The organism is Sulfurovum sp., assembly GCA_020525365.1.
Classification (GTDB): domain Bacteria; phylum Campylobacterota; class Campylobacteria; order Campylobacterales; family Sulfurovaceae; genus Sulfurovum.
Genome location: JAIZOF010000001.1, coordinates 682,502 through 740,172 on the forward strand (window position 1 = coordinate 682,502; position 57,671 = coordinate 740,172).

Annotated in this window: 52 protein-coding genes, 11 tRNA genes and 1 pseudogene (1 of these 64 cut by a window edge); 37 read left to right on the forward strand and 27 right to left on the reverse strand. The window is 37.4% G+C overall.

What is annotated here, in order from left to right:
• The first annotated feature begins 17 nt into the window (after positions 1 to 17).
• Together LGB01_03355 and LGB01_03360 are read left to right on the forward strand one after the other, a co-directional pair.
• Positions 18 to 302 (forward strand): HU family DNA-binding protein, encoded by a 285-nt coding sequence (locus LGB01_03355; GenBank protein ID MCB4753249.1) that lies wholly within the window; start codon positions 18 to 20, stop codon positions 300 to 302.
• A gap of 175 nt (positions 303 to 477) precedes the next feature.
• Complete coding sequence (locus LGB01_03360) at positions 478 to 1,272, forward strand: DUF5718 family protein (protein ID MCB4753250.1); 795 nt, start codon at positions 478 to 480, stop codon at positions 1,270 to 1,272.
• 84 nt (positions 1,273 to 1,356) lie between these two features.
• Here LGB01_03360 and dnaJ read toward each other — a convergent pair whose 3' ends face one another.
• Positions 1,357 to 2,490: a molecular chaperone DnaJ gene (gene dnaJ, locus LGB01_03365; protein MCB4753251.1), complete on the reverse strand. Its 1,134-nt coding sequence runs from the start codon at positions 2,488 to 2,490 to the stop codon at positions 1,357 to 1,359.
• Between the two features lie 100 nt (positions 2,491 to 2,590).
• On the opposite strand from dnaJ, the gene LGB01_03370 reads away from it, so the two are divergent.
• Positions 2,591 to 2,887 (forward strand): Dabb family protein, encoded by a 297-nt coding sequence (locus LGB01_03370; protein MCB4753252.1) that lies wholly within the window; start codon positions 2,591 to 2,593, stop codon positions 2,885 to 2,887.
• A 43-nt stretch (positions 2,888 to 2,930) separates the two neighbouring features.
• Positions 2,931 to 3,500, forward strand: a complete 570-nt coding sequence (recR, locus tag LGB01_03375) for a recombination mediator RecR (GenBank protein MCB4753253.1) — start codon at positions 2,931 to 2,933, stop codon at positions 3,498 to 3,500.
• 24 nt (positions 3,501 to 3,524) lie between these two features.
• Here recR and LGB01_03380 read toward each other — a convergent pair whose 3' ends face one another.
• The gene (locus LGB01_03380) at positions 3,525 to 4,568 is read right to left on the reverse strand and encodes a DHHA1 domain-containing protein (protein ID MCB4753254.1); all 1,044 of its coding nucleotides are present in this window, start codon (positions 4,566 to 4,568) and stop codon (positions 3,525 to 3,527) included.
• Positions 4,569 to 4,570: 2 nt separating this feature from the next.
• The gene (locus tag LGB01_03385; protein MCB4753255.1) at positions 4,571 to 4,969 is read right to left on the reverse strand and encodes an Rrf2 family transcriptional regulator; all 399 of its coding nucleotides are present in this window, start codon (positions 4,967 to 4,969) and stop codon (positions 4,571 to 4,573) included.
• 146 nt (positions 4,970 to 5,115) lie between these two features.
• On the opposite strand from LGB01_03385, the gene rpsO reads away from it, so the two are divergent.
• From rpsO to LGB01_03405, 4 genes are all read left to right on the forward strand, one after another.
• Complete coding sequence (rpsO, locus tag LGB01_03390) at positions 5,116 to 5,385, forward strand: 30S ribosomal protein S15 (protein ID MCB4753256.1); 270 nt, start codon at positions 5,116 to 5,118, stop codon at positions 5,383 to 5,385.
• Positions 5,386 to 5,683: 298 nt separating this feature from the next.
• Positions 5,684 to 6,241: a nucleotide exchange factor GrpE gene (gene grpE, locus LGB01_03395; protein ID MCB4753257.1), complete on the forward strand. Its 558-nt coding sequence runs from the start codon at positions 5,684 to 5,686 to the stop codon at positions 6,239 to 6,241.
• A 75-nt stretch (positions 6,242 to 6,316) separates the two neighbouring features.
• A complete protein-coding gene (gene dnaK, locus LGB01_03400) occupies positions 6,317 to 8,185 on the forward strand; it encodes a molecular chaperone DnaK (protein MCB4753258.1) in 1,869 nt (622 codons plus the stop codon).
• A 158-nt stretch (positions 8,186 to 8,343) separates the two neighbouring features.
• The gene (locus LGB01_03405) at positions 8,344 to 8,646 is read left to right on the forward strand and encodes a chorismate mutase (GenBank protein MCB4753259.1); all 303 of its coding nucleotides are present in this window, start codon (positions 8,344 to 8,346) and stop codon (positions 8,644 to 8,646) included.
• An 8-nt stretch (positions 8,647 to 8,654) separates the two neighbouring features.
• Here LGB01_03405 and LGB01_03410 read toward each other — a convergent pair whose 3' ends face one another.
• Positions 8,655 to 8,834 carry a hypothetical protein gene (locus tag LGB01_03410; GenBank protein MCB4753260.1) on the reverse strand — a complete coding sequence of 60 codons (180 nt, stop codon included), beginning with the start codon at positions 8,832 to 8,834 and terminating at the stop codon, positions 8,655 to 8,657.
• A 104-nt stretch (positions 8,835 to 8,938) separates the two neighbouring features.
• On the reverse strand, positions 8,939 to 9,316 hold the full coding sequence (locus LGB01_03415) for a CBS domain-containing protein (protein MCB4753261.1): 378 nt from the start codon (positions 9,314 to 9,316) through the stop codon (positions 8,939 to 8,941).
• On the opposite strand from LGB01_03415, the gene LGB01_03420 reads away from it, so the two are divergent.
• A complete protein-coding gene (locus tag LGB01_03420; protein MCB4753262.1) occupies positions 9,236 to 9,412 on the forward strand; it encodes a CoA-binding protein in 177 nt (58 codons plus the stop codon). The two genes, LGB01_03415 and LGB01_03420, sit on opposite strands and share 81 nt — an antisense overlap.
• 44 nt (positions 9,413 to 9,456) lie before the next feature.
• Here LGB01_03420 and LGB01_03425 read toward each other — a convergent pair.
• A tRNA-Met gene (locus tag LGB01_03425) sits at positions 9,457 to 9,533 on the reverse strand.
• A gap of 56 nt (positions 9,534 to 9,589) precedes the next feature.
• Positions 9,590 to 9,664 (reverse strand) — tRNA-Gln (locus tag LGB01_03430).
• A gap of 284 nt (positions 9,665 to 9,948) precedes the next feature.
• Here LGB01_03430 and cas9 (LGB01_03435) point away from each other — a divergent pair.
• Positions 9,949 to 13,032, forward strand: coding sequence for a type II CRISPR RNA-guided endonuclease Cas9 (gene cas9 / locus LGB01_03435; protein MCB4753263.1), 3,084 nt, complete (start codon positions 9,949 to 9,951; stop codon positions 13,030 to 13,032).
• 1,376 nt (positions 13,033 to 14,408) lie between these two features.
• On the opposite strand, the pseudogene LGB01_03440 reads toward cas9 (LGB01_03435), so the two are convergent.
• Positions 14,409 to 14,573 (reverse strand): annotated as a pseudogene (locus tag LGB01_03440) (hypothetical protein).
• Positions 14,574 to 16,372: 1,799 nt separating this feature from the next.
• On the opposite strand from LGB01_03440, the gene LGB01_03445 reads away from it, so the two are divergent.
• The 4 genes from LGB01_03445 to LGB01_03460 all read left to right on the forward strand — a co-directional run bounded on the left by LGB01_03445 (position 16,373) and on the right by LGB01_03460 (position 18,745).
• Positions 16,373 to 16,519: a hypothetical protein gene (locus LGB01_03445; protein MCB4753264.1), complete on the forward strand. Its 147-nt coding sequence runs from the start codon at positions 16,373 to 16,375 to the stop codon at positions 16,517 to 16,519.
• A gap of 1,059 nt (positions 16,520 to 17,578) precedes the next feature.
• A complete protein-coding gene (locus LGB01_03450; GenBank protein MCB4753265.1) occupies positions 17,579 to 17,872 on the forward strand; it encodes a hypothetical protein in 294 nt (97 codons plus the stop codon).
• Positions 17,844 to 18,362 (forward strand): undecaprenyl diphosphate synthase family protein, encoded by a 519-nt coding sequence (locus tag LGB01_03455; GenBank protein ID MCB4753266.1) that lies wholly within the window; start codon positions 17,844 to 17,846, stop codon positions 18,360 to 18,362. Before LGB01_03450 ends, LGB01_03455 begins: the two co-directional genes overlap by 29 nt.
• A 221-nt stretch (positions 18,363 to 18,583) precedes the next feature.
• Positions 18,584 to 18,745, forward strand: coding sequence for a prepilin peptidase (locus LGB01_03460; GenBank protein ID MCB4753267.1), 162 nt, complete (start codon positions 18,584 to 18,586; stop codon positions 18,743 to 18,745).
• A gap of 3,533 nt (positions 18,746 to 22,278) precedes the next feature.
• On the opposite strand, the gene LGB01_03465 is transcribed toward LGB01_03460, so the two are convergent.
• Entirely contained in the window at positions 22,279 to 22,407 is a 129-nt protein-coding gene (locus tag LGB01_03465) for a CopD family protein (protein ID MCB4753268.1), read from the reverse strand.
• 827 nt (positions 22,408 to 23,234) lie between these two features.
• Here LGB01_03465 and LGB01_03470 point away from each other — a divergent pair.
• The 3 genes from LGB01_03470 (at position 23,235) to LGB01_03480 (ending at position 25,032) form a co-directional block, all read left to right on the forward strand.
• Positions 23,235 to 23,969, forward strand: coding sequence for a hypothetical protein (locus tag LGB01_03470; protein MCB4753269.1), 735 nt, complete (start codon positions 23,235 to 23,237; stop codon positions 23,967 to 23,969).
• Complete coding sequence (gene hemJ, locus LGB01_03475) at positions 23,970 to 24,404, forward strand: protoporphyrinogen oxidase HemJ (protein MCB4753270.1); 435 nt, start codon at positions 23,970 to 23,972, stop codon at positions 24,402 to 24,404. It begins immediately after the preceding gene.
• Positions 24,405 to 24,477: 73 nt separating this feature from the next.
• Positions 24,478 to 25,032, forward strand: coding sequence for a hypothetical protein (locus LGB01_03480; GenBank protein ID MCB4753271.1), 555 nt, complete (start codon positions 24,478 to 24,480; stop codon positions 25,030 to 25,032).
• A gap of 64 nt (positions 25,033 to 25,096) precedes the next feature.
• On the opposite strand, the gene LGB01_03485 is transcribed toward LGB01_03480, so the two are convergent.
• The 7 genes from LGB01_03485 to glmU are packed head-to-tail and all read right to left on the reverse strand — an operon-like array spanning position 25,097 to position 31,193.
• On the reverse strand, positions 25,097 to 25,459 hold the full coding sequence (locus tag LGB01_03485; GenBank protein ID MCB4753272.1) for a c-type cytochrome: 363 nt from the start codon (positions 25,457 to 25,459) through the stop codon (positions 25,097 to 25,099).
• A gap of 14 nt (positions 25,460 to 25,473) precedes the next feature.
• Positions 25,474 to 26,199, reverse strand: a complete 726-nt coding sequence (gene truA, locus LGB01_03490; protein ID MCB4753273.1) for a tRNA pseudouridine(38-40) synthase TruA — start codon at positions 26,197 to 26,199, stop codon at positions 25,474 to 25,476.
• Positions 26,199 to 27,224: an LptF/LptG family permease gene (locus LGB01_03495; protein MCB4753274.1), complete on the reverse strand. Its 1,026-nt coding sequence runs from the start codon at positions 27,222 to 27,224 to the stop codon at positions 26,199 to 26,201. The genes truA and LGB01_03495 overlap by 1 nt, the downstream gene beginning before the upstream one ends.
• Positions 27,217 to 27,951 (reverse strand): prepilin peptidase, encoded by a 735-nt coding sequence (locus LGB01_03500; protein ID MCB4753275.1) that lies wholly within the window; start codon positions 27,949 to 27,951, stop codon positions 27,217 to 27,219. The genes LGB01_03495 and LGB01_03500 overlap by 8 nt, the downstream gene beginning before the upstream one ends.
• The gene (gene uppS, locus LGB01_03505) at positions 27,951 to 28,640 is read right to left on the reverse strand and encodes a di-trans,poly-cis-decaprenylcistransferase (protein ID MCB4753276.1); all 690 of its coding nucleotides are present in this window, start codon (positions 28,638 to 28,640) and stop codon (positions 27,951 to 27,953) included. Before uppS ends, LGB01_03500 begins: the two co-directional genes overlap by 1 nt.
• On the reverse strand, positions 28,633 to 29,901 hold the full coding sequence (gene coaBC, locus LGB01_03510; protein MCB4753277.1) for a bifunctional phosphopantothenoylcysteine decarboxylase/phosphopantothenate--cysteine ligase CoaBC: 1,269 nt from the start codon (positions 29,899 to 29,901) through the stop codon (positions 28,633 to 28,635). The genes uppS and coaBC overlap by 8 nt, the downstream gene beginning before the upstream one ends.
• A complete protein-coding gene (gene glmU / locus LGB01_03515) occupies positions 29,892 to 31,193 on the reverse strand; it encodes a bifunctional UDP-N-acetylglucosamine diphosphorylase/glucosamine-1-phosphate N-acetyltransferase GlmU (protein ID MCB4753278.1) in 1,302 nt (433 codons plus the stop codon). The genes coaBC and glmU overlap by 10 nt, the downstream gene beginning before the upstream one ends.
• Positions 31,194 to 31,377: 184 nt before the next feature.
• Between glmU and trmA the strand changes: the two genes are divergently transcribed.
• Entirely contained in the window at positions 31,378 to 32,493 is a 1,116-nt protein-coding gene (gene trmA / locus LGB01_03520) for a tRNA (uridine(54)-C5)-methyltransferase TrmA (GenBank protein MCB4753279.1), read from the forward strand.
• 16 nt (positions 32,494 to 32,509) lie between these two features.
• On the opposite strand, the gene LGB01_03525 is transcribed toward trmA, so the two are convergent.
• Positions 32,510 to 33,085, reverse strand: coding sequence for a glucosaminidase domain-containing protein (locus LGB01_03525; protein ID MCB4753280.1), 576 nt, complete (start codon positions 33,083 to 33,085; stop codon positions 32,510 to 32,512).
• A 548-nt stretch (positions 33,086 to 33,633) separates the two neighbouring features.
• Positions 33,634 to 36,717 (reverse strand): type II CRISPR RNA-guided endonuclease Cas9, encoded by a 3,084-nt coding sequence (gene cas9 / locus LGB01_03530; GenBank protein MCB4753281.1) that lies wholly within the window; start codon positions 36,715 to 36,717, stop codon positions 33,634 to 33,636.
• Between the two features lie 284 nt (positions 36,718 to 37,001).
• Between cas9 (LGB01_03530) and LGB01_03535 the strand changes: the two genes are divergently transcribed.
• From LGB01_03535 to LGB01_03585, 11 genes are all read left to right on the forward strand, one after another.
• Positions 37,002 to 37,076 (forward strand) — tRNA-Gln (locus LGB01_03535).
• Positions 37,077 to 37,132: 56 nt separating this feature from the next.
• Positions 37,133 to 37,209, forward strand: a tRNA-Met gene (locus LGB01_03540).
• Between the two features lie 146 nt (positions 37,210 to 37,355).
• Positions 37,356 to 37,784 (forward strand): TetR family transcriptional regulator C-terminal domain-containing protein, encoded by a 429-nt coding sequence (locus LGB01_03545; GenBank protein MCB4753282.1) that lies wholly within the window; start codon positions 37,356 to 37,358, stop codon positions 37,782 to 37,784.
• Positions 37,785 to 38,000: 216 nt separating this feature from the next.
• Positions 38,001 to 39,215, forward strand: a complete 1,215-nt coding sequence (gene ilvA / locus LGB01_03550) for a threonine ammonia-lyase (protein ID MCB4753283.1) — start codon at positions 38,001 to 38,003, stop codon at positions 39,213 to 39,215.
• A 68-nt stretch (positions 39,216 to 39,283) separates the two neighbouring features.
• A complete protein-coding gene (locus LGB01_03555) occupies positions 39,284 to 40,201 on the forward strand; it encodes a phosphatase (protein MCB4753284.1) in 918 nt (305 codons plus the stop codon).
• Positions 40,202 to 40,296: 95 nt separating this feature from the next.
• Positions 40,297 to 42,000: an acetolactate synthase large subunit gene (locus LGB01_03560; GenBank protein ID MCB4753285.1), complete on the forward strand. Its 1,704-nt coding sequence runs from the start codon at positions 40,297 to 40,299 to the stop codon at positions 41,998 to 42,000.
• A 5-nt stretch (positions 42,001 to 42,005) separates the two neighbouring features.
• Entirely contained in the window at positions 42,006 to 42,488 is a 483-nt protein-coding gene (gene ilvN / locus LGB01_03565) for an acetolactate synthase small subunit (protein MCB4753286.1), read from the forward strand.
• Positions 42,489 to 42,509: 21 nt separating this feature from the next.
• A complete protein-coding gene (lpxD, locus tag LGB01_03570) occupies positions 42,510 to 43,466 on the forward strand; it encodes a UDP-3-O-(3-hydroxymyristoyl)glucosamine N-acyltransferase (GenBank protein MCB4753287.1) in 957 nt (318 codons plus the stop codon).
• A gap of 43 nt (positions 43,467 to 43,509) precedes the next feature.
• Positions 43,510 to 43,740, forward strand: coding sequence for a hypothetical protein (locus LGB01_03575; protein ID MCB4753288.1), 231 nt, complete (start codon positions 43,510 to 43,512; stop codon positions 43,738 to 43,740).
• A gap of 273 nt (positions 43,741 to 44,013) precedes the next feature.
• Positions 44,014 to 44,199 (forward strand): hypothetical protein, encoded by a 186-nt coding sequence (locus LGB01_03580; GenBank protein MCB4753289.1) that lies wholly within the window; start codon positions 44,014 to 44,016, stop codon positions 44,197 to 44,199.
• Positions 44,200 to 44,293: 94 nt separating this feature from the next.
• On the forward strand, positions 44,294 to 45,574 hold the full coding sequence (locus LGB01_03585; protein ID MCB4753290.1) for a M20/M25/M40 family metallo-hydrolase: 1,281 nt from the start codon (positions 44,294 to 44,296) through the stop codon (positions 45,572 to 45,574).
• Between the two features lie 3 nt (positions 45,575 to 45,577).
• On the opposite strand, the gene nth is transcribed toward LGB01_03585, so the two are convergent.
• Entirely contained in the window at positions 45,578 to 46,231 is a 654-nt protein-coding gene (nth, locus tag LGB01_03590; GenBank protein MCB4753291.1) for an endonuclease III, read from the reverse strand.
• Between the two features lie 114 nt (positions 46,232 to 46,345).
• On the opposite strand from nth, the gene LGB01_03595 reads away from it, so the two are divergent.
• The 5 genes from LGB01_03595 to hisD are packed head-to-tail and all read left to right on the forward strand — an operon-like array spanning position 46,346 to position 51,606.
• The gene (locus LGB01_03595) at positions 46,346 to 47,182 is read left to right on the forward strand and encodes a peptidylprolyl isomerase (GenBank protein ID MCB4753292.1); all 837 of its coding nucleotides are present in this window, start codon (positions 46,346 to 46,348) and stop codon (positions 47,180 to 47,182) included.
• A 35-nt stretch (positions 47,183 to 47,217) separates the two neighbouring features.
• A complete protein-coding gene (locus LGB01_03600; protein ID MCB4753293.1) occupies positions 47,218 to 48,252 on the forward strand; it encodes a hypothetical protein in 1,035 nt (344 codons plus the stop codon).
• A gap of 15 nt (positions 48,253 to 48,267) precedes the next feature.
• Positions 48,268 to 49,341, forward strand: coding sequence for a class II fructose-bisphosphate aldolase (gene fbaA, locus LGB01_03605; GenBank protein MCB4753294.1), 1,074 nt, complete (start codon positions 48,268 to 48,270; stop codon positions 49,339 to 49,341).
• A 46-nt stretch (positions 49,342 to 49,387) separates the two neighbouring features.
• Positions 49,388 to 50,278, forward strand: coding sequence for a 1-aminocyclopropane-1-carboxylate deaminase/D-cysteine desulfhydrase (locus tag LGB01_03610; GenBank protein ID MCB4753295.1), 891 nt, complete (start codon positions 49,388 to 49,390; stop codon positions 50,276 to 50,278).
• A 35-nt stretch (positions 50,279 to 50,313) separates the two neighbouring features.
• The gene (hisD, locus tag LGB01_03615) at positions 50,314 to 51,606 is read left to right on the forward strand and encodes a histidinol dehydrogenase (GenBank protein MCB4753296.1); all 1,293 of its coding nucleotides are present in this window, start codon (positions 50,314 to 50,316) and stop codon (positions 51,604 to 51,606) included.
• A 109-nt stretch (positions 51,607 to 51,715) separates the two neighbouring features.
• On the opposite strand, the gene LGB01_03620 is transcribed toward hisD, so the two are convergent.
• The 8 genes from LGB01_03620 to LGB01_03655 all read right to left on the reverse strand — a co-directional run bounded on the left by LGB01_03620 (position 51,716) and on the right by LGB01_03655 (position 53,046).
• Positions 51,716 to 51,792, reverse strand: a tRNA-Asp gene (locus LGB01_03620).
• A gap of 134 nt (positions 51,793 to 51,926) precedes the next feature.
• A tRNA-Val gene (locus LGB01_03625) sits at positions 51,927 to 52,002 on the reverse strand.
• A gap of 2 nt (positions 52,003 to 52,004) precedes the next feature.
• Positions 52,005 to 52,080 (reverse strand) — tRNA-Glu (locus LGB01_03630).
• Between the two features lie 28 nt (positions 52,081 to 52,108).
• Positions 52,109 to 52,184, reverse strand: a tRNA-Val gene (locus LGB01_03635).
• Between the two features lie 20 nt (positions 52,185 to 52,204).
• A tRNA-Lys gene (locus LGB01_03640) sits at positions 52,205 to 52,280 on the reverse strand.
• A 15-nt stretch (positions 52,281 to 52,295) separates the two neighbouring features.
• Positions 52,296 to 52,372 (reverse strand) — tRNA-Asp (locus LGB01_03645).
• Positions 52,373 to 52,402: 30 nt separating this feature from the next.
• Positions 52,403 to 52,478, reverse strand: a tRNA-Lys gene (locus tag LGB01_03650).
• Positions 52,479 to 52,563: 85 nt separating this feature from the next.
• Positions 52,564 to 53,046, reverse strand: a complete 483-nt coding sequence (locus tag LGB01_03655; GenBank protein MCB4753297.1) for a CinA family protein — start codon at positions 53,044 to 53,046, stop codon at positions 52,564 to 52,566.
• Positions 53,047 to 53,127: 81 nt separating this feature from the next.
• Between LGB01_03655 and ileS the strand changes: the two genes are divergently transcribed.
• The 3 genes from ileS to guaB form a co-directional block, all read left to right on the forward strand.
• The gene (gene ileS / locus LGB01_03660; GenBank protein ID MCB4753298.1) at positions 53,128 to 55,884 is read left to right on the forward strand and encodes an isoleucine--tRNA ligase; all 2,757 of its coding nucleotides are present in this window, start codon (positions 53,128 to 53,130) and stop codon (positions 55,882 to 55,884) included.
• A 136-nt stretch (positions 55,885 to 56,020) separates the two neighbouring features.
• Complete coding sequence (gene gatA, locus LGB01_03665) at positions 56,021 to 57,364, forward strand: Asp-tRNA(Asn)/Glu-tRNA(Gln) amidotransferase subunit GatA (GenBank protein MCB4753299.1); 1,344 nt, start codon at positions 56,021 to 56,023, stop codon at positions 57,362 to 57,364.
• A gap of 16 nt (positions 57,365 to 57,380) precedes the next feature.
• Positions 57,381 to 57,671: the 5' portion of an IMP dehydrogenase gene (gene guaB, locus LGB01_03670; protein MCB4753300.1), read on the forward strand. 1,155 nt of this gene lie beyond the right edge of the window; 291 of the gene's 1,446 nt are visible here — the first part of the coding sequence; its start codon is at positions 57,381 to 57,383; its stop codon lies beyond the right edge, outside the window.

A 57,671-nucleotide genomic window follows, 5' to 3' on the forward strand; every position in this document is an offset into this window, starting at 1 on the left:
TTTAAAAAGGAAGAAAGATGACAAAAGCAGAATTTGTTGAGTTGGTACAAGAAAACGGTGAGTTTGAAACTAAGGTAGCAGCAGAGAGAGCAGTAAAAGCATTTATAGACTCTGTTACCAAAGCATTGGTAAAAAAAGAGTCTGTTTCTCTTGTTGGTTTTGGTACATTCTCTACAGCAGAAGTTGCTGAAAAAACTGGTACAGTACCAGGGACAAATAAGCAATATACAAAACCAGCACACACAGCACCAAAGTTTAAATTTGGTAAAACACTTAAAGATGCTGTAGCAGCTGGAAAGTAATTAAAATCAATATATCCGTCTCTACTATGTGAGGCGGTTTTCTTGCATAAACCTTACTCTATTTGAGTTATTATAATCTATCTTTACTCTCCCCTTACTTTTATATACATACTCTTTACACTTGGTTCTGAATAGCAAAATGGTATAATTTCCTATTAATTTTTTTGGAGATGCTATGGATTTACAAGAGATGATTGGACTGGGTGTGGCAGGGAATTTTGCGCATCATTTAGAGCAGGCAGGTGAGTTAGAGGATTTCAGGGGTATTGTTACAACTGAACCAGAAGCCCCCAAAGGGATATTTCCATTCTATCTTCCTTCATCAAAAGATTTTCTTGGCATCTACTGTATAGGAACTGATAAATTAGAACTTCCTATACATGAAGCCAATACTCAGGTTGAGCCAGAAATTATACTATTGTGTGATATTGTTTACAATAGGATAGAGGTTTCTGATCTTGTACCAAAAGCCTTTACGGTATTTAATGACTGCACTATTCGAAAAGAGGATGCAAAAAAAATTTCAGAGAAGAAAAATTGGGGACTTAACTCAAAGGGGATTGGAAATAAATGGATTGAAATAGATAAATTTGAGGCAGGGGGAGTGATGGATCGGTACCATCTCTGCTCCTATGTAATGCGAAATAATATACTACACCCTTATGGTGTGGATGCTCCACTACTTGGATATAGTTATTTTTATGGAAAATTAAAGAATTGGCTTATTGATAAGATGAATACCCAAAAAGACTTTGGGCCTCTTGAAGATATATCGGGACATCTAAGGGCATGTGGTTACCCTAAAAAGGCACTTATCTCTATTGGGGCAACAGCTTATGCAGAGTTTGGTGAGAAGAACTATCTTGAAAGTGGAGATGAGATATATATTATCTCCTATGACACAACATGTGATCAGGGGGATATTACTCCCTCTTCGACTAAGGCTATTTTACACCAGAAGGTTATGTGAGTACGGTTTTAATTTTTACAATAAATCTTGTCATGCCATCATGAAATAGTTTACAAAAGCAAAAGATTCCTTAAGAAAGAAAAATTATCCCTTGAACCACCCCTTGATACGACTGAAGGTAGACTCAAATGTACTCTTGTATGGATGACTTTCTACGCCATAACTCTCTTGTAATGTTTCAAGAATTTTTTTCTGTTCTTCATTGAATTTTTTAGGTAATATCAACTTGATTTGTACGATGAGTCGCCCCTTATGTCTACTTTGAACATCAGGTACCCCTTCACCCTCAAAGACAAACTGTTCTCTATCCTTGGTTCCTTGTTTGAGTTCTAGTTCCAATTCGCCCTTAAGTGTAGGGATAGAGATGGTTTCACCCAAAATTGCTTGTGTAAAAAAGACTGGTACTTCAATATATATATCGTTGCCATTTCGAATAAAATGCTCATCTTCCTCGACATAGAAACTTAAGTAGAGGTCACCTCTACGACCATTTTTATCTTCGTTACCATGACCAGGAACACGCAGACGATTCCCACTGTCGATGCCAGCAGGAATTTTAACAGTGACATTCTCCTCTGTTGTGTTGTAACCTTTTCCTTTACATGCAGAACAGCTTTGTGCTATTTTCCTACCTGCACCATGACACTTTGGACACTCTTGTGCAAAGGTCATAAAGCCTTGGCGCATAACAACTTGCCCTTGACCATTACAATAGTCGCAAGTAGTTAACTTTCCATCTTTGGCACCAGTGCTTTTACAGTCACGGCAGTAAGTTTTATAGGTAATATCGAGTATTTTTTCACAACCAAAAACTGCATTATTGAATTCTAGAGATAGTTCCATTTCAAAATCTAATGCATACTTTTGATTTGGGTTTTGTCTGCTTTGACTGAAGCCACTACCAAAGCCACCACCCCCACCAAACATAGAGTTAAAGATATCCATAATATCATCCATGCTTGAGCTACCAAAGCCACCACCCATACCCTGTCCTTGAAGACCTTCTTTTCCATAGCGATCATAAATGGCACGCTTTTCCTCATCGTTAAGAATTTGATAGGCTTCATTAATGAGCTTAAATTTTTCTTCAGCTTCTTTGTTGTCAGGGTTTCTGTCTGGATGGTATTTGAGTGCCAGTTTTCTATAAGCTTTTTTTAACTCAGTACCTGTACAATCTTTGCTAATTTCAAGTATTTCATAATAATCCATTTCAGCCATGACTGCTCTCTCCTCATAAGGAATTACTTTGGGCGAATTCTACCATAAATTTCGTTATAATGTGGGACTAAAATAGTATATAAATGAAGGAAAAACAGCTATGCTAATACACATCGTAATGTTTAAGTTTAAAGAGGAGAATAAGCAGCCTAACCTTATTCGTGCAAAGCAGATGATGGAAAACTTGATGGGAGAGGTACCAACATTACGGAGTATAGATATTGGTCTTAATTTTTCCAAGGAGGAGCGTGCTATGGATATGAGTATCATTACAGCTTTTGAAAGTAAGGAGGGGCTAGAAGCATATGCCCTACATCCAGAGCATCTGAAAGTGATTGAGTTTATCAAACAGGTAGTTGAGTACTCTAAAGTGGTTGACTATGAGCGAGAGTGGTAGGGAGGATTGGTAGTATTAGTAGAAAAAAATAGAAGAATTGTATATGAAAAAGTATAGAATAGAAGCATTTGAAAACCTTGTTGAAGCATTTTATGCTCTACCGTCTGTAGGAAAAAAAAGTGCACAGAGACTTGCCTATCATGCGGTTATGGAGAATTGTTTTGCCGCACTTAAGCTTGCCCATGCACTTGAAGATGCAACTAACAGCATACAAAAGTGTAGTAAGTGCCACAATATGAGTGAGGATGAACTTTGTAGTATCTGTTCCGACCCATACCGTGATACCAGTAAACTCTGTATTGTTCAAAGCGCTAAAGACATTTTGACCATTGAGGAGAATTGCCAATTTGATGGGATTTACTATGTGGTATCCGAAGTGAAAGATCTTGATGAAAGCCATCTTTTTTATGCAGTTGAGGGGGTTGATGAAATTATCTTTGCGTTCCCCCCGAGTATTGCAACTGATACAATGATACTCTATATTGAAGATAAGCTTTTAGGGCTTGATATTCAGTTTTCTAAAATTGCACAAGGGGTACCAACAGGAGTAGAATTGGAAAATATTGATATGATGTCACTTACCCGTGCCTTAGAGGCACGGGTAAAGATATAGAGGATTAAAAGTATATAAAATATTCTATCCGCACTTCTCATTTATATATTCTTGTACAAACTTTCGCACATCACTATAAACAAATGAATCTTTATATCCTTCTATTTTTCCACCACTTGCATTAGGATGACCGCCACCATTACCTATCTTGGATGCCATTTGGGAGACGTCAAGTTTATCATTGCTTCGCAGAGAGAAGTTGCCTCGGAAGTTGATATCCATATAAAAATCATAATCAGGGTTATTGACTAAGAAGGTATTGCCAATAATAGAGGTATTGCCAACATTATAGCCAAGGATTCCCTTGTAATTACCATAGTAGATACTTAGGCGTTGCTTATTCTGGGTAAGCAGATTAGTAATATAGTAGGCAACAAGATTATCTTTGGTATTGTCAGTTGATTGTTTAAAGAAGCTTTTCTTGATTTGATGGAGATCATCATCAAGTTGAATAGCAGCTTCATGCATCTCAATACGTTTTTTTGCTTCATCGATCATGTAGAGTTTGAAAGTTCTGTCTTCATTGGAAAAGAGGATACGGTTGACCTCGCGTGCACCAGAGATCATGCCAAGCATTACTTTTCCATACTCAAAGAGTGTATCTTTACTCTTCCAGATATCAATAGCATTGATAGCTTTGACGATGGTTGCATATGTATTTTTTAAATCAAAGCTATAATATTTTTGTAGCCAGTTGTAAGTGATAAGCGTGGCACAGCAGGTGGTATCAAGCGTGTACCATGCGAAACGTTCTGCCGCATTAGCTCCACTAGCATGGTGATCGAGTAGTTGCAATTTTGCACCAATACGCATAGTTTCTTTTTCAATCCAGTTACTCTCTTTGGTGGTAAGGTTGAGGTCAGTAATAAGGATAAGATATTCAGCTTCGTTGCCATGGATGAAGATATCTTGTTCAATTTTCTTCATTATCTCCTCAAGGCGAGCGATAACCTCTGGACCATAGTTGGCATTGTAGCACTCAATATTTTTAAAGCATTTGGTGGTTAGATACTGACAGCCGTAACCATCAAGGTCGATATGAGAGAGATGGTAAACATATTGAATCATGTTTATAATATATCTTCCAAGGTTAATCCATGTAAAAAATCATCAATCTTGGTTTGGAAATTTGCAAGGAATGGAGAAATGGCACAGTTTCCAATGGAACCATTTGGGCATGTGTTCATGTAACTTGTACAATCAAAAACTGCCGGTGCTTTTCCTTCGGCTGCAAGAATAATGCTGCGTACAGTAATTTTACTAATATCTTGTGCTAACATAAAACCACCATGTGCACCTTTTCGTGATTCAAGAACCCCTTCTTTTGCCAAACTTTGTAAGATTTTAGCAAGGAAGCTTTTAGGGATACCTAGTTCATCAGCAAGCTGTTCAGCCCCAATAGGTTTGTCTGATTTGCGAATAGTATCCAAAGAGAGAAGGGCATATTCGCTTGCACGTGTCAATAACATAGTTTTGCCTTCAGATTAACTAGGAGTATTTTACTCTAAAATATATTATAGTTTGGCTCAATAAGGGATAGAAAAGGTTATTATGTTATGATTTCAGACTCATTTTCAAGAAGTGAGAATTTATTTATACCAATCAGGAGGTCATTATGGCTTTGGATCAGGCGAAAAAAGCAGAAATTATTGCTAAATATGCAAGAGATAAAAATGATACAGGTTCAACAGAGGTACAAGTTGCACTCCTTACAGAGAGAATAAAATACCTGACTGAACACCTTAAAATTAATAAGAAAGATCACTCTTCAAGACTTGGACTTCTTAAGCTTGTCGGTCAGAGAAGAAGACTTATGAGATATCTTAAGAAAGTTAATCTTGAGAGATGGCATACTATTAAAGATGCACTTGGCATTAGAAATTAATTTTTAATTATCTATACCCATCCTTGAACGATGGGTATAGCACTACAACTAAATTTTACATCCCCCTATTTTTCTACTAAATACCTAAAAACCTAATATATAAATATACCGAAAGTCTCTAAAAATATATTATCTAAATTTTTTATTACTATATACTACTATAAAAGTTTAGTCAATAACACTAAACTTATCTTCTAAAAAATATTTAATCAATACTTGACAAACTTACACTCAATGTTGTATAATGGTATCAAGCATTTAATTATTGATGCGAAGTTTTAGGAAAAGGAGATCTGTAATGAGTCAGGAGACTAAAGAAGATCTTGAGCAGATTCAGAATGAAGAGCAGGTAGAAGAAACAAAAGCTCAACATGAAGAGAATACTCAGGAAGTAGACCCGTTAGAAACTGCAAAAGCAGAAGCAGCAGAATATAAAGATAAATATATCAGAGCTCATGCAGATTTTGAGAATGCAAAAAAGCGTCTTGAAAAAGATAAAGCCAATGCGGTTTCCTATGCAAATGAGAGTTTTGCTAAAGATATTTTAGCAGTTATTGACTCATTTGAGCAAGCACTAACATCTATAGAGAGTGCTGGTGAAGAGCATAGTGGTGAAGTCCTTGAAAAGATGAAAGAAGGCGTAAAACTTACTTATGAACAGCTCAAAAAAGTTCTTGAAAAAAATTATATCAAAGAGATTGTTTGTGATAGTGAGTTTGATCCTGAAGTGCATCAAGCGATCATGCAAGTTGAGAGTGATGAGCATGAGTCTGGAAGCATTGTGCAGGTGATGCAGAAAGGCTACACTATTAAAGATAGAGTATTGCGTCCTGCTATGGTAAGCACCTGTAAGTAAATATGAATGAATCTTGCATTCAAGTCAAAGTATATATTTACACAAGAAATTAAAATGAATTAAAAGGATAATAAGATGGGAAAAGTATTAGGAATTGATTTAGGAACAACAAATTCTGCAATGGCAGTCTATGCCAATAGTGAGGCAGCAATTATTGCAAATAAAGAGGGAAAGAATACGACACCTTCTATTGTTGCATTTACAGATAAGGGCGAAGTGCTTGTTGGTGAATCTGCCAAAAGACAGGCAGTGACCAATCCTGAAAAGACTATCTATTCCATTAAGAGAATTATGGGACTAATGTGTAGTGAAGATAAGGCAGCAGAAGCCAAAGAGAGATTGCCATACCATATTATTGATAGAAATGGTGCATGTGCAATTGAGGTTGATGGAAAGACTTATACGCCACAAGAGATATCTGCAAAGGTGCTCATGAAGCTTAAAGAGGATGCAGAGGCATACCTTGGTGAAACAGTGACTGATGCGGTTATTACGGTACCAGCATACTTTAACGATGCACAGCGTAAAGCAACAAAAGAGGCAGGCACAATTGCAGGCTTAAATGTATTACGCATTATCAATGAACCTACCTCTGCAGCACTGGCATACGGTCTTGATAAAAAAGATGCTGAACAGATTGTAGTATATGATCTTGGTGGTGGTACGTTTGATGTAACAGCACTTGAAACAGGTGATGGCGTAGTTGAAGTATTGGCAACTGGTGGTGATGCATTCCTTGGTGGTGATGACTTTGATAATCGTATCATCGATTATGTAGCAGAAGAGTTTAAAACTGAGACAGGCATTGATGTAAAATCTGATGTAATGGCACTTCAGCGTGTTAAAGATGCAGCTGAGACAGCAAAAAAAGAGCTCTCTTCTGCAACAGAAACAGAGATTAACTTACCATTTATTACAGCTGATGCAAGTGGTCCAAAGCACCTTATAACCAAGATTACTAGAGCGAAGTTTGAGTCTTTAATTGCTGACTTAGTCGATAGTACTATTGCAACTATTGAGTCTGTACTAAAAGATGCTGGTTTGACTAAAAATGATGTTAAAGAGATTGTTATGGTCGGTGGATCTACTCGTGTACCATTGGTACAGGAAAAGGTTAAAGCCTACTTTAGTAAAGAGTTGAATAAATCCGTAAATCCTGATGAGGTTGTTGCTATTGGTGCGGCAATTCAAGGTGGTGTTCTTGCAGGTGATGTTAAAGATGTGCTTCTACTTGATGTAACACCATTAAGCCTTGGTATTGAGACACTTGGTGGTGTAACCACAAAGGTTATTGAGAAGGGCACAACGATTCCTGCAAAAAAATCCCAAGTCTTCTCTACAGCTGAAGATAACCAGCCAGCAGTAAGTATTCATGTACTCCAAGGAGAGCGTGAATTTGCTAAGGACAACAAGTCACTCGGTATGTTTGAGCTTAGAGACATCCCGCCTGCACCAAGAGGAGTACCTCAGATTGAAGTAACTTTTGATATCGATGCAAATGGTATTTTGACAGTATCTGCAGTTGATAAAGGGACAGGCAAGTCTCAAGAGATTAAAATTACTGGTTCGAGCGGATTAAGTGAAGAGGAAATTGAAAAGATGGTTCAAGATGCTGAAGCACACAAAGCTGAAGATGAAAAGCGTAAAGAGATTATTGAAGCAAAGAATCAAGCAGACACACTTATCCACCAAACAAAAAAATCACTTGATGAGCTTGGCGATAGCTTTGATGCAGATGAAAAATCAAATATTGAAACAGCCATTTCTGACCTTGAGGCTGTTCTTAAAGATGAGAATGTGACCAAAGATCAGATTGATGAGAAGGTTAAAGCACTTACAGAAAAAAGTCATAAACTTGCTGAAGCAGTTTATGCCAAAGAACAGGGTAGTGCCGATGCTGGCAAAAAACCAGATGATGACGTTATTGATGCAGAGGTTGAGTAAAACTCTGTATCAAGTATATTCTACTTTAAATGAAGATTGAGTGCACAGAAGTGGACACGAAATAAAATCTACATCTTTCGTCTGTATAAAGGTATTATAGGCTAAAATAACCTAGTAAATATGTAAATAGTTGGTTAAGTCTTGCAAAAAGGAGAATTATGAAAGTTGAAGTAGAATGTACAACATTAGAAGAGGCAAGAAAAAAGATTGATGAGGTAGATGAAGAGATTGTTAAACTGATTGCAAGGCGCAATAACTATATTAAACAGATTGCACGCTTCAAAACAAGTGTAGAAGAAGTAAAGGCCGAAGAGCGCATTAACGATGTGATCAATCGTGTACGTCACCAAGCAATCGATCTTAATCTCTCTCCCAATCTCATTAATGATCTTTATGTTCGCATGATCGACGCAATGGTAGAAAGTGAAATTGCTGAGCTTAGTAACGCAAAAAGTTTTTAATGAGATATCTAGTTATCACCACTATTTGGTATAACAGTATCTACCACCATCCCACCTGCCGCACCAGCAACACCAAAAGTTGTCTTAGCAACAGTTCCCGCAATAGAGATAGGAGCGGTTACGAGTTGCGTACACCCCAGCAAAAAGAGTCCTGAAATAATTAGAATAATGTGTGTTATTTTTTTCATGCTGAAAGTATAATAATTTCTTTCTGTATACTTTCTTAATTATAATCTATATTATTGAGGTAAAGATAAATATATCAATCTTTTTTGGGCTATTGTCCATGTAGCTATGCCATACTATCCATAAGGATACTAATAATATCACTCATAGTTAAAATACCTTGCAACTCATTATTGTCAATGATGAGAAGACGTTTGATAGAGCTAGTAACCATCATGCGTGCAGCATACTTGATATCGAGCTCTGCTGAAACAGAAATAGTAGGCATAGTAGCAATATCATAGACATTGAGCAGATCAATATCACCATCTTCTGCAACAATACTCTGTAAAATATTTTTAAAGGTTACCAGTCCATAGGCACCTGATGAGCTATGCTTATCAACAATAACTGAACGGACACTATGTGCTCTCATCAGTTCGAGTGCTTCTCTTACTGTTGCCATAGGCGATACACGTATAAGCTTCTCTTCTGGGGTCAGCAAGGGATTAGTCAACATACTGCTGCAAAAAGAGCAAAAAATAAAGGAATGAAAGTGGTACAAAACCTTTGCGCCATGATTGAATGTCACCATATGTGACTGAACCCTCAAAAACTACTTATTTATCCAGCATAAAGGTGTTTTGGTTGCGGGAGGCGGATTTGAACCACCGACCTTCGGGTTATGAGCCCGACGAGCTACCAAGCTGCTCTATCCCGCGTCAAATGAAGTATGTGATTTTATAGCCTGAAATAGCATTCAAGCCAAAATCTATTATGGATGGGGTAGAGGGATTCGAACCCCCGAATGACTGGACCAAAACCAGTTGCCTTACCGCTTGGCTATACCCCAATTATGTAGGCGAAATTATAGCACCAAATGTTTTGCTTGTCAAGACTTTATTTCTATGGATTGGATACGCATATGGACATATTTATAGATACTTCATCACATGCATTATCAATGAAAAGGAGGGCTAAGAGATTTAAAAAAAGTGAAGTTTTGAAAGGATGACAACCCAATGTCAGTTCAACCTTACTCGGAACTTCAAAACCGATTATTATAGCACCTTTTGTGTCCCCACACAAGCAGGCTACGACTCCATTGTAAATCAAAAAACCTTAAAAGGATATAAAATGGTAAAAATATGTCAAAATATTTTAGGATTAGAGATAGGAATATCCTCTATAAGCTGGGCAGTGATTAACTACTGTAATCAAAATACGGATCACAATAAAATTATAAAAAGTGGTGTACGCATTTTTACTCAGGCAGAACATCCCAAGGATGGCAGTTCATTGGCACTACCTAGACGTTTAGCAAGAGGAACAAGGCGTACACTAAAACGAAAACGTCAGCGAATGAAGCAGATCAAAAATCTTTTGGTAGACACTTTGGGTTTAACCAAGAAAGATTTATTTGTAGATACGACAGATGAGACAATTTATAGCAAAAAAGGGAATATTGATATTTGGCAACTTAGGAAAGATGCTGTTAAATGTAAATTATCCAATACAGAGTTTGCAAGAGTACTCACACACATAGCAAAGCATAGGGGATATAAATCTAATAGAAAAGTAGATGAACAAGGCGACAGTGAAGGCAAAAAAGTACTCAGTGCCATAGAATACAATAAGACACTTTTAACAAAATATGAAACCATAGGTCAAGCTATTTATGAAACACATAAAGACAGAAACATATTTAGAAACAAAAAGGAAGATTATTCACATAGTGTCTCAAGAGAGATGCTTTTGGATGAGATAACAACAATATTCAAAAAACAGCAACACTTTAACAATCATTTGGCTACAGATGAACTAAAAGACAAATATATAGAGATAGCATTTTTTCAACGTGATTTTGCATCTGTTGATGGCATGGTAGGCAAATGTACACTCGAACAAGATAAATTAAGGGCTGCTAGAAGAACCTATAGTGCAGAAGAGTTTATGACACTTACAAAACTCATTAATACCAAAATTGTCATGGAAGATGGTAAAGAGAGGGGGTTAACACAAGAAGAGCTAGAAAAACTTATATCACTTTGCAAGCAGAGTGAAAATCCTACCTATATTAAAATGAAAAAGGCTATCAAGATAGAACCTACTTCCCAATTTAAAAATGTAGAAGATTACGAGACAGATAAAGAGTACAAGAAAAGTCTTACAAAAATCACAACATTTAAGAGTAGCTTTCAAGGGTACCATAGCTTAAGGCATGTTATCACAAAAGCACTTTCCAAAACACATTGGCATAATATATCACAAGATACTAGATTACTTGATGATATAGGTACAATTTTTTCTATCCACAAGAGTGATGAAAAAATTAAAAATGCTTTAAATGGGCTAGCATTTACGATGCTCAATGAAGATGAGACACAGACTGTTAAAGAGGCACTTATTTCATCCATCAGTTTTAGAGGATTTATTCATTTAAGTCTAGAGGCTTTAGAGAAACTTCTTCCTTACCTAAGGGAAGGTAAATGTTATGATGAAGCTATGGATTTAGCAGGGTACAAAAAAAAGTCTGGTACGCAACAGAAATTCTTACGAGCACTAACCAAAGAAGAACAAAGCGAACTTACCAGTCCCATAGTCAGACGTGCCATCACTCAAACACGAAAAGTGGTTAATGCACTCATCCGAGAGTATGGACAGTTTGATGCTATACATATAGCACTTACAAGTGAAATCAAAAAAAGTTACAAAAACAGAAAAAGGCTAGAAGATTCTCAGAGAAAAAAGCAAGCACTTGAAAAAAAAGCAATAAAAAGTTTTATGGGATATGTTGGAAGAGAGCCAAAAGAGAATGAACTGCTCAAATTTATGCTTTGGGAAGAGCAAGATGGTTACTGTGCCTACAGTGGTTTTATGGGGGAAAAAGCTTATATACAACCTAAAAAACTCATAACAGATGCCAAATATACTAAAATAAGCCATATACTTCCCTATAGTAGAAGTTTTGATGATAGCCCAAACAATAAAGTACTCTGTCTTGCCAAAGAGAGCCAAGAGAAGAAAAATATGACCCCTTTTGAATATTTTAATACTATAGACAGAGACTGGAGTAGCTATGAAACATACATAAAAGCAATGAAAGGTATACATAGGGTCAAAAAAAGTAAGTTACTTAAAAAGAATTTTAATCAAAACGTAGAAGAAGAGTTTCAAAAACAAAATGTATATGATACAACATTTACAGCACACTATATTAAAAACTTTATAGAAGAAAACCTTGAACTTACAGGTAATACAAAAGAAAAGGTTAGTGCAATCAACAATACATTAATTAAGACGCTCAGATATGGATGGGGAGTGGATGCCAGGGGAGAAGATACATATTTGCATTATGCAATTAATGCTATCATCGCTGCTTTTGCTACACAAAATGAAGTACAAAAACTCTCTATACAATCAGCCAAAATAGAGGAATTTGGGCAAAATAAAGAAAAATCACAATATTTTAAGTTTACACCTCCTGTAGAGAACTTTGAAAAAAAAGTACAAAAGTGTATAGATGAGATATTTGTCTCTCATATGCCTAGACGAAAAGTAACAGGTGCAGCACACGAGGAGACAATCTATAGCCCTATTACCTTTGTAGCCAATCGAAAAAAAGAGAACCCATCTATCTTGCCACACAGTACAAGAAAAAGGGCTGTAGTGCTAAATATGGGTAAAAAGTTAGCCAAGCATAGCTCTATGCCTAGGATAGATATATTTCAACATAAAGATAGTAAAAAATACTATGTTGTGCCCCTGTATGTCTCTGATTTTGTAAAGAAAGCATTGCCAAATAAAGCCATCGTGCAAGGTAAAAACAAAAATGGTTCTCCCAAAGAGTGGTTGGAGATGGATGAAAATTATGAATTTAAATTTTCACTCTTTAAGGGTGAACTAGTAGAGGTTCAGACCAAAAAAACCAAAACAAAAAAAGCTAAAAATATTGTAGGATATTTTGTTTTTGCACATAGTGCAACAGGTGCAATCATTCTTAGAAGTCATGACAATTCTGAAAAAGACGGCTTCAAGAGAAGTGCTTCAGGTAGTTGCGAAATGAGTTTGGGTATTCAAAATGTTGAGTATGTAAAAAAATATCAAGTTGATGCCTTAGGCAACAGACATGAAGTCAAACAAGAGCCAAGAATGGCAATGGTAACAGCAAAAAGAAAAGAACACATTAAAGCAAAAGCCAATGTTGCTATTGGGTTTTAAGTTAAAGGGTTTAACCCCTTAATAATAGCAATTTGTGTGGGGAAGGTACTATAGCTTTATCATAACAGAAGCACTATTGTAGCATATTTGTATGAAAAAAAGATATTATTCCCCATATTGGTTCGCAATATTAGAAATTTTAATGTCAAATAAATGACTCAGTCATATTTTAGACCCCTCAAACATACCTGCTATAATTATTTATATGAAATATAAAAAAATAAATAGAACTCATTAGTTATTACAAAAGAAGACTGAAGGAAGTGTAATGTTTAAAGATGATAAATATTTATATCTTTGGTTATAAATATTATTACATTATCTTTTTGTGGGACTACCTAAGCAAATAAGATACTACCGAAAGAGATGGGTGGAAAATGCTATCATACAATATCCTAAATGATAAATCTTATAGAGAATACTTTGTATTAAAGGTAAAAATAGAAACCCTATTGATATATTGTTGATCTTCAATGGATTGATAATAACAAACTGTTTGCAAAACAACAACATTACTCTGCTAATGTGGTGCAAAAATATGGTGTCAAGAGAAGAAAAAACGATTTTACTCTTTTGGTTCCACCCATTGAATCATCCATAAGTACTACAAACAGTACCTTAAAGTAAAAGATTTGCAAAACCATACACAAATCAAAAAAATTATAGCCTAAAAATATGGAGTCAAAACGAATGAGAACTTCTTGTTTTGCTTTATCAGAGCCACATCCTATGAGCATAGCTAACAAGCTGCCATAGAGAGTGCATGGGGCTATCTCGATTTTTGTAAACTAATATCTTTGGCGTCTGGGTAGGATTCGAAAAAAGAAGGAATTGCAGCATTACAGCAGTGAAAAAATAATTTGGGTAAGAAAGTTTGATAACCTCCAAGTGAAGCAATCAGACAGTATTACTTTATGCTCTCATCTTCATCGCTATAAAATATTTAAAAAATGAACTACGAATAAGCCTGCTACCGAAATCATAAAAGGTTTAAAATACTATTCTGAAAGAGGGTAATGCTTATATAAAAGAGATTCGTAGTGTGATTCGTCACAATAGCTTACAGGCATAAATAAGCACTACCTGTAAATACTATTTTCGCTGAAGAAATACACCACTTTCTACATGCTCTGTGTAGGAGCTGGTGTTTATTAACATCCAATAACTGGCAGTGAGTCTGCAATGTCTCCTAAATCACGTACTAGTGTTTAAAGTTTACAAAATTATAGATAATATACTCTAAACCAGAAAATCGGTCTCATGGTACCTTCATCTAGCCCTGCGGTGGCGGGATAACCAATACGGTCGAAAAGTTGTATGTTGGAAGATCAACTTCTTGAGCCTAAAAAAACTCTCGTATACTTAAATTGCTTCTGTCATCTCTTCAGATGCAAGTCTAACAAACGTAATATTATCAATACCATTTGTTTACAGTTCTCCAATGCTGCATAAATGGAACGTTTACTAATCTCAGTTGCCAATACTTTGCGAAAATAGCGTGAAAGTGGTAGTGTAAAAGTTCCCTGGCCACAGTGAGCTTCAGAAAATCTCCACCTCTACCTTTATTTAGCGTGTATTGCCCACTCAGCCATCTTTATATTCACCCAAGTTAGGCTGGGTAAAACCGCCTTCATATTGCACATGAAAACTATAAGTTCTACCAATCTCTGTTAAACTACTCAGTAACAACTCGGTGAATCACTCTTCTTTTGTTTGACTGCGCCCCATCACTTTAGTAGAGTAGAATCTTCAAGTATTTTCATCACCAGCGCCACACTTCATCAGGATTTGATGGTAAGCATCATGTCGAACCTCTGTCGTAGTTGCAAGAAACTCCGGCAAAAAGTTTTGTGTTAAGCACCTCTTGTGAGGCATTAATCTCTTCTGGTAGTCTCCACGCTGAACACTGTGACGATAACATTTTAAACACCTTCAATGCTCACTGCTCCATTACGATTCATAGCACCATCGCATAACTACGCGATTTTCTTCATACATAAATACGAAATTCTGCACAGGCGATAGTGAAAGTCTGGTGAATCAAATACTTCAAGCATACCGTTATAAAACGGAGAAAGCATTTTTCTACTGTCTCACTGCTCTTTTAGCTGTATTGCATAGTCCAGTGCATACGGACTGCATGAACCACAGTTGCAAAATGTTTACATACCACATTCAACCCTTTAAACACTTCCCAAATAATACTTTATATTTTATCTAAAACTTCCATAATTGACCTACAAAACCACTTACCCAAATAATTATATCTCTCAAGGGCTCTTCTCCTCCACATTAAATACAATTGATATAATCAACAAATCTTTTATTACATCTTTTAAAAGGTAGTCTTGTGCCTATCTCTGTTATCGATTCTTGCTGCTGGTCAAGATACACGCATGAAGTCCCCAAAACCAGAAGTTCTTCATGGAAATCTCTGGTAAGCCAATGCTCATGATCGATACAGCACAAGAAGATTAGTGATGACATTGTTGTAGTACTCCACCATCAAGCCTTAGACGTATCCAAAACATAGTCGAAGAGCACTATAAGATTATCTGTTTTCATAGACAAGATGTACAACAGTTCCACGAGTACTGGTGGGGCAATGAAGGGCATAAGCATCAAGCATAAGCGTGCACTCTTATTCTCAATGGCGATATGCCACTGATCACAAGAATAACGAGGCTCACTGTGGAGTGCTGACATCCAATGTCTATCATCAAACGCGAGGACGAACCGAGGATGGAGCGTGTTGTCATCAAGAAGGAAGTACCAAAGAGATTATTGAACAAAGGTTCTTACACCTGAACAACTGAAAATCAATACAGTGAATGGTGGTATCTATGCCAGTTAATACCATGGTGCTAGAGCGTTATATTCCTCAACTTGAGCAATCATAACTGCCCAAAAAAGTATCTTACAGATATCATTAAAATGGCAGTTGATGAGGCAAGAGGTTGCACCTGTCTATATTGAAGGAGCGTATTTAAGGCGTCATTCAGCTCGACCACTTACGTGCTGAAGAGATTATGCAGATCGTATCAAGAAGTTGTCGTGATACAAGGTGTCACTATGCGTATCTGCTGAAACCATCTACATCGACTGTCGTGCTATATTTGAAGGAGAGTGTATTTTAGAAAATGGTGTAACATCATTGGAGAGAGCAGGTAATGCTCAATAATCAAAAGCCGCTTTCTGTCCTTAGAGAACTCCATATTGAAGACTCTAGTGTTGGTATATGGGACGCATCTGATTTATTGGCTTTATGAGCACACATATAGAATTTCGTTGAAGTCTAATCATCCTTACAATACCAAAGCAGGGCACCTTTCCTATATTGGTGATGCAACCATTGGCAGGAACCAATATTGGTGCAGAGTTCATTACTTGCAATTATGATGGTAAAAGCATAAAACTATCATTGGTAAAATGTTTTGTTGGCTCAGATACTCAACTTATTGCACGTTATATGAAGATAATGTTATGATTGCTGCAGGGTACTGTAAGCAAAAATGTAGAAAAGATTTCGCTATCTCAGACTTATCAAGATTATTAAAAATTTCTTCTATACATTTTTTTGGAGCTGACCAGTACCAAATAGATCTACGGGAAAATCAGTACTTCTTGGGGTTACGGAAGCATTTCGGCTTACAAGGCAGTGTGATGTTGCTAGACACACTGTCAGCAGGTGCTAATATACATGTAGTCATGAGTCCTAGTGCAGAACTTGATTTGTCTCTGCTTTGAGCTTTGAAGCATTGACGCTGCAACCCCGTACTCACAGCACAAAGTGAAGCTGGATGGTGACCTCAATCATGTGAAATAGGTAAAAAAATGGCAGTGTATTTATTATTGCGCCTGCAACAGCAAGCTAATCAACAAAGCTCTCCAAAGGGATTGCCGATAATATATTATTACAAACCAGCACTTGCTTTTACTAGATCCATATCATTGCTTCACGCTTAAATGTACAGATGCTCTCCAATCACTATGCATTGACCTAAAAAAATGCTCAAAGTGAATGACTATATAATCATTGAAGTACTAAGAGAAACAACTGCCCAATGGCGACATACATAGCAATAGGGCACTTACCAGATTAAGAGGTATTTTTTGAAACAGCCAAAGCCATGTTCAAAGATGACTTCTGGAGTAATCGTCGTGTGGTTGTAACGGTGGTGGAACACGTGAGAAAATAGACGAAGGTACGCTATATCTCAAACTACTCACTCTGGAAAAATGGGAAGGCACTTGCGCTTCTGCTCTATCTACCACAATTTTGGATGTCTGCTACGTACCACCAAGACAAGAGGACTACCTTCCAATATATATATACCCTCAATGTAGAGAGTGCGAAATTGTGACTACACTGTCATTTCAATACGTGTTTCAAGGTATCATGAGCAAGCAAGCATGAACAGTACCAATCCTCATATGCTCATCAAAACCCTTTCTCTTCATGGCAGCAGCAGTCTCTGACTATAAACCAACATTTTTCTCAAAATGATAAAATAAAAGAGATGCTGGGAAAAACGCAGCAGCTGCATTGATACAGACACCGATATTCTCTCCTCGCTCAGCAAAGATGGTATCACAAACTATTTGCCTTCAAGCAGAGATGGATGCACAACATGGATTAAACAATGCTCACACTTTGCTACACATACTAAAAAGGTTAATGCAGTATGTCTGTGCTATTTGGAATATGGTAAGCTTTGGTACTGAAGAAAATGAAATAACATTTATTATTACCCAAACATACAGTATCACTTGGCAAAGAGATAAGCTGACCCTTGCAATAAAAATGCTCAATGAAGCAAAAAAACTTGCAGATTATTAAAACACCACTCAAACACCTTGCTATCATTATGGACGGGAATGGTCGATGGGCACAACAGCGTGGGCTTAACCGTACCAAAGGGCATGAAAAAGGTGCGAAACTATACGCGATGTCACTACTTATTGTGCCAAACACCCTACGATTGAGAGTGTTACTTTCTATGCTTTTAGTACAGAGAACTGAGCGTCAAAACTTTCCAGTAGACTTTCTTATGCGTCTGCTCGATCGATATATTCAGCAGGGTGAAACCTACCTCAACAATAATATATGCTTTATGACCATTGGAAATACCAGTACTTTTTACCAAAACTTCAAAAAAAGAATAGAAGTGACCACAGAAACGACTAAGCACAATACTAGCCTCATGTTTATATACTTGCCCTCAGCTATGGAGGGTCGTGCAGAATTGTCCATGCAGTCAACAGTTTTGATTAAAGCAAAAAGAAAGTGGTCAAGGGATATCTCCTCTATGTTACAAACCCATGTATAGTGATATAGATCTATCATCGTGCCAGTGGAGAAGAGCGTGTTTAACTATTTGCTTTGGCAAATTAGCTATGCTGAGCTCTACTTTACACAAACATTTTGCATTATGACTTTGCCACACAGAACTCGATGAAAGTATTACTGATTTTGAAACTTACACGACGCTTTTTGGAGGATTAGCATAATGGAAATGACAATAACATTTTCACCTTTATTTTAGGCACAATGGTTGGCTCATTTCTTAATGTTGTCATCTACCGTATCCCCAAGGGGAAGTATTGTTTTGCCTGCCTCAAATGCCAAGTTGTCCGACCTCTTAGGTGGTACCACAATATCCCCATTCTTTCATGGCTCTCTCTTCGTGGAAAATGTGAGAAGCTTTTGTAAAAAAACCCATTTGTAAACAATATCCCATTGTAGAACTAATCACAGGACCTCTTTGATCTTATACATGAAACTTGAACTTGTATGGTATCTCCTTTTGTAGTAGCTTCGTTTGCTGCACTCTTTGTGCTTGTCATGATTGACACTAAATATATGGCAGTTCAGACAGCATTAACTTTACAGCACTCATTGTTGCGCTTATCAGCAAACTTTTTCCTCAAGCAACCATATCTGCAGTATGGCTGCAGGTGGGCTCTATATAGTTGGTTTCTTCTTTACTTGCACGAAGGCAGGCAATGAGTGGAGCAGATGTGGTGTTGCTGGAACCATGGGAACACTGTTAGAAGGTTTCCTAACTTTTGCCCGCCCTTTTTCTCAGCCATTCTTGCCATCATCCTTCACTACTCAATCGTCAAAGTGGTGTACCATTTGTGCCATTTCTTGCCTCACCTTTATTGTCTATCTTTACGACATGGAGACAACCAATTTTAGGAGATTGATTTGCATGTTAAGACCAAAGGGTATATTGTTGTATTAAATTTTACAAGGGTATTTCTAACCATATTTCTCCTTTTTTCCTCATTATCTCACTGATATTTCTTGTTAAGATATCGTCATTTTACTACTCAAATTAAGCTTACATTTACTGAGCTAATGGTACTTTTTAGCTACTCCATACCTGACATTATTTTCTATACACTTCCCCTCTCTTTCATTGCAGCACTATCTAATACACTGATTAGACTTTCAACTGGCAATGGTGGTTATACTATTGATGTTAGGATTAGAAATGCAAATCGTGTGCTTCGTAACCTTTTCTTATCAATACACTCTTCTCTATGCTTCTGATAGCATTCTCTTTTATTGCTATGCCCATAAGCAACAGGTGATTCAAATTATTCAAGGAGGAAAAAAAGAGGACAGAAAGCAAAACTCAATATTGTTTCAAAACTAGGACAAGTTTGGCAAATATTGTAATCTGTGAAGGACAAAATAAGGTAGATGGTGGCTTTCGAGATCTGGTTATTTATAACAATGCTTTGATAAACAAATGAACAGTTCTTTTAACGCAAAACAAGGAAGGAACTCAATAAGCAAAATGGGCAAATTTCTCTTATCTGCACAAGATGATTTGTGGATACACCTACTCCAATGGTTATCTGCGGCAGATTCAGTATAGAGATACTTGAGGCGCTGACACAGTAGAACAAAAACCTTTTGCTTTGAGGATATCCATCAGCTATTGGGAAGGGCATCACACATGATCATAGGAGTATGCACCGACTTCAACCTTTCATCAGCCTCATACCACTGCTTGCTCTCTACCCTGTAGCAGCATTCACAATCATTAATCCACGATATCAGAAGAACATACTTTTATCATTATTTCTATAACCACTGCACATATCGCTTCTTCTTTGGAAAAGAGTGATAATATTCCTATGCTTATAAGTGATCTACTCTTCTTACATTTAGTGATTTTTGGCTCTTTCGAAAACGATGTAGCAAGGTATTTTAATGCGTGTTAGGCAATCATTGCTTATGATGGTGAAGAGTATCTTTTATGGGTTTCAAAACAGCGCACAACTCCACATACAATCACGCAATGCATTGAAAAGATACTCAAAACACTACTGGTTATTTAACCATTATTGGTAGCGGAAGAACCGATAGAGGTGTCCGTACAGAGACAAGTAATCCACCAAGTCTGCCTGATTTCTGGGAAAGATCTTGAAAGAATTAAGACCTCCTCAATCGTAAACTCAAGGTATCTTCTTTCGCAAGATCACTATTGAGATCATTTCATACCAGATTGATGCCAAAACGTCTCTATCGTTATCTCTTCAAAACATCACAACCCAATGTATTTAGAACAGAAACTATATTGCATACTACAAAACACTTTGATATATGCCCTCAATAGTGCTAAATACTTTATTGGAGAGCATGATTTTGTTATTTCTATAAAACCGCTCCAAGGTACACACAACCCATAGAATACTCTACCAAGCAGGCTGCTACTGTTATCAAGGTTTTTATGTAATCATTTGGAAACAAAATGGTTTTTACGCTCGCAATTTACGCATGATGGTTTGATGCAGCTATGATGTGCGTATGGCACGTTAAGTCTGGGCACACTTCAGGCACAGTTAATACAACAAATCGTATATAACTACACACTTTCCTACAAGGTGTTGGTTCAAAATTAGTATTAAAGTTTACCGGTATGAAATATATTTACCCTTGATGTTTGGCTTCTTTGTATTATCCTTGTGCAACTTAGATGATCCTATGAAGATACTCTATATATGAAGAGTGGCTGTTCTGTATGGACTTTATGCAGAGGAATTGGTGCAACACATGAGACTTCAAAGCCTAAAGATCTACTCAAGGAGCAATTACAAAAAATCTCAAAGGAAAAACCCGTAGTGCTTTGGTGCAGTTATGAGTCTCCTTGCTAAGAACTGAGTAATAAGCAGATTGAGCAGATGACAACATGGCTTTCACGGCTTAAGAAGAGAAGCCCTAATGAGACGTATGAGTTGAGTATTTCGACAACACCGGAGATGGTGCGTCATGTGATCAATTTCAAGAAGTGGGAGGAAGTAACAATGTGTTCTCTTGGGATCTTCTGTTATTTCTCTTCACTTTCCTCCTTGAGCTCGTCAAGTTCCTCTTTTGCGTAAAGTTCCTTTGTCAAGATCCTTCTCTTTCTACATTTGCACCATATTCATAAACAAGTTCTCCTACATCTTTTCCTTGCTTTAAATATTACCAACTACAAATAATATAAGAACAAAGTGGATACAGTATTGTAACAAATCTTTTAAATTGTCATAAAAAATATCTTAGATACAACCAAATATAGAAGAAGCATCAGATAGGTTCCAAAGTTTATGCTCTTTAAGCTCTTCTTGTCCTGCCTAGTCAATACACTAAATGCCTCTTTTCATCACTAGCCAGTAAAATATGCAGAAATGGTTTGCAATCATACCAAAAATGAGTAGCACAAGGCTAGTCCACTAGTACTTTCTTCTTCATAAGGTTAACAAAGTTCCATCATGAGCACAAATGCAGAATGGCTATCTGAAATGATCTATTATGGTGGATGCAATAGTATGGGGATATCAAACAGTATTCATTCGGTAGTTTTAATGCTGTAGTTCTATATATTTCCTTTATTATTTTAACATGGACTATTATAACATAAAATGAATTTATTTTTATGACATAACTTAATTTAAAATGGTCTAATCACAACCATAACAATTCCAACCATCAAATATTTGGTACTTCGTATATATTCAGAAACAAATTTACCACTTTTTGTAATGACATTCTCTCTAAGTTTCTTTCTCAATTGCTCTAAAAGAAAAGTGGTATGTAACCAGAAGTGCAGCAAACAAGTTTTGCAGCCCATCCACCACCGCTTTGAAAAATAGCAGGATTCAGGTAAACATTGTGGCGCCTGAAGTATTGTCATACATTACAGCACTATTGGCTTTATTGAATATACTCTTGTCTTTGTACCACTTTTACAAACCCTTTGTTCTCTCCATTTTCACTATGTGGTAGACAAATAGGCGTGGCTGATAAAACAACATTGCCATCCAGCTAATAAAACCCATGACATGAAATGCCAATATCCAAGTATAGTATTGCATCTATTCTCCAATTATTATAAAGTCTTTTTTGCTATATATCACTAGCTGTAGCCTTCTATAATATCTATATAGACTGTATTTATCTTTGACTACTAGTACCATTGCGTCATTATCAGTTTCCGACTTTTTAAAAGTAGATAGGTATCTTTTGCCATCGGTGCAAAGTAGCCTTTTGATATACCCCAACAGATTCCGTACCACTTCATTTTGTCTCAATCTTATCAAAACTACCATAATAAACAGAAAAGAGCCTCTCCTTCTCTGTTATGTGTGATATTGCCGTAATCTCCTTGAGCCTTTATATGTGTGTATTGTCTGTATTGTCGGGTCGTATTTGATGTCCCTCTTAAACCAACCGGCAAGACAAGCCATCTACCATGAGGTACTGTTTAATGACAACAAGAACGTCCCACGTTCAAGCACAACAACCACATCTTTCAATACAACAGGTGCATCAAACATCGGTGCATAAAGCATCTCTATGGTGCCACTCTTTAGTGCTTTCTGATTTTTTTGTTACCAAAGGCAGGTATGGCTTTGTATCAAATAGTACCAAATGGGCAAGTGGTCAGAGTACCCCTCTCCTGTATGCTTGCCTCTCTCATCTGCCAACCCAGTTAATATACCTTTGGGGTAAATAGATAGCAGGGCTTAAATACCCTGAACAGATCATTGACATAGTCTATTCCTTTACCATCAAAGCATGCAGAGACGAAAGTGGCGTGTGACCTAAAGTGCTCTTTTTCCCATAAAACCTATGGCTTGAGCTCTCTCCTCAAGAGCGTTGGAACCATAAGTTTTATGGGAAAAAGAGTACTTTAGGTCACATGCTACTGCCTCAAAGTATGCTTGATGGTAAAGGAATAGACTATGTCAATGATTCGTTCAGGGTATTTAAGCCCCGCTATCTATTTACCCCAAAAGGGTATATTAACCGTTGGCAGATGAGAGAGGGTAAGCATACAGGAGAGGGGTACTCTGACCACTTGCCCATTTTTGCACTATTTGATACAAAGCCATACCTGCCTTTGGTAACAAAAAATCAGAAAGCACTAAAGAGTAGCACCATAGAGATGCTTTATGCGACCGATAAGCTTGATGCACCCGTTGTATTGAAAGATGTGGTTGTTGTGCTTGAACGTGGACGTTCTGTTGTCATTAAACAGTACCCCAAGGGTAGAGGTGTATTTGTCTTTGGCTTAGTTGGTTTAAGAGAGGGACATCGTTACGACCTGACAATACAGACAATACACACATATAAGGGGCTCAAGGAGATTACGGCAATATCACACATAACAGAGAAGGGGAGAGTGGCTCTTTCTGCTTATTATGGTAGTTTTGATAAGATGAGACAAAATGAAGTGGTACGGAATCTTGTTGGGGTATATCAAAAAGGCTACTTTTGCACCGATGGCAAAAAGATACCTATCTACTTTAAAAGTCGGAAACTGATACCACGCAATGGTACTAAAATAAAGATAGCCATAGCCCATATAGGATATTATAGAAGGCTACAGCTAGTGATATATAGCAAAAAAGACTTTACAATACTGGAGAAATAGATGCAATACTATACTTGGATATTGGCATTTCATGTCATGGGTTTTATTAGCTGGATGGCAATGCTGTTTTATCAGCCACGCCTATTTGTCTACCATAGTGAAAATGGAGACAACAAAGGGTTTGTAAAAGTGGTACAAAGACAAGAGTATATTCTCAATAAAGCCATTGGGGTGCCAGCAATGTGGGCGACAATACTCTCAGGCGCCACAATGCTTTACCTGAATCCTGCTATTTTTCAAAGCGGTGGGTGGATGCATGCAAAACTTTTGTTTGCTGCACTCTTGGTTACATACCACTTTTCTTTAGAGCAATTGAGAAAGAAACTTAGAGAGAATGCCCATTACAAAAGTGGTAAATGGTTTCGAATATATAATGAAGTACCAACATTTCTGATGGTTGGAATTGTTATTATGGTTGTGATTAGACCATTTTAAATTAAGTTATGTCATAAAAATAAATTGTTTTATGTTATAATAGTCCATGCTAAAATAATATTAAAGGAAATATATGGAACTACCAGCATTAAAACTACCGACAGTTGAATTACCGTTTGATATCCCCATACTATTGCATCCACCAATAGATCATTTCGTGATAGCCATTCCTGTACTTGTGCTCATGATGGAACTTGTTAACCTTTTTATGAAGAAGAAAGCAATTAGTGTGATCAGCCTTGTGCTACTCATTTTTGGTATGATTGCAACCATTTCTGCATATTTTACTGGGCTAGCAGATGGAAAAGAGGCATTTAGTGCATTGACTCAGGCAGGACAAGGAGAGCTTAAAGAGCATAAACTTCTTGGAACCTATCTGATGCTTCTCTCTATGGTTTTGGTTGTATCTAAGATATTTTTTATGACAATTTCAAAAAGATTTGTTACAATACTATATCCACTTATTCTTATATTATTTGTAGTTGGTATTTTAAAGCAAGGAAAAGATGGTGGAGAACTTGTTTATGAATATGGTGCAAATGTAGAAAGAGTAGCTGATCTTGACAGCGAACTTTTTGACGCAAAAGAGGAACTTGACGAGCTCAAGGAGGAAAGTGAAGAGAAATAACAGAAGATCCCCTAAGATTCAAGAGAACATATCACATTCCCTCCCACTTCTTGAAAATTGATCACTATGACGCACCATCTCCGGTGTTGTCGAAATACTCCAACTCATACGTTTCATTAGGCTTCTCTTTCTTAAGCCGTGAAAGCCATGTTGTCATCTGCTCAATCTGCTTATTGCTCAGTTCTTGTGCAAAGGAGACCATAACCGTACCAAAAGCACTACGGGTTTTTCCCTTTTTGAGATTTTGTAATCGTTCTTTGAGTAGATCTTTAGGTTTTCCTTGAAGTCTCGGTGTTGCACCAATTCCCTCTGCATAAAGTCCATGACAAGCAGAACAGCCACTCTTCATATAGAGTATCTTCATAGGATCATCTGTTGCATATGATAATAAAGAAGCCAACATCAAGGGTAAATATATATTTCTCATACCGGTAAATCCTTTTAATACTTAATTTTAGCCAAATAGAGACCTTGTGGTGGTGCCAGTGTAGTTGTTATACGATTTGTTGTATTAATCTGTGCCTGAAGTGCGTCTAGGCTTAACGTACCATACGCACACATCATAGCTGCATCAACCATCATGCGTACCTGTGAGCGTAAAAAACCATTTGCTTCAAAATAGATTACATAAAAACCTTGATAACAGTAGCAGCCTGCTTGGTAGAGTATTCTGCGTGTTGTGTGTACCTTGGAGCCGGTTTTATGGAAATAATAAAAATCATGCTCTCCAATAAAGTATTTTAGTGCACTATTGAGTAGGCATATATCAAAGTGCTTTTTGTAGTATGCAATATAGTTTCGTTCAAATACATTGGGTTGTGATGTTTTAAAGAGATAACGATAGAGACGTTTTTTGGCATCAAATCTGGCATGAAAATGATCTTTTTCAATAGTGATCTTGCGAAAGAAGATACCTTTAAGTTTACGATTGAGGAGGTGTCTTAATTTTTCAAGATCTTCCCAGAAATCAGGCAGATCAAAGTGGATTACTTGCCCTGTTGCATGGACACCTCTATCGGTTCTTCCGCTACCAATAATGGTTGTATTAATCTGTAGTGTTTTGAGTATCTTTTCAATGGCATGCGTGATTGTATGTGGAGTTGTGCGCTGTTTTTGAAACCCATAAAAGATACTACCATCATAAGCAATGATTGCCTTAACACGCATTAAAAATACCTTGCTACACGTTTTCGAAAGAGCCAAAAACCTCCACTAAATGTAAGAAGAGTGACTACTATAAGCATAGGAATATTGCCCCACTTTTCCAAAGAAGAAGCGATGAGGTAAAGCAGCAGTGTTGTTGTGAAAATAACGATAAAAGTATGGTTTTTCTGATATCGTGGATTAATGATTGTGAATGCTGCTACAGGGTAGAGAGCAAGCAGTGGTATGAGGCTGATGAAAAAGAAAAAAAGAAGTCGGTGCATAATTCTATGATCATGTGATGCCCTTCCCCAATAGCTGATGATATCCTCAAAGTAAAAAGGTTTTTGTTCTACTGTGTCAAATGCCTCAAGCATCTCATACTGAATCTGCCGCAGATAACCATTGGAGTAGGTGTATCCATAACCATCTTGCAGGATAAGAGAAATTTGCCCATTTTGCTTATTGAGTCTTCCTTGTTTTGCAGCAAAGAACTGTTCATTTTGTTTATCAGCATTGTTATAAATAACCAGATCTTGAAAGCCACCATCTACCTTATTTTGTCCTCTTACATAGACATAATATTTGCCAAACTTTTGTCCTAGTTTTCCTGAAACAATATTGAGTTTTGCTTCACTTCTTTTTTCCTCCTTGAATAATTTGAACGCCTGCTTGCTTATGGGCATAGCAATAAAAGAGAATGCTATCAGAAGCATAGAGAAGAGTAGGCTGATAAGAAAAAGGTTACGAAGAATACGATTTGCATTTAATCCTAACACACAAAGGGCAATCAATTCATTGCCAGTTGAAAGTCTAATCAGTGTATTAGATAGTGCTGCAATGAAAGAGAGGGGAAGTGTATAGAAAATAATGTCAGGTATGGAGTAGCTAAAAAGTACCATCAGCTCAGTAAATGTAAGTTTAATTTGAGTAGTAAGTGACGATATCTTAACAAGAAATATCAGTGAGATAATGAGGAAAAAAGGGAGAAATATGGTTAGAAATGACTTTGTAAAATTTAATACAATATACCCTTTGGTCTTAACCATAAATCAATCTCCCTAAAAATTGGGTTGTCTCTATGTCGTAAAGATAGACAATAAAAGTTGCGAGTGCAAGAAATGGCACAAATGGTACACCACTTTGACGATTGAGCAGTGAAGGGATGATGGCAAGAATGGCTGAGAGAAAAAGGGCAGCAAAAAAGTTAGGAAACCCTAACAGTGCTCCCATGGTTCCAGCAACAATTACATCTGCTCCACCCATTGCCTGCCTTCGTGCAAGTAAAGAAGAGAAAAAACCAACTATATAGAGCCCACCTGCAGCCATAATTGCAGATATGATTGCTTGAGGAAAGTTTGGTTGGATAAGCGCAACAATGAGTGCTGTAAAGTTAATGCTGTCTGGAACTGCCATATATTTAAAGTCAATCATGACAAGCACAAAGAGTGCAGCAAATGAAGCTACTACAAAAGGGAGATACCATACAAGTTCAAGTTTCATGTATAAGATCAAAAAGAGTAGTCCTGTGATTAGTTCTACAATGGGATATTGTTTGGCAATGGGCTCTTTACAAAAGCCACATTTTCCACGAAGAGAGAGCCATGAAAGAATGGGGATATTGTGGTACCACCTAAGGGGTGTTTGACAACTTTGGCATTTGGAGGCAGGCAAAACAATACTCTCCCCCTTGGGGATACGGTAGATGACAACATTAAGAAATGAGCCAACCATTGTGCCTAAAATAAATATGAAAAATGTTATTGTCATTTCCATTATGCTAATCCTCCAAAGCGTCGTGTAAGTTTCTCAAAATCAGTAATAATTTCATCGAGTTCTTGTGTGGTAAAGTCAGGCCAAAATGTTTGTGTAAAGTAGAGCTCAGCATAGCTAATTTGCCAAAGCAAATAGTTAGAAACACGCTCCTCTCCACTGGTACGGATGAGTAGATCTATATCACTATATGGGGTTTGTAACATAGAGGAGATATCCTCTTCGACCACCTTCTCTTTTTTTGCTTTAATTAAACTGTTGACTGCATGGACAATCTCTGCACGACCTCCATAGTTGAGGGCAAGTATATGTATGAGGCTAGTATTGTGCTTAGTCGCTTCTGTGGTCGCTTCTATTCTTTTTTGAAGTTTTGGTGAAAAAGTACTTGTATTTCCAATGGTCATAAAGCATATATTATTGTTGAGGTAGGTTTCTAGCTCCTGCTGAAGGTATCGATCGAGCAGACGCATAAGAAAGTCTACTTCAAGTTTTGGACGTTTCCAGTTCTCTGTACTAAAAGCATAGAAAGTAACACTCTCAATCGTAGGGTGTTTGGCACAATAAGTAGTGACATCGCGTATAGTTTCAGCACCTTTTTCATGCCCTTTGGTACGGTTAAGCCCACGCTGTTGTGCCCATCGACCATTCCCGTCCATAATGATAGCAAGGTGCTTGAGTGGTGTTTTAGTCATCTGCAAGCTTTTTTGCTTCATTGAGTATTTTTATTGCAAGGGTCAGCTTATCTCTTTTGCCAAGTGATACTGTATGCTCTGGGGTAATAAATGTTATTTCATTTTCTTCAGTACCAAAGCTACTGCTATCTAAAAGAAGATTGTGACATACTGCATTAACCTTTTTAGTATGTAGTAAAGTGTGAGCATTGTCTAATCCATGCTGTGCATCCATCTCTGCTTTGAAGGCAACAGTTTGTATACCATCTTTGTTGAGCGAGGAGAGAATATCGGGTGTCTGTATCAATGCAAGTTGCCATGTTTTTCCCAGTATCTCTTTTTTTATTTTACCATTTTGAGAAAATGTTGGTTTATAGTCAGAGACTGCTGCTGCCATGAAGAGGAAAGGGGTTTTTTGGATGAGCATACGAGGATTGGTACTGTTCATGCTTGCTTTGCTCATGATACCTTTTTTGGAAACACGTACAGCATCGACAGTGTAGTCAAGCATCTCTTGGGCACTCTCTACATTGAGGGTATATATATTGGAAGGTAGTCCCTCTTTGTCTTTGGTGGTAATGTAGCAGACATCTGCACCGTGTAGATAGAGTGCAAGCGCAAGTGCCTTTCCCATTTTTCCAGAGGAGTAGTTTGAGATATAGCGTACCTCGTCTATTTTCTCACGTGTTCCACCACCTGTTACAACCACACGACGATCACTCCAGAAGTCATCTTTGAACATGGCTTTGGCTGTTTCAAAAAATACCTCTTTGGGTTCTGCAAGTGCCCCATTGCCAGTGTCGCCACAAGCAAGTTGCTTCTCTTGTGGCTCAATGATTATATAGTCATTCACTTTGAGCATTTTTAGGCTACCAACAGTATAGTGATTGGAGAGCATCTGTGTATTTGCTGCAGGGGCAATGAGTATGGATCTAGTAAAAGCAAGTGCTGTTTGTAATAATATATTATCGGCAATCCCTTTGGAGAGCTTGTTGATTGAGTTTGCCGTTGCAGGCGCAATAATAAATACATCACATTTTTTACCTATTTCAATATGATTGAGGTCACTACTCCAGCTCTCACTTTGTGCTGTGAGTACGGGGTTGCGCGTCAATGCTTCAAAGCTCAAAGCAGAGACAAATCGTTCTGCACTAGGACTCATGACTACATGTATATTAGCACCTGCTTTGATAAAAAGTCTAGCAATATCACATGCCTTGTAAGCCGAAATGCTTCCTGTAACCCCAAGAAGTACTGATTTTCCTGTAAGATCTATTTGCATTGGTCAGCTCCAAAAAATGTATAGAAGAAATTTTTAATAATCTTGATGGGAGTTCTGGAGATAGCGAGTGCACCTTTTTCTACATTTTTGTTTACAGTACTTCCTGCAGCAATCATAACATTATCTTCAATAGTAACGGGTGCAATAAGTTGAGTATCTGAGCCAACAAAAACATTTTTACCAATGATAGTTTTATGCTTTTTTTTACCATCATAATTGCAAGTAATAACCCCTGCACCAATATTGGTTCCCTCGCCAATGGTTGCATCACCAATATAGGAAAGGTGCCCTGCTTTGGTATTGGTAAGGGATGATTGTTTGACTTCAACGAAATTTCCTATATGTGTGCTCTTAAGTAGGCTACCAGGTCTGATGCGTCCCATAGGGCCAACACTAGAGTCTTCAATATGGGAGTTCTCTATGACAGAGTGGCTTTTGATATGAGCATTAATGAGTCTGCTCTCTCCAATGATGCTTACACCATTTTCTAAAATACACTCTCCTTCAAATATAGCACGACAGTCGATGTAGATGGTTTCAGGCAGATGCATAGTGACACCTTGTATCATCAATACCTCTTTGATACGATCTTGCATAATCTCTTCAGCACGTGCAAGGTCAAGCTTGGAATTGACGCCTTTAAATACGCTCTCTTCAATATAGACAGGGTGCACCTCTTTGCCCTCATCAACTGCCATTTTAATGATATCTGTAAGATAGTACTCTTTTTGGGCGTTATGATTGTCAAGTTGAGGAATATAACGCTCTAGCACCATGGTATTAACTGCATAGATACCACCATTCACTGTATTGATTTTCAGTTGTTCAGGTGTACAGTCCTTTTGTTCAATAATCTCTTTGGCACTTCCTTCTTTGATGACAACACGCCCATATCCGTTCGGGTCTTCAAGTTTGATGATAGACATATTGATGTCAGCATCACCCACAGTGAGTGCCTCAAGTGATCTCTTTGTGATCAGTGGCATATCGCCATTGAGAATAAGAGTACGCTTATGCTTGATGCTTATGCCCTTCATTGCCCCACCAGTACCAGGGAACTGTTGTACATCTTGTCTATGAAAACAGATACCTTTATAGTGCTCTTCGACTATGTTTTGGATACGCTCTGCTTGATGGTGGAGTACTACAACAATGTCATCGCTAATTTCTTGTGCTGTATCGATCACATGAAAGAGCATTGGTTTACCAGAGATTTCATGAAGAACTTTTGGTTTTTGGGACTTCATACGTGTACCTTGACCAGCAGCAAGAATCACAACAGAGATAGGCATACATTTACCTTTTTAAAAAGATGTAATAAAAGATTTTATGATTATATCAAATTGTATTTAATGTGTGAGGAGAAGAGTCTCCTTGAGAGATATAATTATTTGGGTAAGTGGTTTTGGTAGGTCAATTATGGAAGTTTTAGATAAAATATAAAGTATTATTTGGAAGTGTTTTAAAGGGTTGAATGTGGTATGTAAACATTTTGGAAACTGTGGTTCATGTAGTCTGTATGCACTGGACTATGCAACACAGCTAAAAGAGAAAAAAGAGACAGTAGAAAAATGCCTTTCTCCGTTTTATAACGGTATGCTTGAAGTATTTGATTCACCAGATTCTCACTATCGTGCCCGTGCAGAATTTCGTATTTGGCATGAAGAAAATCAGTGTAGTTATGCGATGGGAAATATGAATCGTAATGGAGCAGTGAGCATTGAAGCGTGTTTAAAGGTTATCAAGCCTATTGAAAAACGTATGTGGAGACTACTAGAAGAGATTAATGCCTCACAAGAGGTGCTTAAACACAAACTTTTTGCTGTGGAGTTTCTTGCAACTACGACAGATGAGTGTCTTATTACGATGCTTTACCATCGTAAACTCGATGAAGTGTGGCAAGCAGAAGCAAAAATACTTGAAGATCTACTCCACGCTAAAGTGATGGGGCGCAGTCGTAAACAAAAGGTAGTGATCTCCAATGAGTTTGTTACTGAGAAGCTCAATATAGATGGTAGAACTTATGCTTATGTGCAATATGAAGGTGGTTTTACCCAGCCTAATCCTTGGGTGAATATAAAGATGGTTGAGTGGGCAATTACACAAGCAAAGAAGGTAGGAGGTGGAGATTTTCTTGAAGCCTACTGTGGGCTAGGGAACTTTACACTACCACTTTCACGCTATTTTCGCAAAGTATTGGCAACTGAGATTAGTAAACGTTCTATTTATGCAGCATTGGAGAACTGTAAACAAAATGGTATTGATAATATTACGTTTGTTAGACTTGCATCTGAAGAGATGACAGAAGCACTTAGCGGTGTACGAGAGTTTTTTAGGCTCAAAGAAGTTGATCTTCCAACATATAACTTTTCGACCGTATTGGTTGATCCGCCACGTGCAGGGCTAGATGAAGGTACCATGAGACTGATTTCTGGTTTAGAGTATATTATCTATATCTCTTGTAACCCTAAAACACTAGTACGTGATTTAGAGACATTGGTGCAGACGCATACAGTTATTGATGCTGCAATGTTTGACCAGTTCCCACACACAGAGCATGTAGAAAGTGGTGTATTTCTTCAAAGAAAATAGTATTTACAGGTAGTGCTTATTTGTCATATTTCGTAAGCTTATTGTGACGAATCACACTACGAATCTCTTTTATATAAGCATTACCCCTTTCAGAATAGTATTTTAAACCTTTTATGATTTCGGTAGCAGGCTTATCTTCGTAGTTCATTTTTTTAAATATTTTATAGCGTGATGAAGATGAGAGCATAAAGTAATACTGTCTGATTGCTTCATTGAGGTTATCAAACTTTCTTACCCAAATTGTTTTTTTTCCACGTTTTTGCAATGCTGCAATTCTCTTTTTTTTCGAACTTGTACTCCAGACGCCAAAGATATTATTAGCTTTACAAAAAAATCGAGATGTGCCCCATGCACTCTCTATGGCAGCTTGTGCTAGGGTTATGCTCATAGGATGTGGCTTGATAGCAACAAGAAGCTCCTTATCTGTTTTGACTCCATATTTCTTTTTTAGGGCTACAATTTTTTTTTGATTTGTATGGTTTTGCAAATCTTTTTTTACTTTAAGGTACTGTTTTTGTAGTAATTTATGGATGTATTCAATGGGTGGAACCAAAAGAGTAAAAAATCGTTTTTTCTTCTCTTGGACACTCATATTTTTTGGTACCACATTAGAGAACATTTATACATTAAGGTAAAAAAATGTGAAAACCCTATTGATAGCATTGTTGATTCCTAAATGGATTAATAATACCAAACTGTTTTGCAAAACAACAACATTACTCTGCCAATGTGGGTACTCAAAAATAAGGAGTGTCCAAGAGAAGAAAAAACGATTTTTTACCTTTGGTTCCACCCATTGAATACATCCATAAACACTACAAAACAGTACTCTTAGTAAAAGATTTGTAAAACCATACAAATCAAAAAACAGTCCCTAAAAGAAATATAAATAAACAGATAAGGAGCCTGCTGCCATCAAGCTACACATCCTATGAGCATAACCCACAAGCTGCCATAGAGAGTGCATAAGTACATCTCGTGAGTCATTTATTTGACATTAAAATTTCTAATATTGCGAACCAATATGGGGAATAATATCTTTTTTTCATACAAATATGCTACAATAGTGCTTCTGTTATGATAAAGCTATAGTACCTTCCCCACACAAATTGCTATTATTAAGGGGTTAAACCCTTTAACTTAAAACCCAATAGCAACATTGGCTTTTGCTTTAATGTGTTCTTTTCTTTTTGCTGTTACCATTGCCATTCTTGGCTCTTGTTTGACTTCATGTCTGTTGCCTAAGGCATCAACTTGATATTTTTTTACATACTCAACATTTTGAATACCCAAACTCATTTCGCAACTACCTGAAGCACTTCTCTTGAAGCCGTCTTTTTCAGAATTGTCATGACTTCTAAGAATGATTGCACCTGTTGCACTATGTGCAAAAACAAAATATCCTACAATATTTTTAGCTTTTTTTGTTTTGGTTTTTTTGGTCTGAACCTCTACTAGTTCACCCTTAAAGAGTGAAAATTTAAATTCATAATTTTCATCCATCTCCAACCACTCTTTGGGAGAACCATTTTTGTTTTTACCTTGCACGATGGCTTTATTTGGCAATGCTTTCTTTACAAAATCAGAGACATACAGGGGCACAACATAGTATTTTTTACTATCTTTATGTTGAAATATATCTATCCTAGGCATAGAGCTATGCTTGGCTAACTTTTTACCCATATTTAGCACTACAGCCCTTTTTCTTGTACTGTGTGGCAAGATAGATGGGTTCTCTTTTTTTCGATTGGCTACAAAGGTAATAGGGCTATAGATTGTCTCCTCGTGTGCTGCACCTGTTACTTTTCGTCTAGGCATATGAGAGACAAATATCTCATCTATACACTTTTGTACTTTTTTTTCAAAGTTCTCTACAGGAGGTGTAAACTTAAAATATTGTGATTTTTCTTTATTTTGCCCAAATTCCTCTATTTTGGCTGATTGTATAGAGAGTTTTTGTACTTCATTTTGTGTAGCAAAAGCAGCGATGATAGCATTAATTGCATAATGCAAATATGTATCTTCTCCCCTGGCATCCACTCCCCATCCATATCTGAGCGTCTTAATTAATGTATTGTTGATTGCACTAACCTTTTCTTTTGTATTACCTGTAAGTTCAAGGTTTTCTTCTATAAAGTTTTTAATATAGTGTGCTGTAAATGTTGTATCATATACATTTTGTTTTTGAAACTCTTCTTCTACGTTTTGATTAAAATTCTTTTTAAGTAACTTACTTTTTTTGACCCTATGTATACCTTTCATTGCTTTTATGTATGTTTCATAGCTACTCCAGTCTCTGTCTATAGTATTAAAATATTCAAAAGGGGTCATATTTTTCTTCTCTTGGCTCTCTTTGGCAAGACAGAGTACTTTATTGTTTGGGCTATCATCAAAACTTCTACTATAGGGAAGTATATGGCTTATTTTAGTATATTTGGCATCTGTTATGAGTTTTTTAGGTTGTATATAAGCTTTTTCCCCCATAAAACCACTGTAGGCACAGTAACCATCTTGCTCTTCCCAAAGCATAAATTTGAGCAGTTCATTCTCTTTTGGCTCTCTTCCAACATATCCCATAAAACTTTTTATTGCTTTTTTTTCAAGTGCTTGCTTTTTTCTCTGAGAATCTTCTAGCCTTTTTCTGTTTTTGTAACTTTTTTTGATTTCACTTGTAAGTGCTATATGTATAGCATCAAACTGTCCATACTCTCGGATGAGTGCATTAACCACTTTTCGTGTTTGAGTGATGGCACGTCTGACTATGGGACTGGTAAGTTCGCTTTGTTCTTCTTTGGTTAGTGCTCGTAAGAATTTCTGTTGCGTACCAGACTTTTTTTTGTACCCTGCTAAATCCATAGCTTCATCATAACATTTACCTTCCCTTAGGTAAGGAAGAAGTTTCTCTAAAGCCTCTAGACTTAAATGAATAAATCCTCTAAAACTGATGGATGAAATAAGTGCCTCTTTAACAGTCTGTGTCTCATCTTCATTGAGCATCGTAAATGCTAGCCCATTTAAAGCATTTTTAATTTTTTCATCACTCTTGTGGATAGAAAAAATTGTACCTATATCATCAAGTAATCTAGTATCTTGTGATATATTATGCCAATGTGTTTTGGAAAGTGCTTTTGTGATAACATGCCTTAAGCTATGGTACCCTTGAAAGCTACTCTTAAATGTTGTGATTTTTGTAAGACTTTTCTTGTACTCTTTATCTGTCTCGTAATCTTCTACATTTTTAAATTGGGAAGTAGGTTCTATCTTGATAGCCTTTTTCATTTTAATATAGGTAGGATTTTCACTCTGCTTGCAAAGTGATATAAGTTTTTCTAGCTCTTCTTGTGTTAACCCCCTCTCTTTACCATCTTCCATGACAATTTTGGTATTAATGAGTTTTGTAAGTGTCATAAACTCTTCTGCACTATAGGTTCTTCTAGCAGCCCTTAATTTATCTTGTTCGAGTGTACATTTGCCTACCATGCCATCAACAGATGCAAAATCACGTTGAAAAAATGCTATCTCTATATATTTGTCTTTTAGTTCATCTGTAGCCAAATGATTGTTAAAGTGTTGCTGTTTTTTGAATATTGTTGTTATCTCATCCAAAAGCATCTCTCTTGAGACACTATGTGAATAATCTTCCTTTTTGTTTCTAAATATGTTTCTGTCTTTATGTGTTTCATAAATAGCTTGACCTATGGTTTCATATTTTGTTAAAAGTGTCTTATTGTATTCTATGGCACTGAGTACTTTTTTGCCTTCACTGTCGCCTTGTTCATCTACTTTTCTATTAGATTTATATCCCCTATGCTTTGCTATGTGTGTGAGTACTCTTGCAAACTCTGTATTGGATAATTTACATTTAACAGCATCTTTCCTAAGTTGCCAAATATCAATATTCCCTTTTTTGCTATAAATTGTCTCATCTGTCGTATCTACAAATAAATCTTTCTTGGTTAAACCCAAAGTGTCTACCAAAAGATTTTTGATCTGCTTCATTCGCTGACGTTTTCGTTTTAGTGTACGCCTTGTTCCTCTTGCTAAACGTCTAGGTAGTGCCAATGAACTGCCATCCTTGGGATGTTCTGCCTGAGTAAAAATGCGTACACCACTTTTTATAATTTTATTGTGATCCGTATTTTGATTACAGTAGTTAATCACTGCCCAGCTTATAGAGGATATTCCTATCTCTAATCCTAAAATATTTTGACATATTTTTACCATTTTATATCCTTTTAAGGTTTTTTGATTTACAATGGAGTCGTAGCCTGCTTGTGTGGGGACACAAAAGGTGCTATAATAATCGGTTTTGAAGTTCCGAGTAAGGTTGAACTGACATTGGGTTGTCATCCTTTCAAAACTTCACTTTTTTTAAATCTCTTAGCCCTCCTTTTCATTGATAATGCATGTGATGAAGTATCTATAAATATGTCCATATGCGTATCCAATCCATAGAAATAAAGTCTTGACAAGCAAAACATTTGGTGCTATAATTTCGCCTACATAATTGGGGTATAGCCAAGCGGTAAGGCAACTGGTTTTGGTCCAGTCATTCGGGGGTTCGAATCCCTCTACCCCATCCATAATAGATTTTGGCTTGAATGCTATTTCAGGCTATAAAATCACATACTTCATTTGACGCGGGATAGAGCAGCTTGGTAGCTCGTCGGGCTCATAACCCGAAGGTCGGTGGTTCAAATCCGCCTCCCGCAACCAAAACACCTTTATGCTGGATAAATAAGTAGTTTTTGAGGGTTCAGTCACATATGGTGACATTCAATCATGGCGCAAAGGTTTTGTACCACTTTCATTCCTTTATTTTTTGCTCTTTTTGCTCTAAGCATGATCTTGTTTTGTCTTCAATGAAATATTATTTAGAACAAGCTCTAAAGCGTTATTGGGTAAAACCATTGGAGAGGAGTGAAGAACCCATAGAGACACTCATCCAACAAATAAAACTATATCAAAATATGTTTTTAGATCCTAAAAATTTTTTAGATTTAAAACATGGTTGTCCATTGAGTAATTTTATTTTAGATATGAGTGATAAGGATCCATTGTTTTTTGAGTATCTTAAAGGTGTCTATGTAAGATGGGAAAAAGCGATAGAACAAGCACTAGATAAAGCAAAAGAGCTACAGCAGACAAAAACAGATTTCAATTCTAAACATCAAGCAGTTTTTATTATGTCATCCTTAGAGGGGACAATTGGGTGCACAAAAGCATTTAATGATATCAAAATACTGAAAAAGGGAATATCGGTATTAAAAGAGCATATAGGTCAACTTTAGTTGGTTGTGCTATTCAGCCTTGAGTTGTGAGGAGTTGGACAGTATACCTCCTCAAAGAGTATTGTGATCTAATCTATGACTACTATATTAAGGAAGAGTGCCTTGTGCATTATCTTTAAGGGGCTTGACAGAGGAAGTAAAAAATATCTCTCTTTTTTATCGCTAACGATAAAAGGTTTTGGCTATAATTGTGTTTATATAAAAGTAGAGGTAGGCATGACGTTAAATTTAAAAAAGGTTAAGACAGCATATGCGAGGTTGGAGAATGTGGTACATCATACCCCATTCTCATTAGCACCTATACTCAGTGAGATAAGTGGGTATGAGGTGTATTTAAAAAAAGAGAATCTTCAAAGAACAGGTGCATTCAAACTTAGAGGAGCTTTCAATAAGATTGCAACACTTGTCGAGAGAGATGAAAAGGGTGGTGTCGTAACTGCTAGTGCAGGCAATCATGCACAAGGAGTGGCATTTGCTGCAAACTATTTTAGTATTGAGGCAACCATTGTTATGCCTGAGTCTACACCACTTACTAAAGTACAAGGGGTTAAAGCATTTGGTGCTAATGTTATTTTGCAAGGAAGCAACTATGATGAAGCCTATGCCTATGCTGTACAATATGGTAAGAAAAAAGGGTATAATTTTGTTCATCCTTTTACTGATGAAGAGGTAATGGCAGGACAGGGTACAATTGCACTAGAGATGCTTGAAGAGCAACCTGACCTTGATGCAATAGTCGTTCCTGTTGGTGGTGGTGGACTCATAGCAGGTATGGCAGTCGTAGCCAAGGAGATTAAGCCCGACATTAAGATCATTGCTGTTTCTGCGCAAGGTGCACCAGCCATGCGAAATTCCTATGAAGCCAAAAAACCCATAGACACTATTTTGGTACGTACAATTGCCGATGGAATTGCTGTACGCGATACTTCTCCTGCTACTTTAGAGTATATTTTACAACTTGTTGATTGTTTCGAGGGGGTGTGTGAAGATGAGATTGCTTCAGCTATTCTCTTTTTGCTTGAGCGTCAAAAAGTACTTGTAGAGGGTGCAGGTGTTGTAGGTGTGGCAGCACTGTTACACAATAAACTTAATCTTCCTAGGGGCAGTAAAGTAGGCATTGTACTTAGTGGTGGAAATATTGATGTGACGATGCTCTCACTTATTATTGAGAAAGGTCTTATGAAATCTGCACGGAAAATGAAGCTTATTGTGACACTCATGGATAAGCCTGGTGCACTCCAACATTTTACCAAAATATTGACTGAAGTAGGGGCAAATATTGTACAGATTGGCTATGATCGTACCTCTATTAACCTTGAGTTTGGTGATGCCCATGTAAGTGTGGCATTGGAGACTAAAGGAAAAGAGCATCAAGAATCAATACGTCAGTGTCTCAAAGAGAATGGATTTGTTTTCAGGGAAGAACAGTGATAGATAGGTTTTCCATGAATTCAAGCTCTATTGGATAGTACAAATACTATGCTAGAATAGGGAGTTTTTTGATTGCGATAGACTTGGGTTCCAATACACTACGAGTATTGGAATATGATTGTGTTCGTAAGTGTTCCACTGCACAGTTTGAGAAGATTGTCAAGACAGCAGATAAGTTGGCTTTAACAGGAGTAATTGACCATACTGCAATAGAGAGGGTAATCTGTGCTATTAAGGAGGCACAGGAGCAGATTGATTTTGATAGTCAAGAGATTGTTGCAGTGACTACCGAGGCAGTGAGGCAAGCTAAAAATAGTAATAGTACACTTTTGCATATTGCAGAAGAGACAGGAGTAAAGTTTTGTGTTATAAGTGGCAATGAAGAGGCACGTCTTACCCTGCTTGCAGCACAAGAACGCCTTAAAAAACTACAGTACAACACAGCATCTTTTGCATTGATCGATATTGGAGGAGGTTCAACGGAGATTATTTTTAGTTGTGCAAAGGGGTACATGAGTCGTAGCTTCCCTGTGGGTATTGTGACTATTGCACAACAGTATGGTGACCTTGATAAGATATGTCAAGCACTGCCTGACAAAATGCTTGACATGCAGATATTCTGTAATGAAACTTTTGCAACAAGGGGAGAAATTGATACTTTTGTGGCAACGGCAGGTACGCCAACAACAGTGGCAGCAATGAAACTAGGACAGACATATGCAACCTATGATGCAACTCAGATTAATGGGGTTTCACTCAAAAAAGAGGAACTAGATTTCTATCTTGAAAAGTTACTCTCTATGTCTTTTGAGGAGAGAGAAGAGACTGTAGGAACAGGGAGAAGTGATTTAATTGTTGCGGGTATTCTTATTTTTAAACAGCTCTACGCAATCCTTAAAAGTGATATTTGTATTGTGATTGATGATGGCTTGCGTGAAGGGGTAGCACTTGACGCATGCATGAAGCAAGCAAGTGTTACTATGTGAGACCAAAAAAGAACCAATAGGTTTTCTTAGAGTGCACCTCTAATATTATTTTGCTATAATCGGGCTAAAATTTATTAAAATATGGAGTGTTGACCATGCAAATGAGTGGTGCACAAATGGTGTGTGAAGCAATTATTGCTGAGGGTATTAAAATAGTTTTTGGATACCCCGGTGGTGCAATCATGCATGTTTATGATGAGATATATAAGCAGAATGGGTTTGAGCATATTTTAACCCGACATGAGCAAGCTGCAGTACATGCAGCAGATGGTTATGCTAGGGCGACAGGGGAAGTGGGGGTAGCCATGGTTACTTCTGGGCCAGGGTTTACTAATGCAGTAACTGGGTTAGCAACGGCTTATATGGATTCTATTCCTTTGGTTGTTATTTCAGGGCAGGTACCACTTTCATTAATTGGTACAGATGGTTTTCAGGAAATTGATGCAGTAGGGATTTCTCGTCCGTGTACCAAGCACAATTTTCTAGTACGTTCACTCGAAGAGTTGCCCCGTACCCTTAAGGAGGCATTCTATCTTGCAAGAAGTGGTAGACCTGGACCAATTCTTGTGGATATTCCAAAAGATATTACCGTTGAAATTGGGAGTTTTAGTTACCCAGACTCTGTAAGTATTCCAAGTTACAAGCCAACTTATAAAGGAAATAATCGTCAGATTGAAAAGGCAACCGAGGCAATTAAAAAGGCAAAAAAGCCATTGTTTTATATTGGTGGAGGGGTTGTTCTTTCTAATGCTTATCAATTGGTAAGAGAGTTAGTAGAAAAGACACAGATTCCTGTGGTTGAAACCTTAATGGCACGCGGTGTTATGGGTGCAAAAAACCCATTACTTTTAGGAATGCTGGGCATGCATGGGAACTATGCTTCCAATATGGCAATGAGTGAGACGGATTTGGTTATCTCTTTGGGTGCACGATTTGATGATCGTGTTACAGGAAAACTCTCAGAGTTTGCCAAATATGCTGATATTATCCATGTTGATATTGATCCTGCCAATATTGCTAAACTGGTTGATGTAGATTATCCAATTGTTGGTGATATAAGTGCGGTACTTCAAAAAATGTTACCGCTTCTTGATAATATTAATACAGATCGTTATCAGACATGGAGAGAGATACTCAAGCGCTACGATGAGCTTCATCCACAGTCCTATGTTGATTCTGATGAGGTAATTAAACCACAATGGGCAATAGAGCGTCTTGGTGAATTGGTGGGTGAAGATGCTATCATTACATCTGATGTCGGACAACACCAGATGTGGGCAGCACAGCACTATCCATTTGATAGACCACGCCAGTGGATTAACTCTGGTGGCCTAGGAACAATGGGCTTTGGGTTCCCTGCTGCTATTGGTGCAAAGAAAGCATATCCAAAGAAGACAGTTATTAATATTACCGGTGATGGCTCCATCTTGATGAATATGCAGGAGTTGGTAACAGCAGCAGAGTATAAGATACCAGTTATCAATATTATCCTTAATAATCATTTTCTTGGTATGGTACGTCAATGGCAGACTTTCTTTTATGAAAAACGCTACTCTGAGACTGATTTAACTTTCCAGCCTAACTGGAAAGCACTTGCTGAAGCGTGTGGGGGTATTGGGTACGATGTAACAACCAAAAAAGGGTTTGATGCAGCAGTAAAAGATGCTATCAAGCAGAACAAAGTTTGTTTCATGAATGTGGCAGTTAATCGTTTTGAGAATGTACTTCCAATGGTACCTTCAGGTGGTGCACTTTTTAATATGATGTTGCCACCAAAAACTGAAATTGGAGAGGAGTAGAAGCAATGACAAACAATGCAACGAATGAAAAACGTGTTATCTCTGTTATTGTCATGAATGAGAGCTCTGTACTCTCCCGAATTACCTCTATGTTTGCTGCACGTGGTTACAATATTGAATCTTTGACTGTTGCTCCTATCCCTGAGAGTGATATGTCGCATATGACTATTGAAACTAGAGGGAATGCGAAAGTAATGGAGCAGATTACAAAGCAATTACATAAGCTCATTTCTGTCTATAAGGTTATTGAACATGAAGAGATGATCGAGAAGGAGATGGTGCTAGCTAAGTTCCCTATTGCTGAAAACTTAGCAGATATTTCTGTACTTGCATCGGCCTACAATGGTGGTGTAGTGAATGTTGGTAAAGATATGATTATCGTTATGGTAGCAGATGAGCCCAAGCGTATTAAATACTTTATTGAGGCAGCACAGCGTTACAATCCATGTGAGGTAGTACGTGGTGGCGTGGTGGCGATCGAAAGATAACTGATCATAACGAGGAAATATATGACCTATCCACTCTCGAAGATAGCAAAAGAGCTTAACCTTGATTTTAATGGTGATGATATTGATATAGAGGGCATTCACACCCTAAGTGAAGCAACACCTTCTCAGCTCAGTTTTTTTAATAATGATAAGAAGTATGAGGTACAACTTCCTTTAACAAAAGCAGGAGCAGTATTGATCGATATTAAGTATGCAGACCTGCTTCCAGAATCGACCATTGCACTTATTACTGATGAGCCCTACTTAAAGTTAGCAGAAGCTTCAAGACTTTTTACCTATATCCCTTCTACACAGACAGATAAACCACGTCAGGGAAAAGGGTGTGATATTGATATTTCGGTGACATTTGGTAAAAACGTTATGTTGGGAAACAATGTAGTTATTATGGCGGGTTGCTATCTTGGTGATGATGTTGTAGTAGGGGACAATACACTACTGTATCCCAATGTAACACTCTATTATGGTACAAAAGTGGGTAGTGACTCTATTATTCATAGTGGTACAGTCATTGGATGTGATGGCTATGGATTTGCACACACGAAACAAGGAGAACATATCAAGATCTATCAGAATGGGCATGTAGTTATTGAAGATCATGTAGAGATTGGTGCTAATTGTACTATTGATCGAGCAGTATTTGGTACAACAGTTATTCGCAAAGGCACCAAGCTAGATAATCTTATTCAAATTGCACATAATTGTGATGTGGGAGAATGTTCATTGATAGCGGCACAAGTAGGGCTTGCTGGTTCTACAACCTTAAGAAGAAATGTGGTTATGGGTGGACAGAGTGCTTCAGCAGGACACCTTGAAGTGGGAGCCTTTGCAACAATAGCAGGTAAAGGAGGAGTAACTAAATCACTTGAAGGGGGTAAGACCTATGCTGGTTTCCCTGCCATTGAAATCCGACTTTGGAGACGCATGCAAGCAACATTAATGCGTTTGATTAAAAAATAAACCTTTTGTGCTATAATCACCCATATTAACTAAAGGATTTAGTATGAGTGGAAAAATGACTGAAATTGCCAAGATGAATCTCAGTGGAACCAATGATGGTAAAATTATGATTACAACCATTGAAGAACCTTATGGTATAGGTAGTGAAAATATTGCAAGTATTGGTATTTTTCTTCAGGAAAATGCACAGGAACCCGATTGGAAAGTACATATTCCTAAGGAAAATATTGATGCAGTAATTAGTGCACTCCAAAAAGCCAAAGAGGTTCTTTAAAAAGTATTATACTCTCCTTTATTGACTAGGGAGGGATTGATCTGATGATCTTTTTAATCTAACTTCCACCATTTTTTCTATATATGCCACCTTTTTGAAAAGTTAAAATATTTTAAAATTATTTATTGTACAAAACTTGAAAAAATAATAGTTGGCGATACAATTTTGTGTCATATTATTTTAATGGGTATAAGGCATATTTCTTCATCATTAAGAGAACACAGTATAAAATTAAAGATTATAAAAAGACTGTTTAAAAATCAGGAAATAATAATGAAAATAAACCAAATCCTCTGTCGATACTGTAAGCAGTCTGTTGCCAAAGGAGATAAACGTTGCCCTTATTGTGGGATACTTAATCCTTCTATGGATGTTAGGCAATCACTCACTTGGACAGTAGGGGTGATAGGGATACTTTATATTATTTATTTTTCAATATATTATTTTGGAAATAAGTGACAATTTCCTATCATTTTCTGGACGACACCCTTGCTATTCATTATATCTACATATATAGTATAAAACAATATAAATACTTTACTAGGAATTGATAATGTCAAAAATTATAGAATATTTTAAAAAATTGACACAGATACCACACTGTTCAAAAGAGTCAGCAAAGTTGTGTGATTTTTTGGTGAATTTTGCCCAAGAGCGAGGGTATATAGTTGAAGTGGATGAAGCTAAGAATATTTATGTGCATAAGGGTATGCCACGACTCTGTTTGCAAGCACATTACGATATGGTCTGTATGGGGAGAGCACCTGTTATTGAAGCCTATATAGAAGAGGGGTGGATGAAGGCAAAGAACTCTTCACTTGGAGCAGATAATGGGATAGCAATTGCAATGATGATGCAGATGATAGATGATGGCAGAGTGTTAGAGTTTCTGTTTACTTCTGATGAAGAGATTGGGCTCATTGGTGCCAATGAGCTTGCTTTTAATCTTAAGGCAGACTATATGCTCAACCTCGATAGTGAGGATGAGGCAGAGGTGTATATTGGGTGTGCAGGAGGTACAGATATTGTGGCACTCAAGCAAGATAACTATATAGAAGGCAAGGGTATTTGCTATGAAGTGGCAGTTAAGGGGCTGGCTGGCGGTCACTCTGGGGTAGATATTGATAAGAATATTCCCTCCGCGATTAAAGTGATTGGTAGGTACTTAAAGGAGAAGGAAGTCAAACAACTGGTAAGTATACATGCTGGTGAACGCCGTAATTCCATTCCTGCTAATGCTGTAGCAATTGTACGGTCTGAAGTACCTTTGAGAGATGAAGGGAAAGTAACTGTTAAGGTCTTGAGTGAATCACCTGATATACTTCAGAATGGAGAAAAAATTATTGATTTAATTGATACCTTTAGACATGGGGTACACCGCATGAATCAAGAATTTAGTATTCCTGATGTGAGTATTAATTTTGCTATTATTGTGGTTGACAAGAAGGGAAACATTACTGCTGAGGTCAGTGCTCGTGCGATGGATATGGTATCTCTTAATACATTGACTAGCAATACAGCTGAGATATTTAAAGCATATGGTTTTGAGATAAAAATAGAAGATAAATATCCTGCATGGAAGCCCGATATAACAAATTTTACAAACCTTATTGATGAAAAGATGAGAGAAGTATTTGGAAAAAGCAAATTGATGGCAATTCATGCTGGGTTGGAGTGTGGCGTAATTAGTACAAAGTATCCACAGATAAAATTTGCTTCTATTGGTCCAACTATTCGCTATCCACATTCAACACGCGAGATGGTGAATATTGATTCGGTAGAGAAAATATTTGAGGTACTCAATAGAGTAATACAGTCAATTCAAACTATCTAAGTTTTATACCTTAAAACGCTCTGTTGTTTTGCAATAAGGTTGCATAAAACAGCCATTGCATTCAGGTTTAAGCGCTTTGCATCGGTAGCGCCCAAATAATACCATTGCTTGATGGAGTCGATGTAGATCAGTTTTGAATTTTTTGACCAATTGTTCTTCGCATTTGATGGCAGTGAGAGCATCGCAAAGACCTAGACGATGTGCCACACGGTAGACGTGAGTATCAACTGCCATTAAGTTGGCACCGGTGTACTCTATCATTACAACATTGGCAGTTTTTTGTCCTACTCCTGCAAGCTTAACCAACTCTTTTTGTTTTAATGGTATATTTCCTTCATAATTTTCTACAACATTCTGTGCCATCTTGATAAGATTTTTGGCTTTATTGTTAAAGAAAGAGCAGGTATTAATATGAGATTTGACTTCATTGAGGTCGGCATTAGCGAGCAAGGCTGGATTGGGGTAATGCTTGAAAAAAGTAGGGGTGATGATATTGACACGTTTATCAGTACATTGTGCTGATAGCATGACAGAAACGAGTAGCTCATAAAGGTTTTTATATTTTAGTTCAGTCACTGAATTGGGATAGTGTTCTAGAAAAAGCTTCTTAATTTTTTCTATCTCTTGTTTTGTTGCTTTTTTTACCTTTTTGGTCATGCTGACTCAACTCCTTTAAAAAATCTTAGCATAACGCGTATTAATTAATAAATTGTTTAACTAGATACAGATATAATACTACCGTTTAATTTTAGATTTGAAAAAGGATATATTATGACCAAATTTGTAAAAGTATCATTATTTACTATTGCTGTGACAGTAACTTCAATTGTTGCTTCAGACATTCTTGTAACTGTTAATGGAAAAAATATTACCAAACAAGATGCTGAACTTTTTGTCCAAGCAAAATCTCCAAAGATGCACTACGAACAGCTATCAAAAGATCAGAAGGAACAGGTTAAAAAGATACTTATAAAAGGAACACTCCTTGCAGAGTTAGCACAAAAAGAGGGTATCAAAAAGACACCCGAGTTTAAACATAGTATGGAGAAGGTAGCCGATCAGGTTGCTGTTGATATATGGATACAGAAACTGATAGAAAATACAACTATTAGTGATAAAAAAGCCAAAGCATTCTATGACAAGAATCAGGCAGCTTTCATGAAACTTGGAAAGATACATGCAAGACACATTCTTGTAAAAAGTGAACAAGAGGCAAAAGATATTATTAATCAGCTTCAAGGACTGAGCAAAGACAAACTTAAAGCAAAGTTTATTGAACTTGCAAAATCAAAATCACAGGGTCCTTCTGGTGCAAATGGTGGTGACCTTGGAAGCTTTGGAAAAAAAGATATGGTACCAGAGTTCTCCAAAGCAGCATGGAACCTTGTGGTAGGTACGATTACCACAGAACCTGTTAAGACAAAGTTTGGCTACCATGTGATCTATCTTGAAAAGAGAGATAAGGTACAAACGAAGCCTTTTGAGACAGTAAAAGAGAAGATTATTGCTAATTTGAAACAGAGAGATTTTGAGAACAAGATTACAGATATTACCAAAGAGCTAATGAGGAAAGCAAAGATAGTTGATATGAGTAGAAAAAGCAAATAGTACAAAGAAATAAGGTTAGCTAATAGGTAAAAAGTATGAAAAAAATAGTAGCAATACTTAGTGCAGGATGTATTATAGTCACTATTCCTGTATTGGGGGATCATCTCAAAGATAGTTTGAGCGGAATGCTGAAAAAAAAGGATGAGATACCAGCTATGGTTAATCTCGATATACTTAGTGCCACACAACCAGTAAAAGCCAAGAGCCGTTCTCCTAAGACGGTGATCGCTACGGTAAATCATATAGACATTATCAAAAAAGATGTAGATACTTATTTGCAGCAACGAACAAAAGGAGAGGTAACAGATTTTGATTTGCTTTCTAAAGAACAGCGCTTAGTGTTGATTAAGGAGATCTCCTTGTCTCTACTTTTAGAAGAAGGTGCACAGAAAGCACTTTCAGATCAAGAGAAAGATGCTGTTCTCTCTAGTGTATGGATCATGCAAAAGACACAAGATGCAAATATTACTGATGCACAAATAAAGGTTGTATACGAAGAGCTCAAGGTACAGGCAAAGGCTCAAGGTGCCATACAACAAGTTTCTCCATTTGAAGCTGTTAAGGAGCGTATTAAAATACAGATTGTTACACAAAAAATTGCTTCTGACCTCATGGAGGGTGCGAAAGTGCGTATTGTACAAGATGCAGGCAATATTGCAGGTTATGTTGGCATGATAACTATTAGTATTGATGAGGCAAATAAAGTACTTCAAACAATGACTCAAGGAAAGATGAACTGGAAAACAATTTCTACTACAGAGAAGATACAGCTACTTCAGGCAATTGCACCAAGTAAATTTATTGCACTAGCAGCAAAGAACAGTTTAAGTGAGAAAGAGCAAAAAAGTGTTTTAGCAAACTACTGGATGCAAAAACGTCTTTCCCAGATAAGCGTGAGTGACATGGAGGTAAAAAAGCGTTATGAAGAGATCAAGAAGATACAAAAGGGAACCAAACTAGAAAAAGAGCTTTTAAATTATACAACACTTGAAAAAAGTCTTAAAATACAGATTGCCAATGAAAAATTTATAGAGGGCTTGCTAAAACAGGCAAAGATAAAACTAAAGTAATACAAGGATATTTGAATGCCTACAAAAGTGTTAGACACAATCAACGCAGGGGTCGTAACAGGAGATGACCTTCAGACACTATTTCAAATAGCAAAAGAGTATCAATTTGCTATACCTGCGGTTAATGTAGTCAGCACATCATCAATCAATGCAGTGATGGAGGCAGCAAAAAAGATTAATTCTCCTGTTATTGTACAATTTAGTAATGGTGGTGCATCTTATTATGCAGGAAAAGGTATTGATAGTCAAATTGGTGCAGTACTTGGTGCTATTAGTGGTGCACAGCATGTGCATATGCTTGCAGAAGCATATGGTGTACCAGTCGTACTTCACACTGATCATGCGGCACGCAAGCTATTGCCGTGGATTGATGCATTACTCGATGCAAGCGAGAAGTATTTTAAAATACACAGAAAACCACTTTTTTCTTCCCATATGATTGATTTGAGTGAAGAGCCACTTAAAGAAAATATTGAAACGTGTAAATATTACCTTGAGCGTATGAGTAAAATAGGTATGACTCTTGAGATAGAGCTAGGCATTACTGGTGGTGAAGAGGATGGTGTTGACAACTCCGATGTAGACAATGCACTACTCTATACACAACCCGAAGAGGTGGCTTATGCTTATGAAGAGCTTTTAAAGGTTTCTAATAGATTCACTATTGCTGCATCGTTTGGCAATGTGCACGGAGTTTATAAGCCAGGCAACGTTACTCTTCGTCCTGAAATTCTTCATAATTCTCAAACGTATATTGAAGAGAAGTATAACACTGGTTCAAAACCTATAAATTTTGTTTTTCATGGTGGTTCAGGTTCAGATGAGCAAGATATTTATGATGCTATTAACTATGGAGTAGTTAAGATGAATATTGATACTGATACACAGTGGGCATTCTGGGATGGTGTACGACAATATGAAGCAAAGTATCACAATTATCTTCAGGCACAAATAGGCAATCCTGAAGGTGAAGACAAGCCAAATAAGAGTTACTACGATCCACGAAAATGGCTTAAGGCTGGTGAGGTATCGATGGTTAACCGTCTAGATAAAGCATTTAGAGATCTTAATTGTGTAGGACGTAATTAAGAAATGAAGGTTTATATCATTTAATGTTGCTATATAGGCGATAAATATGCAATTTCCTTCCCCTATACAAGCCACTCAGTTTGAAAATTGTACTTTTTATTTAAAACGTGATGATCTAATTGATATTGATTTTTCTGGAAACAAAGCTCGGAAATTTTACTATTTTTTAACCCATGACTTTCCCTCTATTAAAAAAGTTATCTCCCGCGGTTCGGTACAATCTAATGCAATGTATTCACTCTCAGTATTGGCAAAAAGAAAAAGATGGGAGTTTGAATATTATGTTGATCATTTACCTGACTACCTAAAGCAAAATCCTCACGGGAACTACAAGGCAGCAATTGAGAATGGTATGAAGATATATGTAGGGGTATCTCCAAGCAATTATTCTCAAGATATATTATTTATAGAAGAGGGAGGACGACAGAAGGAAGCAGAGTATGGTATTAGATTTTTAGCAAAAGAGATTATTGATTGGCAGATAGAAAAAGAGATACCTGAACTAACTGTATTTCTTCCTTCAGGTACAGGAACAACTGCACTTTTTTTACAAAAACACCTTTTAGATAGTATACAATCAAAAGAGACTTCCTCGGTAGTATATACATCTCCTTGCGTTGGAGATACTGCATACTTGAAGGAGCAGTTTTCTATACTTGAAGCAAATCAAGCATTGCACCCTACTATCATCTCATTACCAAAAAAATACCATTTTGGTAAACTTTATAGAGAAAATTATGAAATTTGGCTAAAATTACAGCAACAAACGGGTGTAGTGTATGATTTGCTTTATGATCCTTTGGGGTGGCGTAGTTTATTGGCACATCCTGTATTGTATGAAAAAAAGCCACTACTTTATATTCATCAAGGTGGAATACTTGGAAATGAAAGTATGATTAGGCGCTATGAGCGCAAGTACCCAGAATTGAGCTTATAAAGTGGGTTTTTTTGGATTTATCAAAGGAAAAAGTGATGAAAATATTTTACAGTAGTGATACTACTTTTGAGGCAAACTTTAATGAACTTCTTAAACGCGGGAAGATGGATATTGATGGAGTAACGAGTATTGTTTCGAGTCTTCTTAAAGAGATACATGAAGAAGGGAATAGTGCACTAAGAGTACAGATTGCACGATTTGATCGGTGGAAACCCAAAGAGGATGATGCACTGATGGTTTCAATAGAAGAGATGAAAAAAGCATATGAAAATATCAATCCAAAACTGCGTGATGCATTACAACTTGCTTATAACCGTATTAAGTCTTACCATCAAAAGTTGATGCCAAAAACATGGATGGACAAAGAGACCAATGGAACAGTGCTTGGGCAAAAAGTTACAGCAGTAGATAGAGCAGGACTTTATATTCCTGGTGGCAAGGCAGCCTACCCAAGTTCACTGCTGATGAATGTTATTCCTGCACAAGTTGCAGGGGTAGAAGAGATTATTGTCTGCACCCCTGCACCAGATAATGAGCTTAATGAACTACTGCTGGCAGCTTGCCATCTTTGCAAAGTGACAAAAGTTTTTAAGGTGGGTGGTGCTTCTGCCATTGGTGCAATGGCATACGGCACGGAGACTATCCCCAAAGTTGACGTTATCACTGGACCTGGCAATATCTTTGTGGCTACGGCTAAAAAATTGGTGTATGGTGAAGTAAATATAGATATGATAGCAGGTCCATCAGAGATAGGTATATTAGCAGATGAGACTGCCAAAGAGGATTATTTGGCTATAGATTTATTAAGTCAAGCAGAACATGATGAGATGGCATCCTCTATACTCATTACTACCAATGAAGAGTTGGCAAACAAGGTGAGCGATAAAGTAGAAGAGTATCTAAATATACTGAGTCGCCAACAGATAGCTAGAAAGTCTATAGAAGAGCGTGGAGCAATCATTGTAACATCTAGCATGAAAGAGGCAATTGAGCTTATGAATAAGATAGCACCAGAGCACCTGGAGATTGTGACAAAAGATCCTATGGGTTTATTAAGTGATATCAAACACGCAGGTGCTATCTTCTTGGGTGAAAATACACCTGAACCTATAGGTGACTACATTGCAGGACCTAATCATACACTTCCTACAGGTGGAACAGCAAAGTTCTATTCACCATTGAGTGTTGAGCATTTCCTTAAGAAATCTTCTATTATTATGATGAGTAAACGAGGTATGAATGAGATTGGTGAACAGTGTGCAATGATTGCTCATGTAGAAGGATTGACAGCACATGAAGAGAGTGTACGTATGAGACTGGAGAATTAGTAAATTTCTACAAGATTATTGTTCCCGTTTCAACCTGAGTCTAGCATATCTGCTAATTTCACTATATACATATGATAGTTAAGAGGATAAATTAAACTTTAAAGAAGTGTGGCGCGGCGGACGAGACTCGAACTCGCGACCCCCTGCGTGACAGGCAGGTATTCTAACCAACTGAACTACCGCCGCACAAAACCAACTTAATGGTTGAAAAGATTTTAACTAAATTTTGTATAAACAAAACTAATTCTATGAACATATTCTACCAAAAGAAACCCAGTGTTCATCTAGAAAGATGAGTTTTGCTCATTTTTTCTATCTAATGGTGGTCGCTACAAGACTCGAACTTGTGACATCTACCTTGTAAGGGTAGCGCTCTACCAACTGAGCTAAGCGACCAATGGCGACCCTTAAAGGATTTGAACCTCTGTGACTACGATGAAAACGCAGCATCCTTGGCCACTAGATGAAAGGGTCATATAGATCCAAACAGTCATAAAATACATGGTGGTCGCTACAAGACTCGAACTTGTGACATCTACCTTGTAAGGGTAGCGCTCTACCAACTGAGCTAAGCGACCAATGGTGTAATATACTATGGTGGTGACCCGTCTAGGATTCGAACCTAGGGCCCACTCCTTAAAAGGGAGTTGCTCTACCGACTGAGCTAACGGGTCAATATCAAATAAAAGTGGCGCGGCGGACGAGACTCGAACTCGCGACCCCCTGCGTGACAGGCAGGTATTCTAACCAACTGAACTACCGCCGCACCATAACCTAATTAAAGGCTTAATATAGGTGGTGACCCGTCTAGGATTCGAACCTAGGGCCCACTCCTTAAAAGGGAGTTGCTCTACCGACTGAGCTAACGGGTCATATATTTATATAGACTTTCAAAATAAGTGGACGGAATTATAGCCAAGAGTGCCTTGATTGTCAAGAGAAAAAAATGTAAAAATTTTAAATATTTAAAAGCTCTGCTAGTTTTGTGATAGCAAAGATAACAGACTGTTTTTGTATGTTTTCTCTGTTCCCCCGAAAGGAACAATGATATATTTTTTTTGTGTCAGGAGCCAGAAGACCAATATAAACAGTTCCTATAGGTTTGAGTTTTGTGCCACCCGTAGGTCCAGCAATACCTGAAACGGCAATACCATAATCAGCCCCTGTCATGTTAATGATTCCATCAAGCATTTGAGAGATACACTCTTTGCTAACAGCCCCATATGTCTCCAATACTTTTTTTTCTACACCGAGCCAGCGATGCTTAATCTCATTGGAGTAGGTAATACATGAGCCACTGAGTATACTGGAGACACCAGGGATAGCTGTGAATTCTGCTACAATACGTCCTCCTGTGCAGCTCTCAGCAAAGGTAACTGTTTCGCCTCTGTGGGCTAGCGCTGTAACAATTTTTTCAGTTTTTTTTCGTATAGTTTTCATGATACGAATTGTAGCAAAAGTAGCCTCTAATGGACATTGAGGTATAATCCCCCGATAATATAACTTAAGGTATTATCGATAATGGATTACAAAGAGACCCTTCTTCTTCCCCAGACAAATTTCCCAATGCGTGGAAACCTTCCAGCAAATGAACCCAAAAAATACAAAGCATGGTCTGATGCTAATATCTATGAACAGATGAAGAATAAGCGTAAAAACGCTGATATGTTTACTCTGCATGATGGTCCTCCGTATGCCAATGGTGATATTCATATTGGTCATGCACTTAACAAGATTCTTAAAGATATTATTTTAAAGTATCATTACTTTCAAGGCAAAGCAGTACGCATGACGCCAGGTTGGGATTGTCATGGTCTTCCTATTGAGCAAAAGGTTGAAGAGAAAGTTGGTAAATCCAAAAAAGAGTCAATGCCTACCGAGAAATTCAGGGAACTTTGTCGCGCACATGCGACAAAGTTTATTGATATTCAAAGAGAAGGGTTTGAGTCACTTGGGGTTATTGCTGACTGGAAAAATCCTTATGTAACCATGGATTTTAAATTTGAGGCAAATATTTATCGTACACTTTGTGAAGTAGCAAAGCGTGGACTATTGGTTGAACGACATAAGCCTATTTTTTGGTCATGGGCAGCACAAACGGCGTTGGCAGATGCTGAGGTAGAATATGAGGATAAAGAGGATTACTCTATTTATGTACACTTTGAGTTAAGTGATGCAGCAAAAGAGAAGCTTGATATTCACAATAAAGCAGGTTTGGTTATCTGGACAACTACACCATGGACATTGCCGGCAAATACTGGTATTTCGCTCAATCCTGAAGAGATGTATGTACTTACCAATGATGGGCATATCGTTGCTGAAGCACGTTATGATGTTATGATAGAAGAGGGTGTAGTAAGTGGGAATGCATCACGTAAGATTGCAGCAACTGAACTTGAAGGACTGCTTACTATCAACCCACTTAATGGCAGACCCTCTAAAGTGGTTTTGGGTGACCATGTTCTTATGGATGGTGGTACGGGATGTGTCCATACTGCACCAGGGCATGGTGAAGATGATTATAAAGTAGGACTCAAATATGGGCTTGAAGTAGTAATGCCTGTTGATGAGAAGGGACTGTATGATGAGTCTATTGTTGGACTCAATCTTCTACCCGGTGCCGAAGAGTTTGTTGGAATGCATATCTTTAAGGCTAACGAGAAGATACTAGAACTACTTGGTGAGAGTTTATTAAAGGTTAGTAAGTTTATTCACTCCTATCCGCACTGCTGGAGAACAAAAAAACCACTTATTTATAGGGCAACAAATCAGTGGTTTATCTCTATTGATGATAAGCCGATAGGTTCTGATAAAGCACTAAGAGAAGCTGCACTGAATGCTATTGAAGATGTGAAGTTTTATCCAGAAAGCTCTCAAAATAGGCTTAAACCTATGATAGAAGGTCGTCCAGATTGGTGTATCTCGCGTCAACGTTCGTGGGGTGTGCCTATAGCATTTTTTAGAATTAAAAGTACCAAAGAAGTTATCTTTGATGAGGAGATACTTAACCATATAGCATCACTCTTTGATGAGTATGGGGCAGATGCATGGTACTCCATGAGTATTGCTAAAATGTTACCTAAAGACAGCAAGTATGACCCCAATGAATTAGAGAAAGTTTCTGATATTTTGGATGTATGGTTTGACTCTGGTTCTACATGGAAATCTGTACTTAGTTCAGGAAACTATGATGCAGGCGAATATCCTGCATCACTCTACCTTGAAGGGAGTGACCAGCATAGAGGTTGGTTTCAGTCTTCACTGTTGCTCTCTTCGGCCATTCATCAAGTATCACCATATAAAACGCTGATTACACATGGGTTTACCGTAGACGCAAAAGGTGAAAAGATGTCTAAATCTAGAGGTAATGTGGTTTCTCCAGATAAGGTCATTAAGCAATATGGTTCTGAAATATTGAGACTGTGGGTAGCGCTATCTGACTATCAATCTGACTTGAAGATTTCAGATGAAATCCTCAAGCAAACTGCCGAGCAGTACAGAAAGATACGTAATACTTTTAGATTTTTACTTGCAAATGTGAATGATTTAGAGTCTTTTGTAGATAATGATGCCTATGGTGAATTAGATAGGTGGATACTTACTGTAGCAGATAAGGTATTTGCTTCAACCAAAGCAAGTTTTGATGCATATGATTTCTTACGAGGGTTTGCAACACTGAATCACTTTATTACCAATGAACTAAGTGGTATCTATATGGATATTACTAAAGACAGGCTCTACTGTGAAGAGAAAAATGATCCCACAAGACGTGCAACACAGTCTGCTATGGCACATATAGCTAAGGCAATGCTAGGTCTAATAGCACCAGTACTGACCTATACAGCAGACGAGATACTTGAATATGCACCGGAATTTTTTAAGCAAGGTATGGAGAATGTATTTGATCTTGAGTATATAAAAATACCAGAAGTAGAGAAGAGTTTTAATGACACTATACTCCTAGAAGTACGTGAAAAATTCTCTGAAGCAATAGATAGTCTCAAAAAAGAGAAAATTATTAAGGCTACACTAGAACTAGAAATAGCAGGAAATATAAATCTTCTACCTATTGATAACGGTAAAGACTTAGAAGATTGGTTTGCTGTATCTGCAATGAAAACAAATTCTGAGGGTGAGAGAGTTGCTTTATTTGAAGTAAGGGGTAAAGTATTTTCTGTACACAAAGCCATAGCAGCCAAATGTCCTAGATGTTGGAGGTTTGTTGCTCCATCAGAAGGGTGTATCTGTGAACGTTGTGCAAAAGTAGTAGGTGCATAATGTTTGATATGACACAACCTATAAGAATGGAAGTGATTGTAGGCTCAATCATTTTTATAGTTGGGCTTGTGGGTATTGGGCTTGGTATTGTGGCATACTATAAAAAGAAATTAGATATTAAATAAGGAATAGATAAGTGATTACCTTAAAAGAAGCATTAGTAAAATCTAACGAAGAGATGGCAATACTTCGTGTAGAGCTTGAAGCCAAAGCAAAGAAATCCAAACTCAACGCTTATGTAGGTTTTGAGAGTTCTGGTGAGGGCGTGCCTATCCTTATTAAAGACAATATCCAGGTGAAAGATTGGTCGGTGACTTCAGGTTCTAAAATATTGCAAGGATATATTGCTCCGTATGAAGCAACAGTTATTGCAAACCTAAAGTCTAAAGGTATGATGGCATTTGGGCGTGCTAATATGGATGAGTTTGCAATGGGGTCAACCACAGAGAGCTCTTTTTATGGTCCGACTAAAAATCCACACAATCAAGAGCATGTTCCAGGTGGTAGTTCAGGTGGTTCAGCAGCAGCAGTTGCTGGAGGCATTGCTATTGCAGCATTAGGATCTGATACGGGAGGCTCTATACGTCAGCCAGCAGCTTACTGTGGCTGTGTAGGCATGAAGCCTACTTATGGACGTGTAAGCCGTTTTGGTTTGGCTTCTTATGCTTCAAGTCTTGATCAAATTGGCCCTATTGCCCAAAATGTTGAAGATGCGGCTATCCTTTATGATGCTATCAAAGGACATGACGATAAAGATTCTACTTCTGCTAATTTTGAGATAGAAGATATTGCAAACAACCTCAATCCTGATGTTAAGCTAACCATTGCAGTCATTGATTCTTACATCGAAGCAGCAGATACACAAATACAAAAGGTATTTAATGAAACCATTGCCAAATTAGAGGCAGTGGGTCACACTATTGTACATAAAGAGGTGAGTAATACCAAATATGATATTGCTACTTATTACATTATTGCTACGGCAGAAGCAGCAACTAATCTTGCGCGATATGATGGGGTTCGCTATGGAAGTAGGGCTGAATCTAAGACAACAGAGGAACTCTTTTTTCATACACGTAGCGAAGGGTTTGGTGAAGAGGTTAAACGACGTATTCTACTTGGAAATTTTGTACTTTCTTCAGGGTATTATGATGCTTATTATCTTAAGGCACAGAGGGTAAGACACCTTATAAGAGATGAGTTTAATACCATTTTTGAAGGGGCTGATCTTATTTTAGCACCTGTCGCACCAAGTGTCGCACCCAAGATAGGACAGATGCACGACCCTTTAGAGATGTATAAGTTAGATATGTATACACTAGGTGTTAACCTTGCGGGACTTCCAGGAATCAGTCTACCTGTTGCCAAGAATGAAAAAGGAATGCCTATTGGTCTTCAGCTTATTGCTAAAGCATTTGATGAAAAAACACTTTTTAATGGTGCTGCAAGTATGGAAAAAGTAGTAAATTATATAAAATAATAATGAAGGAATCACTATGAACATTAAAAAAAGAGCATTGACGTTTGAAGATGTACTTTTGGTGCCACAGCATTCTACTGTTCTTCCCAAGGAGGTAAATATTAAGACTTATTTGACGCGTCATGTTTCATTGAATATTCCTATTGTTTCAGCTGCAATGGATACTGTTACAGAGTTCAAAGCAGCTATTGCCATGGCAAGACTTGGTGGGATTGGGGTAATTCATAAGAATATGGATATTACTACACAGGCACTTCAAGTGAAGAAAGTCAAAAAAAGTGAGAGTGGAATTATTATTGATCCAATC

What these genes read in the sequence shown, in the direction of transcription:
- LGB01_03355 (MCB4753249.1), top strand. Translation starts at nt 18, where the DNA reads ATGACAAAAGCAGAATTTGTTGAGTTGGTACAAGAAAACGGTGAGTTT.
- LGB01_03360 (MCB4753250.1), top strand. Translation starts at nt 478, where the DNA reads ATGGATTTACAAGAGATGATTGGACTGGGTGTGGCAGGGAATTTTGCG.
- dnaJ (MCB4753251.1), bottom strand. Translation starts at nt 2,490, where the DNA reads ATGGCTGAAATGGATTATTATGAAATACTTGAAATTAGCAAAGATTGT.
- LGB01_03370 (MCB4753252.1), top strand. Translation starts at nt 2,591, where the DNA reads ATGCTAATACACATCGTAATGTTTAAGTTTAAAGAGGAGAATAAGCAG.
- recR (MCB4753253.1), top strand. Translation starts at nt 2,931, where the DNA reads ATGAAAAAGTATAGAATAGAAGCATTTGAAAACCTTGTTGAAGCATTT.
- LGB01_03380 (MCB4753254.1), bottom strand. Translation starts at nt 4,568, where the DNA reads ATGATTCAATATGTTTACCATCTCTCTCATATCGACCTTGATGGTTAC.
- LGB01_03385 (MCB4753255.1), bottom strand. Translation starts at nt 4,969, where the DNA reads ATGTTATTGACACGTGCAAGCGAATATGCCCTTCTCTCTTTGGATACT.
- rpsO (MCB4753256.1), top strand. Translation starts at nt 5,116, where the DNA reads ATGGCTTTGGATCAGGCGAAAAAAGCAGAAATTATTGCTAAATATGCA.
- grpE (MCB4753257.1), top strand. Translation starts at nt 5,684, where the DNA reads ATGAGTCAGGAGACTAAAGAAGATCTTGAGCAGATTCAGAATGAAGAG.
- dnaK (MCB4753258.1), top strand. Translation starts at nt 6,317, where the DNA reads ATGGGAAAAGTATTAGGAATTGATTTAGGAACAACAAATTCTGCAATG.
- LGB01_03405 (MCB4753259.1), top strand. Translation starts at nt 8,344, where the DNA reads ATGAAAGTTGAAGTAGAATGTACAACATTAGAAGAGGCAAGAAAAAAG.
- LGB01_03410 (MCB4753260.1), bottom strand. Translation starts at nt 8,834, where the DNA reads ATGAAAAAAATAACACACATTATTCTAATTATTTCAGGACTCTTTTTG.
- LGB01_03420 (MCB4753262.1), top strand. Translation starts at nt 9,236, where the DNA reads ATGTGCTCTCATCAGTTCGAGTGCTTCTCTTACTGTTGCCATAGGCGA.
- cas9 (MCB4753263.1), top strand. Translation starts at nt 9,949, where the DNA reads ATGGTAAAAATATGTCAAAATATTTTAGGATTAGAGATAGGAATATCC.
- LGB01_03455 (MCB4753266.1), top strand. Translation starts at nt 17,844, where the DNA reads ATGAAGCAAAAAAACTTGCAGATTATTAAAACACCACTCAAACACCTT.
- LGB01_03460 (MCB4753267.1), top strand. Translation starts at nt 18,584, where the DNA reads ATGGTTGGCTCATTTCTTAATGTTGTCATCTACCGTATCCCCAAGGGG.
- LGB01_03465 (MCB4753268.1), bottom strand. Translation starts at nt 22,407, where the DNA reads ATGCAATACTATACTTGGATATTGGCATTTCATGTCATGGGTTTTATT.
- LGB01_03470 (MCB4753269.1), top strand. Translation starts at nt 23,235, where the DNA reads ATGCTACTGCCTCAAAGTATGCTTGATGGTAAAGGAATAGACTATGTC.
- hemJ (MCB4753270.1), top strand. Translation starts at nt 23,970, where the DNA reads ATGCAATACTATACTTGGATATTGGCATTTCATGTCATGGGTTTTATT.
- LGB01_03480 (MCB4753271.1), top strand. Translation starts at nt 24,478, where the DNA reads ATGGAACTACCAGCATTAAAACTACCGACAGTTGAATTACCGTTTGAT.
- LGB01_03485 (MCB4753272.1), bottom strand. Translation starts at nt 25,459, where the DNA reads ATGAGAAATATATATTTACCCTTGATGTTGGCTTCTTTATTATCATAT.
- truA (MCB4753273.1), bottom strand. Translation starts at nt 26,199, where the DNA reads ATGCGTGTTAAGGCAATCATTGCTTATGATGGTAGTATCTTTTATGGG.
- LGB01_03495 (MCB4753274.1), bottom strand. Translation starts at nt 27,224, where the DNA reads ATGGTTAAGACCAAAGGGTATATTGTATTAAATTTTACAAAGTCATTT.
- LGB01_03500 (MCB4753275.1), bottom strand. Translation starts at nt 27,951, where the DNA reads ATGGAAATGACAATAACATTTTTCATATTTATTTTAGGCACAATGGTT.
- uppS (MCB4753276.1), bottom strand. Translation starts at nt 28,640, where the DNA reads ATGACTAAAACACCACTCAAGCACCTTGCTATCATTATGGACGGGAAT.
- coaBC (MCB4753277.1), bottom strand. Translation starts at nt 29,901, where the DNA reads ATGCAAATAGATCTTACAGGAAAATCAGTACTTCTTGGGGTTACAGGA.
- glmU (MCB4753278.1), bottom strand. Translation starts at nt 31,193, where the DNA reads ATGCCTATCTCTGTTGTGATTCTTGCTGCTGGTCAAGGTACACGTATG.
- LGB01_03525 (MCB4753280.1), bottom strand. Translation starts at nt 33,085, where the DNA reads ATGAGTGTCCAAGAGAAGAAAAAACGATTTTTTACTCTTTTGGTTCCA.
- cas9 (MCB4753281.1), bottom strand. Translation starts at nt 36,717, where the DNA reads ATGGTAAAAATATGTCAAAATATTTTAGGATTAGAGATAGGAATATCC.
- LGB01_03545 (MCB4753282.1), top strand. Translation starts at nt 37,356, where the DNA reads ATGAAATATTATTTAGAACAAGCTCTAAAGCGTTATTGGGTAAAACCA.
- ilvA (MCB4753283.1), top strand. Translation starts at nt 38,001, where the DNA reads ATGACGTTAAATTTAAAAAAGGTTAAGACAGCATATGCGAGGTTGGAG.
- LGB01_03560 (MCB4753285.1), top strand. Translation starts at nt 40,297, where the DNA reads ATGCAAATGAGTGGTGCACAAATGGTGTGTGAAGCAATTATTGCTGAG.
- ilvN (MCB4753286.1), top strand. Translation starts at nt 42,006, where the DNA reads ATGACAAACAATGCAACGAATGAAAAACGTGTTATCTCTGTTATTGTC.
- lpxD (MCB4753287.1), top strand. Translation starts at nt 42,510, where the DNA reads ATGACCTATCCACTCTCGAAGATAGCAAAAGAGCTTAACCTTGATTTT.
- LGB01_03575 (MCB4753288.1), top strand. Translation starts at nt 43,510, where the DNA reads ATGAGTGGAAAAATGACTGAAATTGCCAAGATGAATCTCAGTGGAACC.
- LGB01_03580 (MCB4753289.1), top strand. Translation starts at nt 44,014, where the DNA reads ATGAAAATAAACCAAATCCTCTGTCGATACTGTAAGCAGTCTGTTGCC.
- LGB01_03585 (MCB4753290.1), top strand. Translation starts at nt 44,294, where the DNA reads ATGTCAAAAATTATAGAATATTTTAAAAAATTGACACAGATACCACAC.
- nth (MCB4753291.1), bottom strand. Translation starts at nt 46,231, where the DNA reads ATGACCAAAAAGGTAAAAAAAGCAACAAAACAAGAGATAGAAAAAATT.
- LGB01_03595 (MCB4753292.1), top strand. Translation starts at nt 46,346, where the DNA reads ATGACCAAATTTGTAAAAGTATCATTATTTACTATTGCTGTGACAGTA.
- LGB01_03600 (MCB4753293.1), top strand. Translation starts at nt 47,218, where the DNA reads ATGAAAAAAATAGTAGCAATACTTAGTGCAGGATGTATTATAGTCACT.
- fbaA (MCB4753294.1), top strand. Translation starts at nt 48,268, where the DNA reads ATGCCTACAAAAGTGTTAGACACAATCAACGCAGGGGTCGTAACAGGA.
- LGB01_03610 (MCB4753295.1), top strand. Translation starts at nt 49,388, where the DNA reads ATGCAATTTCCTTCCCCTATACAAGCCACTCAGTTTGAAAATTGTACT.
- hisD (MCB4753296.1), top strand. Translation starts at nt 50,314, where the DNA reads ATGAAAATATTTTACAGTAGTGATACTACTTTTGAGGCAAACTTTAAT.
- LGB01_03655 (MCB4753297.1), bottom strand. Translation starts at nt 53,046, where the DNA reads ATGAAAACTATACGAAAAAAAACTGAAAAAATTGTTACAGCGCTAGCC.
- ileS (MCB4753298.1), top strand. Translation starts at nt 53,128, where the DNA reads ATGGATTACAAAGAGACCCTTCTTCTTCCCCAGACAAATTTCCCAATG.